48 protein-coding genes, 1 tRNA gene and 2 pseudogenes (2 of these 51 cut by a window edge) are annotated in these 57671 nt (G+C 69.9%); 15 read left to right on the top strand and 36 right to left on the bottom strand.

Features of this window, described 5'->3' with window-relative positions; all coding sequences use genetic code 11:
- Positions 1 to 624, top strand: partial view of an alpha/beta fold hydrolase gene (locus tag AB0D57_RS09805; protein WP_362069533.1) — the 3' portion only. 198 nt of this gene lie to the left of the window's left edge; the window shows 624 of its 822 coding nt (coding positions 199-822); its start codon lies off the left edge, out of view; its stop codon occupies positions 622 to 624.
- A 118-nt stretch (positions 625 to 742) separates the two neighbouring features.
- On the opposite strand, the gene AB0D57_RS09810 is transcribed toward AB0D57_RS09805, so the two are convergent.
- The 6 genes from AB0D57_RS09810 to AB0D57_RS09835 all read right to left on the bottom strand — a co-directional run bounded on the left by AB0D57_RS09810 (position 743) and on the right by AB0D57_RS09835 (position 7476).
- On the bottom strand, positions 743 to 2191 hold the full coding sequence (locus AB0D57_RS09810; protein WP_362069535.1) for an amino acid permease: 1449 nt from the start codon (positions 2189 to 2191) through the stop codon (positions 743 to 745).
- Positions 2192 to 2471: 280 nt separating this feature from the next.
- Positions 2472 to 3113, bottom strand: a complete 642-nt coding sequence (locus tag AB0D57_RS09815) for a helix-turn-helix domain-containing protein (protein ID WP_362069537.1) — start codon at positions 3111 to 3113, stop codon at positions 2472 to 2474.
- Positions 3114 to 3498: 385 nt separating this feature from the next.
- Positions 3499 to 5301, bottom strand: coding sequence for a DEAD/DEAH box helicase (locus tag AB0D57_RS09820; protein WP_362069539.1), 1803 nt, complete (start codon positions 5299 to 5301; stop codon positions 3499 to 3501).
- A 117-nt stretch (positions 5302 to 5418) separates the two neighbouring features.
- On the bottom strand, positions 5419 to 5808 hold the full coding sequence (locus tag AB0D57_RS09825; RefSeq protein ID WP_362069541.1) for a type II toxin-antitoxin system death-on-curing family toxin: 390 nt from the start codon (positions 5806 to 5808) through the stop codon (positions 5419 to 5421).
- Positions 5805 to 6005: a CopG family transcriptional regulator gene (locus tag AB0D57_RS09830; protein WP_362069544.1), complete on the bottom strand. Its 201-nt coding sequence runs from the start codon at positions 6003 to 6005 to the stop codon at positions 5805 to 5807. The genes AB0D57_RS09825 and AB0D57_RS09830 overlap by 4 nt, the downstream gene beginning before the upstream one ends.
- A gap of 40 nt (positions 6006 to 6045) precedes the next feature.
- Positions 6046 to 7476, bottom strand: a complete 1431-nt coding sequence (locus AB0D57_RS09835) for an MFS transporter (RefSeq protein WP_362069547.1) — start codon at positions 7474 to 7476, stop codon at positions 6046 to 6048.
- Between the two features lie 220 nt (positions 7477 to 7696).
- Between AB0D57_RS09835 and AB0D57_RS09840 the strand changes: the two genes are divergently transcribed.
- From AB0D57_RS09840 to AB0D57_RS09850, 3 genes are all read left to right on the top strand, one after another.
- A tRNA-Cys gene (locus tag AB0D57_RS09840) sits at positions 7697 to 7768 on the top strand.
- A gap of 114 nt (positions 7769 to 7882) precedes the next feature.
- Complete coding sequence (locus AB0D57_RS09845; protein WP_362069550.1) at positions 7883 to 8293, top strand: hypothetical protein; 411 nt, start codon at positions 7883 to 7885, stop codon at positions 8291 to 8293.
- Positions 8286 to 8582, top strand: coding sequence for a hypothetical protein (locus AB0D57_RS09850; protein WP_362069553.1), 297 nt, complete (start codon positions 8286 to 8288; stop codon positions 8580 to 8582). The genes AB0D57_RS09845 and AB0D57_RS09850 overlap by 8 nt, the downstream gene beginning before the upstream one ends.
- Before the next feature lie 44 nt (positions 8583 to 8626).
- Here the strand turns inward: AB0D57_RS09850 and AB0D57_RS09855 are convergent.
- From AB0D57_RS09855 to AB0D57_RS09865, 3 genes and pseudogenes are all read right to left on the bottom strand, one after another.
- A pseudogene (locus AB0D57_RS09855) lies at positions 8627 to 9681 on the bottom strand (tyrosine-type recombinase/integrase); the annotation flags it as partial.
- A gap of 50 nt (positions 9682 to 9731) precedes the next feature.
- Complete coding sequence (locus AB0D57_RS09860; protein ID WP_362069556.1) at positions 9732 to 10226, bottom strand: cupin domain-containing protein; 495 nt, start codon at positions 10224 to 10226, stop codon at positions 9732 to 9734.
- 48 nt (positions 10227 to 10274) lie between these two features.
- Positions 10275 to 10679 carry a RidA family protein gene (locus tag AB0D57_RS09865; RefSeq protein WP_362069559.1) on the bottom strand — a complete coding sequence of 135 codons (405 nt, stop codon included), beginning with the start codon at positions 10677 to 10679 and terminating at the stop codon, positions 10275 to 10277.
- A 928-nt stretch (positions 10680 to 11607) separates the two neighbouring features.
- On the opposite strand from AB0D57_RS09865, the gene AB0D57_RS09870 reads away from it, so the two are divergent.
- Positions 11608 to 13104: a hypothetical protein gene (locus tag AB0D57_RS09870; protein WP_362069562.1), complete on the top strand. Its 1497-nt coding sequence runs from the start codon at positions 11608 to 11610 to the stop codon at positions 13102 to 13104.
- A gap of 48 nt (positions 13105 to 13152) precedes the next feature.
- Positions 13153 to 13448 (top strand): annotated as a pseudogene (locus tag AB0D57_RS09875) (hypothetical protein); the annotation flags it as partial.
- Positions 13449 to 13523: 75 nt separating this feature from the next.
- Here the strand turns inward: AB0D57_RS09875 and AB0D57_RS09880 are convergent.
- The 3 genes from AB0D57_RS09880 to AB0D57_RS09890 all read right to left on the bottom strand — a co-directional run bounded on the left by AB0D57_RS09880 (position 13524) and on the right by AB0D57_RS09890 (position 15760).
- Positions 13524 to 13907 carry a DUF6415 family natural product biosynthesis protein gene (locus AB0D57_RS09880; RefSeq protein ID WP_362069565.1) on the bottom strand — a complete coding sequence of 128 codons (384 nt, stop codon included), beginning with the start codon at positions 13905 to 13907 and terminating at the stop codon, positions 13524 to 13526.
- 123 nt (positions 13908 to 14030) lie between these two features.
- Complete coding sequence (locus tag AB0D57_RS09885) at positions 14031 to 15245, bottom strand: helix-turn-helix domain-containing protein (protein WP_362069568.1); 1215 nt, start codon at positions 15243 to 15245, stop codon at positions 14031 to 14033.
- A 371-nt stretch (positions 15246 to 15616) separates the two neighbouring features.
- Positions 15617 to 15760 carry a hypothetical protein gene (locus AB0D57_RS09890; protein ID WP_362069571.1) on the bottom strand — a complete coding sequence of 48 codons (144 nt, stop codon included), beginning with the start codon at positions 15758 to 15760 and terminating at the stop codon, positions 15617 to 15619.
- A 21-nt stretch (positions 15761 to 15781) separates the two neighbouring features.
- Between AB0D57_RS09890 and AB0D57_RS09895 the strand changes: the two genes are divergently transcribed.
- Positions 15782 to 17596, top strand: coding sequence for an NACHT domain-containing protein (locus tag AB0D57_RS09895; protein WP_362069574.1), 1815 nt, complete (start codon positions 15782 to 15784; stop codon positions 17594 to 17596).
- A gap of 267 nt (positions 17597 to 17863) precedes the next feature.
- On the opposite strand, the gene AB0D57_RS09900 is transcribed toward AB0D57_RS09895, so the two are convergent.
- From AB0D57_RS09900 to AB0D57_RS09945, 10 genes are all read right to left on the bottom strand, one after another.
- The gene (locus AB0D57_RS09900) at positions 17864 to 19048 is read right to left on the bottom strand and encodes an SUKH-4 family immunity protein (protein WP_362069577.1); all 1185 of its coding nucleotides are present in this window, start codon (positions 19046 to 19048) and stop codon (positions 17864 to 17866) included.
- Positions 19049 to 19301: 253 nt separating this feature from the next.
- Positions 19302 to 21608 carry a molybdopterin cofactor-binding domain-containing protein gene (locus AB0D57_RS09905; protein ID WP_362069580.1) on the bottom strand — a complete coding sequence of 769 codons (2307 nt, stop codon included), beginning with the start codon at positions 21606 to 21608 and terminating at the stop codon, positions 19302 to 19304.
- A complete protein-coding gene (locus tag AB0D57_RS09910) occupies positions 21605 to 23224 on the bottom strand; it encodes a 2Fe-2S iron-sulfur cluster-binding protein (RefSeq protein ID WP_362069583.1) in 1620 nt (539 codons plus the stop codon). Before AB0D57_RS09910 ends, AB0D57_RS09905 begins: the two co-directional genes overlap by 4 nt.
- Entirely contained in the window at positions 23221 to 24114 is an 894-nt protein-coding gene (locus AB0D57_RS09915; RefSeq protein WP_362069586.1) for an FAD binding domain-containing protein, read from the bottom strand. Before AB0D57_RS09915 ends, AB0D57_RS09910 begins: the two co-directional genes overlap by 4 nt.
- A 281-nt stretch (positions 24115 to 24395) precedes the next feature.
- On the bottom strand, positions 24396 to 26045 hold the full coding sequence (locus tag AB0D57_RS09920; RefSeq protein ID WP_362069589.1) for a beta-N-acetylhexosaminidase: 1650 nt from the start codon (positions 26043 to 26045) through the stop codon (positions 24396 to 24398).
- A 1-nt stretch (position 26046) separates the two neighbouring features.
- The gene (locus AB0D57_RS09925) at positions 26047 to 26892 is read right to left on the bottom strand and encodes a carbohydrate ABC transporter permease (protein WP_362069592.1); all 846 of its coding nucleotides are present in this window, start codon (positions 26890 to 26892) and stop codon (positions 26047 to 26049) included.
- Positions 26889 to 27833 carry a sugar ABC transporter permease gene (locus AB0D57_RS09930; protein WP_362069595.1) on the bottom strand — a complete coding sequence of 315 codons (945 nt, stop codon included), beginning with the start codon at positions 27831 to 27833 and terminating at the stop codon, positions 26889 to 26891. The genes AB0D57_RS09925 and AB0D57_RS09930 overlap by 4 nt, the downstream gene beginning before the upstream one ends.
- A gap of 4 nt (positions 27834 to 27837) precedes the next feature.
- The gene (locus AB0D57_RS09935) at positions 27838 to 29145 is read right to left on the bottom strand and encodes an extracellular solute-binding protein (protein ID WP_362069598.1); all 1308 of its coding nucleotides are present in this window, start codon (positions 29143 to 29145) and stop codon (positions 27838 to 27840) included.
- A 237-nt stretch (positions 29146 to 29382) separates the two neighbouring features.
- Positions 29383 to 29679: a DUF3039 domain-containing protein gene (locus tag AB0D57_RS09940; protein ID WP_362069601.1), complete on the bottom strand. Its 297-nt coding sequence runs from the start codon at positions 29677 to 29679 to the stop codon at positions 29383 to 29385.
- Positions 29680 to 29709: 30 nt separating this feature from the next.
- Positions 29710 to 30285 carry a YqgE/AlgH family protein gene (locus tag AB0D57_RS09945; RefSeq protein ID WP_362069604.1) on the bottom strand — a complete coding sequence of 192 codons (576 nt, stop codon included), beginning with the start codon at positions 30283 to 30285 and terminating at the stop codon, positions 29710 to 29712.
- 280 nt (positions 30286 to 30565) lie between these two features.
- Between AB0D57_RS09945 and murA the strand changes: the two genes are divergently transcribed.
- Positions 30566 to 31912 carry a UDP-N-acetylglucosamine 1-carboxyvinyltransferase gene (gene murA, locus AB0D57_RS09950; RefSeq protein ID WP_362069607.1) on the top strand — a complete coding sequence of 449 codons (1347 nt, stop codon included), beginning with the start codon at positions 30566 to 30568 and terminating at the stop codon, positions 31910 to 31912.
- A 374-nt stretch (positions 31913 to 32286) separates the two neighbouring features.
- Here murA and AB0D57_RS09955 read toward each other — a convergent pair whose 3' ends face one another.
- From AB0D57_RS09955 to AB0D57_RS10005, 11 genes are all read right to left on the bottom strand, one after another.
- A complete protein-coding gene (locus tag AB0D57_RS09955) occupies positions 32287 to 32568 on the bottom strand; it encodes an HU family DNA-binding protein (RefSeq protein ID WP_007382399.1) in 282 nt (93 codons plus the stop codon).
- Positions 32569 to 33043: 475 nt separating this feature from the next.
- Positions 33044 to 34474, bottom strand: coding sequence for an NAD-dependent malic enzyme (locus AB0D57_RS09960; RefSeq protein WP_362069610.1), 1431 nt, complete (start codon positions 34472 to 34474; stop codon positions 33044 to 33046).
- 443 nt (positions 34475 to 34917) lie between these two features.
- Positions 34918 to 37470 (bottom strand): UvrD-helicase domain-containing protein, encoded by a 2553-nt coding sequence (locus tag AB0D57_RS09965; protein WP_362069613.1) that lies wholly within the window; start codon positions 37468 to 37470, stop codon positions 34918 to 34920.
- An 83-nt stretch (positions 37471 to 37553) separates the two neighbouring features.
- Positions 37554 to 38339, bottom strand: a complete 786-nt coding sequence (locus AB0D57_RS09970) for a zf-HC2 domain-containing protein (protein WP_362069616.1) — start codon at positions 38337 to 38339, stop codon at positions 37554 to 37556.
- A 38-nt stretch (positions 38340 to 38377) separates the two neighbouring features.
- Positions 38378 to 38914 (bottom strand): sigma-70 family RNA polymerase sigma factor, encoded by a 537-nt coding sequence (locus AB0D57_RS09975; RefSeq protein WP_362069619.1) that lies wholly within the window; start codon positions 38912 to 38914, stop codon positions 38378 to 38380.
- A 228-nt stretch (positions 38915 to 39142) separates the two neighbouring features.
- Complete coding sequence (locus AB0D57_RS09980) at positions 39143 to 39736, bottom strand: CGNR zinc finger domain-containing protein (protein WP_362069622.1); 594 nt, start codon at positions 39734 to 39736, stop codon at positions 39143 to 39145.
- 256 nt (positions 39737 to 39992) lie between these two features.
- Positions 39993 to 41144, bottom strand: coding sequence for a uroporphyrinogen-III synthase (locus AB0D57_RS09985; protein ID WP_362069625.1), 1152 nt, complete (start codon positions 41142 to 41144; stop codon positions 39993 to 39995).
- A 149-nt stretch (positions 41145 to 41293) separates the two neighbouring features.
- A complete protein-coding gene (locus AB0D57_RS09990; protein ID WP_362069628.1) occupies positions 41294 to 42676 on the bottom strand; it encodes a nitrate/nitrite transporter in 1383 nt (460 codons plus the stop codon).
- A 271-nt stretch (positions 42677 to 42947) separates the two neighbouring features.
- On the bottom strand, positions 42948 to 44186 hold the full coding sequence (locus AB0D57_RS09995; protein WP_362069631.1) for an acyltransferase: 1239 nt from the start codon (positions 44184 to 44186) through the stop codon (positions 42948 to 42950).
- Positions 44183 to 46390: a glycosyltransferase gene (locus tag AB0D57_RS10000; protein ID WP_362069634.1), complete on the bottom strand. Its 2208-nt coding sequence runs from the start codon at positions 46388 to 46390 to the stop codon at positions 44183 to 44185. The genes AB0D57_RS09995 and AB0D57_RS10000 overlap by 4 nt, the downstream gene beginning before the upstream one ends.
- Positions 46390 to 47160 carry a hypothetical protein gene (locus AB0D57_RS10005; RefSeq protein WP_362069638.1) on the bottom strand — a complete coding sequence of 257 codons (771 nt, stop codon included), beginning with the start codon at positions 47158 to 47160 and terminating at the stop codon, positions 46390 to 46392. Before AB0D57_RS10005 ends, AB0D57_RS10000 begins: the two co-directional genes overlap by 1 nt.
- Before the next feature lie 12 nt (positions 47161 to 47172).
- Here AB0D57_RS10005 and AB0D57_RS10010 point away from each other — a divergent pair, with 12 nt between their 5' ends.
- On the top strand, positions 47173 to 47520 hold the full coding sequence (locus AB0D57_RS10010; protein ID WP_362069641.1) for a hypothetical protein: 348 nt from the start codon (positions 47173 to 47175) through the stop codon (positions 47518 to 47520).
- A gap of 531 nt (positions 47521 to 48051) precedes the next feature.
- Here AB0D57_RS10010 and AB0D57_RS10015 read toward each other — a convergent pair.
- Positions 48052 to 49056, bottom strand: a complete 1005-nt coding sequence (locus AB0D57_RS10015; RefSeq protein WP_362069644.1) for a LysR family transcriptional regulator — start codon at positions 49054 to 49056, stop codon at positions 48052 to 48054.
- An 83-nt stretch (positions 49057 to 49139) separates the two neighbouring features.
- Here AB0D57_RS10015 and AB0D57_RS10020 point away from each other — a divergent pair, with 83 nt between their 5' ends.
- From AB0D57_RS10020 to AB0D57_RS10045, 6 genes are all read left to right on the top strand, one after another.
- Positions 49140 to 50426, top strand: a complete 1287-nt coding sequence (locus tag AB0D57_RS10020) for an MFS transporter (RefSeq protein WP_362069647.1) — start codon at positions 49140 to 49142, stop codon at positions 50424 to 50426.
- 260 nt (positions 50427 to 50686) lie between these two features.
- Entirely contained in the window at positions 50687 to 51982 is a 1296-nt protein-coding gene (locus tag AB0D57_RS10025; protein ID WP_362069650.1) for an extracellular solute-binding protein, read from the top strand.
- The gene (locus tag AB0D57_RS10030) at positions 51979 to 52947 is read left to right on the top strand and encodes a sugar ABC transporter permease (protein WP_362069653.1); all 969 of its coding nucleotides are present in this window, start codon (positions 51979 to 51981) and stop codon (positions 52945 to 52947) included. The genes AB0D57_RS10025 and AB0D57_RS10030 overlap by 4 nt, the downstream gene beginning before the upstream one ends.
- On the top strand, positions 52944 to 53765 hold the full coding sequence (locus tag AB0D57_RS10035; protein ID WP_362069656.1) for a carbohydrate ABC transporter permease: 822 nt from the start codon (positions 52944 to 52946) through the stop codon (positions 53763 to 53765). Before AB0D57_RS10030 ends, AB0D57_RS10035 begins: the two co-directional genes overlap by 4 nt.
- Positions 53766 to 53776: 11 nt before the next feature.
- A complete protein-coding gene (gene yicI, locus AB0D57_RS10040; protein ID WP_362069659.1) occupies positions 53777 to 56044 on the top strand; it encodes an alpha-xylosidase in 2268 nt (755 codons plus the stop codon).
- Positions 56044 to 57057, top strand: coding sequence for a LacI family DNA-binding transcriptional regulator (locus AB0D57_RS10045; RefSeq protein ID WP_362069662.1), 1014 nt, complete (start codon positions 56044 to 56046; stop codon positions 57055 to 57057). Before yicI ends, AB0D57_RS10045 begins: the two co-directional genes overlap by 1 nt.
- A 44-nt stretch (positions 57058 to 57101) precedes the next feature.
- Here the strand turns inward: AB0D57_RS10045 and AB0D57_RS10050 are convergent, their stop codons facing one another.
- Together AB0D57_RS10050 and AB0D57_RS10055 are read right to left on the bottom strand one after the other, a co-directional pair.
- Complete coding sequence (locus AB0D57_RS10050; RefSeq protein ID WP_362069761.1) at positions 57102 to 57353, bottom strand: hypothetical protein; 252 nt, start codon at positions 57351 to 57353, stop codon at positions 57102 to 57104.
- Between the two features lie 74 nt (positions 57354 to 57427).
- On the bottom strand, positions 57428 to 57671 hold the 3' portion of the coding sequence (locus AB0D57_RS10055; protein WP_362069665.1) for a hypothetical protein. It continues 2 nt past the right edge of the window; 244 of the gene's 246 nt are visible here — the last part of the coding sequence; only part of the start codon is in view: it crosses the right edge, with 1 base visible at position 57671; the stop codon is at positions 57428 to 57430.

Here is a 57671-nt window from a genome sequence, read left to right on the forward strand (position 1 = left end):
AACGCGACGAAGCCTTTCCGTGCCGCCGACGACCTCGCCGCCCTCCTGCGCCACCTGGACACGGGCCCCGCGATCCTCGTCGGGATGTCGATGGGCGGGGCCACCGCTGTCGACACCACGCTGGAGCACCCGGACCTCGTCCGCGCGCTCGTCGTCAGCGGCGCCGGAATCACCGACCCCGAGGACATCGGCCCCTGGACCCTGGACGTCATGAACCGCGGGGGCGGCGCCCTGGCGGCCGGCGACATCGAGGGCTGGGTCGACATCTTCACGTCGGCCGTGTCCGGCCCGTATCGCACGCTCGAGGAGGTGGACCCGGAGGTCGTACGGCGGGTGCGGGAAATGGCGCGGGGGACTATTTCCAAGCACACGCCGGACGAACCCGACCGGTCCGTCCCGGTGACCGACATCGCGGCGCGCGCCAAGACCATCACGGTCCCCGTCCTGGCCATCAACGGCGCCCTGGACGCGGCCGATCTGATCGCGATGGCCGACCGCCTCGTCGACGCCGTCGCCGACGGCCGCACGGCCACCGTCGAGGGCGCCGCCCACTACGCCAACATGGAACAGCCGTACGTCTTCACCAAGTTCCTGATGGAGTGGCTCAGCCGCCTCCCCGCGTGAGCCACTCCGTCAACCGCTCCTCGTACGCCCGCGGCCGCACGGCGGGGACGTACTCCCCCGCCGTGTGCGCGAGGACCGGACGCGCCCGGGACGACCTCGGTGAGGTCGACAGGAGCGGTCACGCCTCCCCCTTGGACGCGAGCTTCGAGTGCCTGATCCCGTAGAGCCAGTAGATGACCAGCCCGACGGCCATCCACCCACCGAACGCGACCCACGTGTCCGTCCCCAGGCTGAACAGCATGTACGCGCAGAAGCCCACGCCCAGGATCGGCGTCACCGGCGAGAAGGGCACCCGGAAGGACCGGGGCGCCTCGGGGCTGCGGCGGCGCAGCAGGATGACCGCCAGGTTGACCAGCATGAAGGCGAAGAGCGTGCCGATGCTGGTGGCGTCGGCGAGCGCGCCCAGCGGGACGAGGGCCGCGAGTACGGCGATGAACGCGGAGACGATCACGGTGTTGGCGCGCGGCACCCCGGTGGTGGGGTGCACCTTGGCGAACAGCGGCGGCACCAGCCCGTCGCGGGACATCGCGAAGAGGATGCGGATCTGTCCGTACTGCACGGTGAGCACGACGCTCGTGGTGGCGACGACCGCACCGATGGAGAGGAGGATCGGCCACAGGCTGCCGCCGCCCACCGACTGCACGAGCACCTCGCTCAGCGTGGCCTCCGTGCCCTCGAACTTCTGCCACGGCATCGCGCCGAGCGCGGCGACCGCGACAAGGACGTACAGGGCGGTGACGAGGACGAGGGAAAGGATGATGGCGCGCGGCAGATCACGCTGCGGGTTCTTGGCCTCTTCACCAGCGGTGGAGGCGGCGTCGAAGCCGATGTAGGAGAAGAACAGCGAGGCGGCGCCCGCGCTCATACCGGCGGTGCCGAGCGGGAAGAGGGGCGTGAAGTTCCCGGCGCGGAAGGCGGTGAAGGCGACCGCGCAGAACATCACGAGGGCGGCGATCTTCACGCCGACCATGATGGTGTTCGCGACGGCGCTCTCCTTCGCTCCCCGCAGCAGTACGACCATGGACAGGACGACGATGGCGGCGGCGGGGATGTTGAGCACACCGCCGTCGCCGGGCGGCGCGCTGAGCGTGTCGGGCAGGGTGACGCCGACGGTCAGCTCCAGCAGTTCGTTGACGTACTGCCCCCAGCCGACCGCGACGGCGGCCACGGACACCCCGTACTCCAGGATCAGACACCAGCCGCAGACCCAGGCGACGAGCTCACCGAGGGTGGCGTAGGTGTAGCTGTACGAGGAGCCGGAGCCCGGGATCATGCCGGCCAGCTCGGCGTACGACAGCGCGGAGAACAGTGCGGTCACCCCGGCCAGCACGAACGACACGACGATCGCGGGCCCGGCCTCGGGTACGGCCTCTCCGAGCACCACGAAGATGCCGGTGCCGAGCGTGGCCCCCACGCTGAGCAGCGTCAGCTGCCCGACGCCCATGGTCCGCCTGAGCGGACTCCCGGCGGCCTCGGCGACCAGCGATCCGACTCCCTGACGCCGCGTCAACCGGGCAGCCCACCCGCCCCCTTGGCCGCTCTCCGGACGCGTACGTACCGTCTCCACCGGACCACTCCCTCCACCGTTGCGCCTTCAGTGCCCCGATGATGCGGAGGGCGGGGCGGCGAACGGTGGGTGCATCGGCCAGAGATGCCGGCGGCGGTTTGGCGGGTCGGCCAAAGCCGGGGGGTCGCCGGAAACACACGTGCGTGCGCGGCATACGCGGCTGTGGGGTCGGTGGCTGTGGATCCGTGGGTGTGGATCCGTGGCTGTGGATCCGTGGCTGTGGATCCGTGGCTGTGGATCCGTGGCTGTGGGCCAACAGCCGTCGGTCGACAGCCGTGGGTCAGCGCAACGCGTCCGCGACCTCTCGCGCCGCGTCCATCACCCGCGCCCCCACGCGCTCCGGCACGGCATCAGCGAGCATGACCACGCCGACACTGCCCTCGACCCCGGTCACGCCGATGAGAGGAGCCGCGGCACCACTCGCGCCCGCCTCCAGCTCCCCGTGCGTGAGGGTGTATCCGGGCCCGGCCACCGGCGCCTGCCGGGCGGCGAGGATCGCGCGGCCCGCGGCTCCTTTGTCCAGCGCGTGCCGGAACCCGGCGCGATAGGCCACGTGGTAGTCGGTCCAGGTCGGCTCGACGACGGCGACGGCGAGGGCCTCGGTCCCGTCGACGAGGGTGAGGTGGGCGGTGGCCCCGATGTCCTCGGCCAGCGCGCGCAACGCGGGCAGCGCGGCCTCCCGTACCAGCGGATGCACCTGGCGGCCCAGCCGCAGCACCCCGAGCCCGACCCGGGCGCGGCCGCCCAGATCACGGCGTACGAGTGCGTGCTGCTCCAGCGTGGCGAGCAACCGGTACACAACGGTCCGGTTGACTCCCAGTTTGTTCGAGAGCTCGGTGACGGTCAGCCCGTGGTCCGTGTCGGCGAGCAGCTTGAGGACGCGCAGTCCCCGGTCGAGCGTCTGAGAGGTCTCCGCGGTCACGACGCCCACTCCTTAGTGGTGAGGTCGACGGCCCCCTCGCGGCGGATGCGTCACCGAGTCCCGTCGGCGACGCGCTTCAGAGGCCGCCGATCGGCTGGCCGCCCGGGTTCCTCCCGGGCTCAGTCGCTTCACGGCTGCGCTCCGCGGCGGCGCTGCCACGGGGCGTGTGCGTAGCGGGACAGTAGCGAGCCGGTTCGCTCAGCGGAAGGCTCCGTCCAGAATCCGGGCAGTGGCTGGTACGGACTCTTTCGCTTTGTCCGGGTACGTACGGAGCTCGGAACTCGGCGTGCACCACCTCTGCACACAGCGCACATGCCGTGACGCGCGCCTGTGAGTCGTGACGCACGCCCCTTACACGCCCCTCATATGCGCAGGGCGCCGCGCGTCACCGCATCCGGGTGGCCCACTCCTGCACCTTGGCGATCCGCTGCCGCAGTTGCCCTGCCGTGGCCTCCGCGCTCGGCGGGCCGCCGCACACGCGCCGCAGCTCGGTGTGGATCACGCCGTGCGGCTTGCCGCTCTGGTGGACGTACGCGCCGACCATGGTGTTGAGCTGCTTCCTGAGCTCCAGCATCTCCTTGTGGGAGACCACCGGGCGCCGCTCAGCCGGAAGTTCGAGAAGATCCGCTTCCTCGTCGGGCTTCTTGCGGCTGTGCGCGATCTGCCGCGCCTGCCGTTTCTGAAGCAACAACTGCACCTGGTCGGGTTCGAGCAGCCCCGGAATCCCGAGGTAGTCCTGCTCCTCCGCACTCCCCGGGTGGGCCTGCATCCCGAACTCGGCGCCGTCGTAGAGGACCCGGTCGAAGACGGCCTCGGACTCCAGGGCCTCGAAGGAGAACTGCTCCTGCTCCCCGGTGTCCTCGTCCTGCTCCCGGTTCGCCTCGTCCATCTCCTTCTCGGACTCGGCGTACGGGTCCTCCTCGCCTTCCTTCTTGGGCTTGTCGAGGACGTGGTCGCGCTCGACCTCCATCTCGTTGGCGAAGCCGAGGAGGTCGGGGACGGTCGGGAGGAAGACGGAGGCGGTCTCGCCGCGCCGCCGGGACCGTACGAAACGGCCGACGGCCTGCGCGAAGAAGAGGGGCGTGGAGATGGTGGTGGCGTACACGCCGACGGCCAGCCGCGGCACGTCGACGCCCTCGGACACCATCCGCACCGCGACCATCCACCGGTCGTCGCTGTGGCTGAACTCGTCGATCCTGTTGGACGCACCCGTGTCGTCGGAGAGGACGAGAGTCGCCTTGGTGCCGGTGATCTCGCGGATCAGCTTGGCGTAGGCGCGGGCCGAGTCCTGGTCGGAGGCGATGACGAGGGCACCCGCGTCCGGGATGCCCTTCCTGACCTCGGTCAGCCGCTGGTCGGCGGCGCGCAGCACGCTCGGCATCCACTCGCCGCGCGGATCGAGGGCGGTGCGCCAGGCCTGGCTGATGGCGTCCTTGGTCATCGGCTCGCCGAGCCGCGCCGCGATCTCGTCCCCCGCCTTCGTGCGCCAGCGCATGTTGCCGCTGTAGGAGAGGAAGATGACGGGCCGGACGACGTGGTCGGCCAGCGCGTTCCCGTACCCGTAGGTGTAGTCGGCGGACGACCGCCGGATCCCGTCGTTCCCTTCTTCGTACGTGACGAAGGGAATGGGGTTGGTGTCGGAGCGGAAAGGCGTACCGGTCAGCGCGAGCCGGCGGGTGGCGGGCTCGAACGCCTCGAGGCAGGCCTCGCCCCAGGACTTGGAGTCACCGGCGTGGTGGATCTCGTCGAGGATGACGAGGGTCTTCCGCTGCTCCACCCGGTTCCGGTGCAGCATGGGCCGCACGCCGACACCGGCGTACGTCACGGCGACGCCTTGGTACTCCTTGCTGAGCGGTCCCGCGCTGTACTCGGGATCCAGCTTGATCCCCACCCGCGCGGCCGCCTCCGCCCACTGCTTCTTCAGATGCTCGGTCGGCGCGACCACGGTCACCTGTTGCACGACATGGTGGTGCAGCAGCCAGGACGCGAGCGTCAGCGCGAACGTCGTCTTGCCGGCGCCGGGTGTGGCGACGGCCAGGAAGTCGCGCGGCTGCTCCTGGATGTACCTCTCCATCGCCCCCTGCTGCCAGGCGCGCAGCTTGCCCGCGGTGCCCCAGGGGGCGCGGCCGGGGAAGGCGGGTGAGAGGTGGTGCGAGGACGAGGCGTTGGCGGCGGCGGTGGTAGTCACGGTCTCCGTGGGGGGGGTCGAGCGGCTCGGCTACGTATGACAACCGGGCCACCCTACCGGCGCCTCGCGGGTGCCAACGCGCGAACGACGCGGGGTCACCCTTGGATGGGACTCAGCTCACATCGGCTGCTCGGCCAACTCCCGCAATGCCTCGGAGATCGACTTCACTTCGTCCAGGCTGCCCGTGGCGACCGCGATGACGAGACGCTCAGCCGCGTCGATGTCCGGCCGCAACTGGACCTCGTTCATGGCCAGGAAGACGACGCAGGACACCCACGCCGTGCGCTTGTTCCCGTGGGTGAAGTGGCGGTCGATCGCCAGCGACTGTAGGAGCGCCGCCGCCTTGTCGAACAGGTTGTCGTACGCCTCCCGCCCGGACATAGAGGCCGAGGGACGGTGTGCGGCCGACGCCAGCAGCCCTACGTCCCGCACCGAAACGCTCTGCCCCTCGACCGCCTGCTCGGCGATGGCCAGAACATTTTCGGCCGACACATAGACGCAGGTCACTTGAGCCGCTCCAACAGCTCGGCCCACTTGGCGGTCTGCTCCTTGGCGGCCTTGCGGACCAGCGCCTCGTGAGCCGTCCTCGCCAGATAGTCGTCCACCGCCCTCAGCACTACGGCATGCATGCTGATGCCCTCCTCCTCGGCGCGCAGCTTGAGTGCTTCCGTCTGGTCGTCACGGAGACGCAGGTTCATAGCCATACCAAAACGGTACTAGAATCCGGGGTCATATCAGTACCACTCAAAAGCGTGCGGTCCGCACCCGCGTAGTCACCCAAGCCCCCACCAACGCCACCCCAGCCATCGGCAGAAACACCGCGGCAAAGGCGGCGGGATGGGAACCACCCGCCGAGGTGGCCGCCTCCGTCACCGCGCCACCGCCCAGCGCGGCGAAGGCCGCACCGCCCACCGCGAGCAGGACGACGTTGGACAGCCCGTCGGAGATCTGCAGCGCGGCGGAGTTCGCCCCGGCCTCCTCGGGCGCCGAGAGATGCAGCAGCAGCACGCTGGTCGAGGCGATCACCAGACCCATCCCGAAGCACCCGAACGCCCACGCGACGGCGACGATCCACACCGGCACGGAGTGGATCAGCACGCTCGGCGCCGCGGCGATGGCGGCCGCGACCAGCACCATGCCCAGGAACATCAGCCGCTCCCGGTACGGCTCCACCCGCGGCCTCGACTGCACGAAGGACCCCAGCGCCCAGGTACCGCCGCCCGCCGCGAGCGAGAACCCGGCGAGCGTCGGCGACAGCCCCCGCTCGGTGACCAGCATGAGCGGCACGAAGGACTCGGCGGCGATGAAGGAGCCGGCCGCGACCCCGCGCAGCAGCACCACGGACGGCAGCCCGCGCGCCGCCCGGTAGGTGCCGCGCGGCAGCAGCCCGAGCACCGCCGGAACGAGCAGCGCACCGCCCGCCGCGGCCGGCACGAGCGAGACCCAGCGCAGATCCTGGGCGGCGTACTGCAGCAGCCCCGCGCCCAGCGCGATCCCGAAGGCCAGCCGGATGCGCCGCCGGTCGAAGGGAACACGGTCGGCGCCCGAGCCCGAGCCGGACGTCAGCCGCCGTATCTGCGGCAGCGCGAGCGCCAGCGGAAGAACGACCAGCACCGGTATCCCCATGAACACCCAGCGCCAGCCGAGTTGCTCGGTGACCGTGCCCGCCGCGAGCGGACCGACCACGGACGGCACCACCCAGGCCGCCGCGAACCCCGCCATGATCGACGGCCGCAGCCGCTCCGGATAGGCCCGCCCGACCACCACGTACAACGCGACGATGACGAGCCCGCCACCGAGCCCCTGCACGGCCCGCCCGAGGACGAACAGCCACATGGCCCCGGCCGTCCCGGACAGCAGCAGCCCCGCCGCGAAGGCCCCGATCCCGGCGGTCAGTGACGCCAGCGGGCCGTCCCGGTCCGACCACTGCCCGGCGAGCACCATCCCGAACAGGCTCGTGGTGAAGTACGCCGAGAACGCGAAGGCGTACAACGACACCCCGTCCAGCTCCCGGGCCGCCACGGGCATGGCCGTCCCGACCGCCGTCGCCTCGAACGCGATCAGCAGCACGACAGAGACGATGCCGACACTGAGCGCCCGGTACGAACGGCTCAGAACCCCACCCTCGCCCGCTGCCGGGACCGTCGTCACATCACGTGCATCCAGGGCTGCCATGACCGCCAGCGTAAGGGCCACAACTGACAGTGGCTCCTGTCCGGAGATGGTGATCGACTGGGCCTTTGGTCGTACGACCGCCCGCTCCCCCTCGCCCCCTTCATGAACGGCGTATGGCAGTCCCATTGCAGCGCCGCCGATCCCCTTGAGCCCCGCCCACACCCCCGCCTACGGTCAACCCATCAGGTCGGAACGAGTGAGCCGTGCCGCACCTGAGAACGGCCGTGTGCCCGAGTGGTTCAGGGACTCGCCTGCAAAGCGAGTTACGCGGGTTCGATTCCCGCCACGGCCTCTACCTGCCTGACCAGGAAAAACGAAGGGCGGCACCCCAGCCGGGGCGCCGCCCTTTTGATCGCCCGTCTCACTTCCCGTCTCAGTTCCTACCTTCCCTCACACCTTCCGTACGTTGAACGCCACTGCGGAAGCCATTGAGGTAGCACAATCAACGCCGACGCCTGCTGCGCTGCACGTCGCCACGACACACCTAGGGGGAAGGTGGGGCATGGAACCGGAACTACTCTCGCTGCTCGCTGCGTCTGGGGCATCGACCATCGCCATATTCGTCAGTGAGAGGCTGCGCAGCCTCCTGCGCGCGATCTTCCGGCGGCCGAGAGAGACGTCCCTGCTCGTCACGAGGCCGGACGGCACGCGACTGGAGCTCGAAGGCGCCCTGGATTCAGAGGAAATCCAGGCATTCATAGAGGCATGGCTCAAGACACGGCAGGCAGATGAAGAGCCCGTAGAAGCGGACGGTGGTCAGAAGCCTGCCGGCAAGGACGGTGCTCAGAGCGTCCCGGGGGGTGAGTCAGATGAGTGAGAGTGTCACCAACCCTGACTCCGGCGCCCAGGCAAACGCCGCACCCGCTGCGGTGCCAGCAACGGCTACCGACGCCGCAGCAGTCACCACGGTGACTGCACACTTCAAGTTGGTGTTCATCTGCGTCACGGTAATAACGGTGCTCACGCTCATGGCCAGTCTCTACATCGGAATCTTCGTGGAGAAGCCGACGGAAGCAGCGAAGTCCGCGATGGACACGTGCTCCACACTCGCCAACCTAGGCTTTGGCGCAATGGTCGGGCTCCTCGGCGGAAAAGCCGTGCAGTAGCAGGGCCTTCCGGGGCGCGGCATTGCCGCGCCCCGGAAGGCCCTCTACTCCCAGATGAGTCCGTCGACCTGCCGTGCGACGTCGGTGCGAACCGCGTCAACCATGTGCTGGTACCGGGCGGCCATGGCGGTGGTCGACCACCCCATGAGGCCCATGACGGCCCGCTCGGGAACACCGAGAATCAGCAGAACAGTCGCGGCCGTGTGGCGTGCGTCGTGCAGACGACCGTCCCGGACCTTCGCCTCAGTCAGAAGAGCCTTCCACTCCGTCCAGTCCCGGCGGTGGGACGGGCTGTGGCCGTATTCGTCCGGGAACACCAAACCGCTCTCCACCCAGCGCTTCCCGGCCGCCTCCCGCTCCGCTTGCTGCGCCTTGAGGTGGGCCCGCAGTAGGTCAACGAGTTGTTCCGGGAGACCGACCGCGCGCGGCCGGCGCGCGATTTGGTGGTGGAAATCTCCGGGTTGGTACGTCGCCTCTGCGGGCAATATCCGGCGGCCTTGCGTCCGCAGGGTTCCACGCATCCGTGGGCGTACTGCGGCCGGTGGCGACTGCGACGGACCACAAGAAATCCTCCGTCAAGGTCCACGTCCTCCCACTTCAGGGCCAGCACTTCCCCTTGGCGCAGTCCGAGGGCGAGGGCGACGGCCCAGCGTGCGGAGTTGCGGTGCTGGTCAGCGGCCTTCAGCAACCGCTGTACCTCTTGCACGCTGTACGGCTCCACCTCGTACTCGCCCGTCTTCGGTGCCTTGGCCAACTGCACTGGGTTCTTGCCAAGATGGCCGCGCCGTACGGCCTCCTTGAGGGCGGTGCGGAAGGTTCGGTGCACCTGGTGAGCGGTCGCGGGCTTGCTTCCGTTGGCCTGCATCTTGGCGTAGAACGCCTCAATGTGCTCGGGCTTGAGCCTGTCGAGTCGATGAGCACCCAAGCCGGGAATCAAGTGCTTCCGTACGGCGACGCCGTACCCAACCATCGTGTTGTCGTTGACGGCGAGGGGCGCGACGTTCTCAATCCAGTGGGTCAGCCACGCCTTTACCGTCCACGCCCTGCCGGGCTTCAGCACGGTCTTGGCGTCGCGCTGCTTCTCCAGCTCTCGGACAGCCTCCGCTGCTTCGGTTTTGGTTTCCCCGGCACTGGCCCGGGAGGCCCTCGTCAGCGGCGCGCGGCCCATACCTCGCTGTTCAGGAAGTGGTTGTCGTAGAGGTCCTGGACCTCCAGCAGACTTTCCCGGTCGACCTCACCCAGGCGGATGCGCTGAATGTGGCGGAAGTACTCGAAGCGCTCGACGCCCGGGGTGATCACGACGAGGATGTCGGCGCCGGCGCCGGGGGTGGCGGCGAAGGCGTGCGGCTTGCCCGGCGGGACAATGAGGAGATCGCTGCGTTCCGCGGTGACGATGTCGTCGCCGGAGAGGATCTCGGCAGCACCATCCAGCAGGAAGAACATCTCCGCGGAGTGCCGGTGCAGATGCGGTGGGGCGCCGTCGGTGCCCGCCGCCAGGGTGACCCGCACAGTGGACAGCGCCCCACCAGACGCGCTGCTGTCAGCCAGCAGCGTGAAAACACCGTTTGGATCATCATCGATCGTCTCAGCCTCCGCCGCACGGACGATCACGGACGAGTCGAACTTCGGCACGAACAGTGACATTTCCGAACCTCCTTGTGACCGTCACAAACAGGCTTGGGGCACGCTCCGTCAGTGCGTCACGTCAAGGCGGACGACCGCGCCGATCTCGACGAGCTGGTCGGGCAGCGCGAGGTCGGCCACGCCCATGACGGTGCTGGTGGGCCGGTGGTCGCCGCAGTACGCGGCATGCAGCCTGGCGAGGGTGTCGAAGTTCTCCCGCAGGTCCATGGCCAGGACGGTGGTCTCGACGATCTGGTTGCGGGTGGCGCCGAAGTGCTCCAGCACCCGGTCGAGGTTTTCGAAAGTCGTCCTCACCTGGAGCTCGAAGTCTCCTACCCCGACGAAGGTTCCAGTGCTGTCGTGCGACACCTGCCCGGAGACATAGAGCGTGTCGCCGACTTGAACGGCCTGGCTGTACCCGTATTGGGCTTCCCACGGCATACCGAAGCCGAGTTCCCTGGACCGAACAGTCACGATTCTCTCCCGAACAATCGACCGAACCAATTCCGGGCTCGTACAACTTGCTTCGCAGCGGAGACGGCGTTCAACCGCACCAGTGACAGGCCGTACGGCCTGTGCCTCGTGAGATAGCACCCCAGACCAGGGTGTCTCCTGCCGGCAACCTCCGCATCCGGGGCCGCGGCGGTCAGGACCAGGAAGGGCGTGCCGCGCGGCGGGGCCTCACCGTGGAAGACCCGGAAAGCTGAGAAGGGGCAACGTTCAAAGGAGCCCGCCGCTGGTAATCGACGCCTTCACCGCCGCAGTCCCAGACCAGTCGACAGCCGGCCTGGGGCAGCCAAGACCTACGTCGCCACAGCCTGACCTGATCGCGGGTGCGGCCCAGGATGCGCAAGAGCCCCTCGTTGGCGTCCGCGTAGATCACTGCGGGGACAGCGATGCCACTGCCCTGGGAAGGGCCTGGAACACCGCTGCCTCGGTAGGTCTCGCCCGTCTCAGTTTCCGTCTCGTTCACCGCCGTACGCGACCCTCCAGAGCCGTTCACCCCGCCCCTGGGGGCACAGCTTCCGTACGGATCTGAACGCCCGCGACCACGCCCGGATGACGCCCTGCCCAGCACGGACAAACCTGCAAAGCGAGTTACGTGGGTTCGATTCCCGCCACGGCCTCAAATAGTGCGTCTGACCTGTGTCCGGCCCCGAACTGCCCCGGCACCGCACTCCCGACGCGCGCTGACCAGGGCCCGCTGACCCGGGGGCGCCCGTCAGGCACTTGGCCGAACTCCGCCCTGCGTATCGGCCCGATGCGGGTTAGCTTGTCCATGTTTTTCCGTATCCCCGTATCTCCGTATCCCCGTATCTCCGTATCCCCGTTCTCGCCTTCAGCCCACCAAGCTGCGGGGGTCCTGGAAGCCCTACGACTTGTAGGGGGTGAAGGGTGGACGATGGCCCACGGCGCGAACGCCATGCTCGTCGGTATGCGACGACGCGAACCGGCGAACGGGCCCGGCGCGTCCTGGCGGACGCGCGGCGAGTGGCTGCTCGCGGCCGTGGCCTGCCTCTTCACGCTGGTCCAACTGGTGGTCGTACGCCCGGGCATGGGCCTCGGCTGGGACGAGACGGTGTACGTCAGCCAGATCGGCACCCAGGGGCCCCCGGCCTTCTTCAGCGCACCGCGTGCCCGGGGCGTCACACTGCTGGTGGCGCCCATCGCGTCCTGGTCGACGTCCACCGAACTGCTGCGCGTCTACCTCGCGGTACTGTCCGGCCTCGGCCTCTACCTGGCCCTGCGCGTGTGGCGGGAACTGTTCCCGACTCGGGTACTGGCCCTGGCCGGCGCGCTCTTCGCCTCCTTGTGGGTGACCCTCTTCTACGGCCCGCAGGCCATGCCCAACTACTGGGTCGCGATCGGCGCCCTGATCTGCGTCGGCTGCTTCCTGCGGGTCCGGGCGGACCGCCTGGACCGGGCGGCCCTGTGGGGCGTCGTCGCGGGCACCGCGCTCATGGCGTGGATGCGGCCCACCGACGCGGTGTGGGTCACGCTGCCGCTGCTCGTCCTGGCGGTCGCGGAGCGCCTGTGGCGACTCTCGGTCGCCCTCCTGGCGGGACTCGTGGCGGGCGCGCTCGAGTGGGTGATCGAGGCGTACATCAGTTACGGCGGCCTGGGGCAGCGGCTGTCCGACGCCTCCCGCGTCCAGGGCGGACTCGGCTGGCACTTCGCCGTCGACGACCAACTGCGCAGCCTGGGCGGGCGGGCACTGTGCCGCCCGTGCACCGTGCCGATGCCGAACCCGGTGGTGACGGCCTGGTGGTTCGTCCTCCCGCTGCTCGCCGCCGTCGGACTGGTGGTCGCGGTACGGGCCCACCGCACCGCACGCACGCTGCTGCCGCTGCTCTGTGCCGCGACGGCCGCCGCGCCGTACCTGTTCATGATCGGATACGCGGCTCCCCGCTTCCTGCTGCCCGTCTACGCGCTCCTGGTCATCCCGGTCGCCGACGCGCTGTTCCACCTGGTCACCACGGAGAGCGGCCGTTGGCGACCGGTGGCGGCCGCCGTGATCGCGCTCGGGCTGGCGGGGCACCTGGCGGTGCAGTTCGCGGTCTTGGAGCACACCGTGGACCGCACCACCGCCGACCGCCGCGCCTGGTCCCGCACCGCCGGGGAACTGCACCGACTGGGCGTCCGCCCGCCGTGCCTGCTCACCGGGCACGAGGCCATCCCCGTCGCCTACTACACCGGCTGCTCCTCTGCGGCGACCAGCGGCAACAACGCCAACAGCACCGAGGCGGACATCCTGCGCACCTCCCGCCGTATACCGACCGCAGCCCTCACCGAACCCGGCGGACGACCACCCGCCTACGCCCGTGGCTGGGACACCCACCGGTCCGCCGCCCTGGACCTCCACATCGCGCCGACGGCGCGCGAGAACGAACCCGAATGACGTCCGAGCAGGTCACCCTCGCGCCCACCTGGAAGCGCGCCTACTGGCATATCGCCTGACCCTCGCCGTTGCGGTGACCGCTGTCTGGCCCGGCGCCACTGGCCCGTGCTGGAGACCGGTGCTCTGCGGCTTGCCGTGACCGACCAGGGCCGGCTGCTGGTCGGGGCCACGGCCGCCGGGCGACCTGGCTGTGCGCGGCGGCGGCCCAGCAGGGCGCCGTGATCCGGTGGCTGCCCCCGGGGTGGCTCATGGCCGCGCAGTTCGCCGCCTCCGCCGCCAACCACGTGCTGCCCGCCGGTCTCGGCGCGGGCGCGGTCAACCTGCGCTTCCTCATGCGCTGCGGGAGTGCAAGACGATCACAGCGTCTGCCGGGTCTGTGATCACCTCTTGGCAGTACCGGCACACGCGTACGGGGTCACTCATTCTGCGCCCCCGAGATTCACGTAGTGATCCGTGAGGGCTCTGACGGACCGTGCGAGTCTCTGAGCGTGCGCCACAGCGGCCGGGAACGTCCCGTTGGATGTTTCCAGCCGGAGCCGCATACGAGCCTCTCCAATACACGCCAGAGCGCATGCGCGCGGTACGTCGTCCTCGGGGAGCTTTCCGGCTGCTGTCTCCACCTCAGGGATGCTCACCATGATCATTCCCCGCAACAGGAGAGTCAGGTTCTCCAGCTCTTCCGGGGAGGGAAGTTCGGCATCCTCCGCCAGCAGGCGCGCGGCCGTCTCGCGCATTGTCTGCACATCGATGAGAGTGGTCGGCTCGGGCTTTTGTTCGGGTGCACCCTGCGCGATAGCGTTCACGCTGTCGACTCCTTGCAGTCGGCCAAGCTCCGGGACCGTTCGCGCGGTCGCCGGAGCGCAGACCTCCATGCAATCGACTTGTCAAGAGTGCTTACAGGGACGCAACGTCCTAGTTCTTGCGCCTTAGTCGGCAACCCCGAGGAACTCGGCCAACGAGCGGAGTCCTGGCGGGTGGTTGGGAAGTGACCACAAGTCACGCACGATGGCCACGGCCAACGTGTGGTGTTGCATCCACGTCGGTGCCACCTTGCGAAGGGATTCCAGGGTCTTCACAGCCCCGGCGGCATCCCCGATGTCCGTGTGGGCTCGGGCCACGTCCAGAAGCAGCCACGTCCGCCACGATGGCGGGGTGTCCTTGCTCAGCCGCATGCCCTTGGCGAGTGACAGTGCGTCCTGCGGGTGGCCGTACTGAACGGCGAGGCGCACACGCTCGATGCGGACTGACGACGGGCTGAACACGCTCACCATACGGTTGTCGCCGCCGGACGGGAGCTTGGAGACACGGCCGGCCTCTTTCTCCGCCCGACCCATCATGTCCGCCGCACGGTCGTAGTCACCGCTCCGCGCCGCTGACGTAGCAGCGCTCATGGTCAGTCCGCCCCAGACCTTCAAACCGTCAGCGGTCTCGGAATGGCCCGCGTTCGCCATGTCCTCGGCAGCACGTAGAGCGATGGACAAGGCGTCCTCAAGACGCCCCTGCCGTTGGTAGGTCCATGCTGTGGAGTTCACGATCATGGGCAGTAGGAGCGGGTCGGAAGACTGTCCCGCAGCGTCTATCGCGCGCTCCAGGCTGATCAGGGCCAGGTCCGTCTTCCCCATCCGCACAGCAACGTGCCCGGCAAGCTGAAGCACCTTGCCCAGGGCCGCGAAACCAGCCTTGCGGTCATCCTCGTTGGCTGAGGCGGCGACAGCACGGGCGTCCGAAATCAGGTCCGGGAGTGCCTTCATGACGGTGTCGAACTCAGCCGAGTGGTACTGAGTCCAGCCATCTGCGATTTGTTCACGGAGGCGGCCCAGCGAGAAATCAGCACCCGGTGGCTCCGGCTCCGGTCCCCAAAGCGCGGGCATGATGGCACGCCGTACAGCCACGAACCGGGGTCCATCGTTCTCCCCTGTGGACGAGACCGCCGGAGGGTCCCCCAGCAACGTGGTGAGTTCAACACCGAGACCGTTCGCCAGTGCGTGAAGCGTGGGGAGGCGTGCCGAGTGCTTCCGTCCCTGTTCAAGCTGACGGATCACGTCAACGGACACGTTCGAACGTTCCGATAGTTCGTCCTGTGTCAGTCCGGCCAGACGGCGCAGACGGCGCAGGGTCCGGCCTAGGTCTTCGTTTGCCACCCTGCCACCGTACGCGGACGTGCGAGAGGCGTACCAGGGACTCAAGGCCATTGAGCCGGGGCTACTGCCCAGCACCCTGAAAGCCCTACGCGCCCGAAAGACCGGGCTACCCCGTTCGCCAAGTCGAACACCGAAGGTAGGGGATTAGTGGTCACGGCCCGTTCTGTGCCCGTGCCGGGGAAGTCGCCTCACCTCAGATGAACCGCTTGGCCGAGGGGACGAGCCAGCGGAAGCTGCCGACACCGGGGCGAAGGGGTCTGGGGCCGATCTCCGCACATGCCGTGCTTGGCATGTAAAGAAGACCACGTGCCCGCCTCCAACCTGGCACCATCCAGATCATGTCGCTCCGCCGGTGGCTCTTTTTCTCCATCTCAGTTCTCGTCGCGCTCGGAGGGGTGCTCTGGTTCTACCGTCACCAGGGCCTGGAACGGGCGGACCAGATGAGCAGCGTGGGCGGTTTCTTCACCGGTGTCCTCGGCATGGTTCTCTCCCTCCGTCCATCGCGTGGTTCGCAAGGTGAGGATCCTGACGCTGGCGTGCTCGCGCAAACACTGGCGATCGCTGTCCAGGACCAGTGGCAGCGGGAGGTAGCGAACCAAGCTCTGCACCGGTTCGAATCGCTCGCCGTACGCTGGGCCGTTACCGCCCGTAGTGGTCTACGCGACCATCCCGAAACCGTGTTCGGCGCCGACGCTAGCGCCCAGGACGAGATCGACTTTCATGGCACGGTTGCTGACGCGGCACGGCAGTACCTCTCCCTACCGAAGCAGCGCCTCGTTGTGCTTGGCGAGCCCGGCTCCGGCAAGTCCGTGTTCGTGGCCCGGCTGCTTCTGGACCTTCTCGGTGAGCGGCAGGACGGACCGGTTCCGGTGCTGCTCCCTGTAAGAACGTGGGACCCCAGCAGCGAACACCTCAACGACTGGATCGTGCGCGAACTGGCCACGCTGTACTACGGCCGGCACGAGGAGGTGCCGCGGCAGCTCCTCCTTGAGGGTGCGCTCATCCCTGTCCTCGACGGTCTCGATGAGATAGCAGAGGCCGCCCAGCCACATGCCCTGGCCGCCATCGACCGCGCGACGGGCGGCCGTCAGCCGATCGTTGTCACCAGCCGAGTCGCTCCCTACCAGGCGATGGTCGGCGAGTCCGGGGTTCTCGTCGCCGCCGCCGTTGTCGAACTGGCTCCCCTCGACATCGACGACGTCGTCGTATGCCTGGGCCGGTCCGTACCCGTCGGAGACGCCCGCTGGGAACCCGTCATTGGCTACCTGAGAGCCCATCCGCCCAGTCCCCTGGCAGAGGCACTGTCCACACCGCTCATGGTGTTCCTGGCCCAGACCGCCTACGGAGGCCGACAGGACCCCGCAACCCTCATCGACACAGTCCAGCACATGGGCTCTCGTCGGGACATCGAGCGCCATCTGGTCAAAGCCCTGGTCCCGGCCCGCTACACGGCCTACCCCGACCCCACGCATGCCCAGCCGCGCCGCGCCTACAGTGCCGACCAGGCGCAGCGCTGGCTCGGCTACCTCGCGCGGAACCTGCAGCGCACGGCCACACGGGATATTGCGTGGTGGCAGCTGGCACACTTCGTTCCTCGCGCAGTCCTCGGCGTCTTCTTCCTGGTCGGGGGTGGGGCCCTCCTGGGCTTCGCAGCCGCGGCTCTCTTCGGCACCGGTGTCGGCATCGCGGTCGGCGTCCTCGGCGGGGCCTTCTTCGGCTTCGGCGGCGAACTGGTCGAAGCCGTCTTTCGTCTTTTCGGCCAGCACATCGACCGTTCCGTTCCCGTTCCGATCCATGCGGTCATCCACCAAGGTGGGCGTATCCGACTTATCGCCGGGACCTTTGTGGCGGGGGGCGTCGGCGGCCTCGGGTTCGCACTGGCTCTTCTGGCCTGGCAGCGGCTGGGCTCCGCATGGGGCTCGGTCGTCATCGTCTGCGCACTCGTCGCCTGCCTGGTGATGGTGACGGGCCTCGGTGACGTTCTGCGCGGCCCCGTGAGTCTGACCGAACTGACTCCCAGGTCGATACTCGCCAGCGACCGGACGACAGCAACGCTTCGGGCCATCGGTCTGAGCATCGGAGTGGCGCTCGGTATCGTCACGCTGACCAGATCTGACGCTGGAGTCGTCTCCGCCATCGGTTTTGGACTGGTGGCCGCCCTGTCCGGATACGGTGACTCCGCCTGGGGGTTCTTCCTTCTCACCCGCTGCTGGCTAGCCCTCACCGGCCGGCTCCCGTTCCGGCTGATGGCCTTCTTGGAGGACGCCTATCGGCGCGGCATCCTGCGTCAGTACGGGCCTGTCTACCAGTTCCGCCATCAGCACCTCCAGGAGAGCCTCGCGAGCCCGTAGACGGCTGAACCCGAACCGTCAACTGGCAGCGCTGTCCGATGATGTGGCGCTTCCCGACGCGCCCCGCGTCGACTTCACCCCCCCCGGAGCCGTCGCGAACTCGATCCCACCGGGCTCGCCGAGCCTCCTCCGTCGGGCGGCGGATGGTTGCATCCGTGGCAAGCGAGGCACGTGGGTTCAATTCCCGCCACGGCCTCCCCGACGGTGTCGACCGTCCCCATCCAGGGGGCGGCCGATTCGCGTTTCCGCGGGGTGCGGGGTACGGGATTACGCCTGCAACGTGCCGCCCGCCTGGTCCTCGAATATCTCCGGCCAGTAGCGCCAGCCGTCGTCGCCGGGCACAGCCGGGGCCGGGGTCGGGTCGCAGGCGAGGGGGTCGACCGTGGCGAGGGTGTGGGCCATGATCGCGGCGAGCTGTTCGTAGGAGTCGGTGAAGTCGTGGGCCGCGTCGATCGTCTGCTCTCGGTGCAGCAGCCAGAGGGTGAAGGCGAGGGTGGAGATGTCGGCGTTGAGCGGGCGCAGGATCATGTCCGGCTCGCTCCAGGTGAGGACCGCGCCCGTGGTGCCGTCCACCACGAGGCTGGTGTCCTCCAGCAATGGGCCGAGGCGGATCAGGCGGTCCGCCGTCGCGGGGAGCGCGTCCGCGGAGAAGTCGTCGGGGCGCTCGTCGGCGTAGTACTCCGTGAGGGCCGGCAGCGGCACCTCCGTGTCCAGGTGGAAAAGCAGCCCGTCCTCCGGCAGGCCCGTCTCGCGCAGGAAGCGGCGGGTCGGCTCGTGCACGAGCGCGGGCGGGAAGTCGACGTCCTCGAAGCGCATGATGGCGCCCGCGCCGAACTCCTCGTCCAGCAGACGCTTCGGCAGGTCGAGGACGAGCCCCTCACCGGGGCCCGCGATCCGGGCGAGGGGTCGGATCAGCGCGGCCATCCGCCAGTACGGCGCCAAGGCGTCGCCCGCGCCCGCCTCGAAGACCGCGGTGAGCGCGGCGGAGGCCTCCGTGACCGCCTTCGGGCCGAACCGGCCCTCCGGGGAGGCGAACCGCCCGTGGAACGCCGTCAGTTCCTCCGTCGCCACCGCGAAGCGCACCAGGGCCTCCAGGGAAGGCGCCAGCGGCGCGAGGTCCATCAGGGAGGGCTCGGAGTAGAAGTACGTCGTGGCGATCTCCCCCGTCGCCCCGTCCAGAACGATCGGCTCCAGATCCCGGTCGAAGGTCCGCAGGGCCCCTACGACCAGCTGGTCCCGGAGCTCCTGGGCGAGTTCGTCGGCGTGGCCGACCAGGTCCGCCACCCTGCGCAGTCCGTGCTCCCGCAGCGTGTCGAACCCCAGCAGCGTGCTGTCGGACGGCACTCCGGGCCCCGTCAGCCACTGCCGCGTGCCCGCGTGCGTGACGTACGGATCCAGCTCGTCGTCGGTCAGCGTGATCGCGCCGACGACATCGGTGTCAGTCGTGCTCATGGTTCCCCCGCACATGCTCATGGCTTCCCGCGCGCATATGAACGCGTCCGTGCTTCCCCGGCGGAGAACACCCGCCGTCCCAGCGGCATTTCCCCACTGACCAAAACCATACGCCGCCCCACTGACAACGCCGGAAACACGCAGGCACACACGGCGCACAGCCGGGAAACACACGGCTTCAAGCCACCCGCGCCTGCCCACACCCCCGCCACGGAGTGGCCGCAGAGCTACAGAGCTACCAGCGGGAGCGGGGTCAATGCGCCGTCACCACCGCCGCCTGCGGCCGGATGGGCAGCCGGTTCACCGGACGGCCGGTGGCGGCCCGTACGGCGGACGCGACCGCCGCCGGGGACGTCACGACCGGCACCGCGCTGGCCGCCTTCGCACCGAAGGGAGCGACGACGTCACGCTCCTCGACCAGCTTGACGATGTGGATGTCGGGTGCGTCGAGGGCCGTGGGGAGGGCGTAGCCGGTGAGGTCGGGGTGGCGGACCAGGCCGCGGGCCGTGCGCAGGTTCTCCGTGAGCGCGGCGCCGACGCCCTGCGTGACACCCGCCTCGATACGGGCGGTGAGCTGGGCGGGGTTGAGCACCCGGCCCACGTCCTGGGCGAGGGCCAGTTCCACGACACGTACCGAGCCCAGTTCGATGTCGACGTCCACCACCGCGCGGATCGCGCAGAAGGCCAGACCCACGAAGGCGTCGCCCTGGCCGGCCGCGTCCAGCGGTTCGGTCGGGTGCGGGCGGCACTGGGCGGTCGCCCACAGCTCCTTGCCGTCCATCGCCTCCGTCACGGTCGTGGACAGCACGCCGTCGTACGAGGTGATCTTTCCGTCCGTGATCTGGAGCAGCTCGGTGGACATGCCGAACTTGTGTGCCAGGGGCTGGAGCAGCTGTGTGCGGACCATCTTCGCGGCGCGTTCGACCGCTCCGCCCGACACCCAGGTGTGGCGGCCCCGGCAGCTCGGGCCCGCGGGCGGCTGGTCGGTGTCGACCGGCGCCACGTGCACCTCGTCGATACCGAGCGTCTCCTGGACGATCTGCCGGGCCAGTGTGGTGAAGCCCTGGCCGTGCTCGACGGCCGCGCAGAGCACCGTGGCGATGCCGTCGTGGACCTTGACCGTGGCCGTGGAGACCTCGTCCGCGCCCTCGGCGCCGAGCATGTGGACCATGCCGAGGGCGTAGCCGACTCCGCGGCGTACGGCGCCGGGTTCGCCCGCGCCTTCGGGGCCGCCGGGCAGCAGCCACTCGTCCTCGGGGGTGTCCTTGGGCAGCGCCGGGAGCGGGAAGTCCCGTACGGCCTGGAGGAGTTCGGCGACCGGGGCCGGGCAGGTCACCGTCTGGCCGGTCGGCAGGACGTCTCCGGTGGCCATCGCGTTGCGCAGGCGCAACTCCGCCGGGTCGACGGCGAGCTTCTTGGCCAGCTTGTCCATCTGCGCCTCGTAGGCGGCGCAGACCTGCATGGCGCCTTCGCCGCGTACATGGCCGGAGGGCGGGTTGTTGGTGCGTACGGCCCAGCCCTCGATGAAGGCGTTCGGGATGACGTAGGGGCCGCAGGCGAAGGAGACTGCGGCGGCCAGCGACTCGGCGGAGGTGTCCGCGTACGCGCCCGCGTCGAGGAGGATCTGCGCCTCGACCTTCACCAGCTTGCCCTCGGCGTCCGCGTGGTGGCGGTAGCGGAGCAAGGTGGGGTGTCGGTGGGCGTGGCCGAGGAAGGACTCTTCCCGCGTAGCGGTGAGCTTCACCGGGCAGCCGGTCTTCAACGCGAGCAGGCCGAGCGGGAGTTGGAAGCCCTGGTCCTCGCGGTCGGCGGTGGCGCCGGGCACACCGGTGACCACGACCTTCACGCGCTCGGGTTCGAGGCCGTAGCAGGCGGCGGCCGTGTCGCGGTCGGCGTGCGGGTCGGTGGAGGCGATGTAGAGCTCGACGCCGCCGTCGGGTCGGGGCACGGCGAGGCCGGCCTCGGCGCCGATCGGGGCCGGGTCCTGGCGGCCGATGCGGTACAGGCCCTCGACGACGATCTCGCCGACCGCGTCCGGGTCGCCGTGGCGCAGCGGGATGTGCCGGATCAGGTTGCCGTCGGGGTGCAGGGGGTCGGCTTCGAAGGCCTGCTCCGGGTCGGTCACCGGGTCGAGTACTTCGTACTCGACGATGATGGCGGCCGCGGCCATCCGCGCGGTGTCCGGGTGGTCGGCGGCGACGGCCGCGAGGGGCTCTCCGTGGTGGCGTACGACCTCGGAGGCGAACACGGGGCGGTCGGCCCTGCCGCGGCCGTGCAGGACGGCGCCGGGCACGTCCTCATGGGTGATGACCGCGTGCACGCCGGGCATCTCGCGCGCGTGGCCGGTGTCGATCGACACGATGCGCGCGTGCGGGTGGGGCGATCTGAGCACGGCCGCCCACAGCAGGCCCTCGGCCCACAGGTCGGCGGCGTACGGGAAGGTGCCCTCCGCCTTCGCGCGGGCCTCCGCGGTCGGCAGCGAGACGCCGAGCCCGTGCGGCAGCGGCTCCGGGCCCGTGTCTGGTGTCGCGGGAGTCGCGGTGGCGGTCTCGTGGTTCACGCCTGGCCTCCGTCCTGGCCGTACGGCTGCTCATGCGGCGCTTGGGGGTCGTACGAGGAAGTGTCCTCGTACGGGGCCCGAGGTACGGCCGGTCCGGCCGATCCTTCGAACGCCGATGCCTGGAACGCCGATGCCTCGAACGCCGATGGGTTGACTCCGCCCGCGCCCGGGCCCGCCTGGTGCGGGATGCGTGCCTCGTCGGCGTCCGGCGCGGACTCGGCGGCGGCCGCGCTGTGCGCCTCGCGTTCGGAGACGACCTCGCGTACGGCGTCCAGGACCCCGCGGTAGCCGGAGCAGCGGCACAGATTGCCGCACAGCGCCTGGCGGGTCTCCAGTTCGGTGGGAGCGGGGTTGCCCTCGAGGAGGTCGTGCACGGTCATGGCCATACCCGGTACGCAGAAACCGCACTGCACCGCGCCGCACTTGGCCAGCGCACGCTGGACGTCCGAGGGCTGTCCGTCGGTGGCCAGGCCCTCGACGGTACGCACCTCGCTGCCCGCGGCGGTGACGGCGGGCACCAGGCAGGAGGCCACGAGCCGCCCGTCCACCTGCACGTTGCAGGCCCCGCACTCGCCCTGCGAGCAGCCGTCCTTGGCGCCCGCGAGACCGAGCCGCTCGCGCAGGACGTAGAGCAGCGACTCCCCGATCCAGGCGTCGGTCACGGGCCGGTCGACGCCGTTGACGCGCAGGACGTACGAGGCGAGGGGGTGGTCGTCGTGCGGGAGTGCCGAGGGCGCGTCGGAGTTTTCGGGGTGTTCGGGGTGTTCGGGGTGTTGCGCGTCCTTCGCGTCCGCCCCGGGGTCGTCCGTGCCAGGGGCTTCGGCGGCCGTCGGGGTTCCGGGGCCTTCCGAAGCCGAAGTCGGGTGCGGTTCGGGCGCGTCGGGGCTTCCAGGCGTCCCGGCGGCGGTCGGCGCGGGCCCGGCTACCGGCTCAGAAGCCTCCCGAGCGGGCTCTGCGGCCGTCCGGGCGGCTTCCGCGGGCGATTCCGCATGCGGCGGCCGTACGGGCTCCACAGGGGCCTCAGCGGCCACCCGCGGCTCGGCCGTCCAGGCCTGCCCGATCTCCGACTCCGTCGCCCAGGGCGCGGCCGCGCCGCCGGGGAGCGTGGCGGGCGGGGTGCCGCCGCCCCACTGCTCGACCAGAGCCGAGGTGGTGAACTCGCCCGATTCGTCCGGAAGATCACCCCCGGCGACCGGAATCGACCACTGCCCGGTGACGTCGTGCCCGGGGTGCGCTCCGGCGCCGCCCTGCTGGGCGGGCGGCGCGGCCTCCTGGAAGTCCCACTGACCGGTGGCTCCGGGGTGGTACGAGAACCCGTCGTGCGCCGCTTCCTGCTGCCCGGCGTTGGGATCCGGCCACTGGACCGCCCCGGCCTGCGCGGCCCAGGTGCCCGTCGCACCCGGGTCGACAGTCGGGGGCGCCACGGCGATCTGCGGGGGCACGTAGCCGTGTCCGGGCGCCGCGAGCGGGCTGTCCCGCTCCGCCAGAAGGGCTTCGATGCCGCCCTCGGGCAGCTTGACGAAGGCGGTGGCGCCGTCGTCGTAGTCACCCTGCGGGAGGGGGTCCCACCGGCCGCCGGCCTGCGGAGCGCCCTCTCCGTGCTGTTCGTCGGTCACGACAGTGCCCTCCCCAGAGCTCGTCGGGCCAGCGCGGCGACGGTGCGCCGCAGGTGCAGCACGGCGGGCGGAAGCTGTTGTACGGAGCCGTCCTCGGCGGGGACGGGGTCGGGGATGCAGGCCGCGGCGACGTACTCCCCGAACGCGGTGAGCGCCTCCGGGACGATCGTGCGGCTGTTGTCCCAGTCGATCAGCTGGGCGACCCACGCCTCGGCGTCCAGGGGCCGCAGCGGCATCGGCGCTATGGCACCGACGGCGCACCGCACACCGCGCCGGGCCGGGTCGAGGACGAGCGCCACGGACGCGATCGCGCGCCCGGGTCCGGTACGTCCCGTCGCCTTCACGAAGACCTGCGGCGCGTGCAGCAGCGGCACGCGCACGTAGCCGATGAGTTCGCCGCCGCGGAGCATCTCCACGCCCGCGAGCAGGTGCGACACCGGGATCTCACGGCGGGCCCCGTCCGGACCCGCGATGATCAACGTGGCCTCCAGGGCGGCCAGTACGGGCAGCGCGTCCCCCGTGGGGGAGGCCGAGGCGATGTTGCCGCCCAGGGTGCCCGCGTTGCGGATCTGCGGTGGGCCGGCGGCGCGCGCGGAGGCGGCGAGCGCGGGGATGAGGGCCGCGAAGTCCGGGCGCCCCATGCGCGCGTGGGTGAGGCCGGCGCCCAGCAGGGCGTGGCCGTCCTGGTACTGCCAGCCGCGGATCTCGCTGATCCGGCCGAGGCCGACGAGCGCGGCGGGCCGCAGCTGTCCGGAGTTGACCGCGGCCATGAGGTCGGTGCCGCCGGCCACGGGAACGGCGGCGGGCATGGCGGCGAGGGCCGCCACTGCCTCGTCCAGCGAGGCGGGCAGTGTCACGGCCTGCGCCGCCTGCGGTGCGTGCGTGGTCAAACCGGCTGCCCCTTCCCGCTGCCCCACCTGGTCCCACCTGTGTTGCGCGTACGGTACGTGCTGACAGGGCGGACGTGGCAACTCTGGCACATCTTCCCCGGCCCCCGACGCGGGGGTCCGCTAGGAGGCATTCGCCCCTCTCACCAGGGAGATGGTCCGTTTTCGTCCGGCATCACCGGTCAGTTCGAATTGACATCCTTCGGTGACTTCTGGGCGTCTTTTCCCTTGTGAGGCCACTGTGTCGGGACGAGCGGCCCGGGACACGCCGCCGGGGAGTCAGCTCACACGTTTGGGGGCGCCCCCTCGATCGGGCGTCCGAGCACACCTGGGCGCCGCTGCCACGGCAGCGGCCCGCCCGGCGGGCGATAGGCCACTCCCAGGGCGTCAAGTCGCCTGTAGTGGACGGTCATCCGCTGTTCGAAGTCGGCGAAGTCCCGCTCGTCAGGGGCGGGCAGGGCGCTCCAGGCGACCTCGGCGAAGGCCGCGAGCCGGGGGAACATCTGGTAGTCCACGCGCGCGGGGTCTTCCATCACCTCGGTCCACACGTTGGCCTGAGTGCCCAGCACATGCCGCGCCTCCGCCTCGGTGAGCTGGGGCGGCACGGGCTCGAAGCGGTAGACGTCCTCCAGGGTGCGGACGTATCCGATGGGCACCGGCTCGTCCACGCCGGCGTCCTGACGGTGGTCCAGGTACACGTGCTGCTCCGGGCACATGACGACGTCGTGACCCGCGCGGGCGGCGGTGATGCCGCCCTGGTAGCCGCGCCACGAGGACACGGCCGCTCCGTTTGCCAGCCCGCCCTCCAGGATCTCGTCCCAGCCGATCAGCCGACGCCCGCGCGCGGAGAGCCAGTTGTCGAAGTGCCGGATGAACCAGGACTGCAACGCGTCCTCGTCCGCGAGCCCCAGTTCCTTGATGCGCGCCTGTGCCGTCGGCGACTGCTTCCACTGGTCCTTGGCGCACTCGTCGCCGCCGATGTGGACAAACCCCGAGAACTGCGGGAACGGGGCGGCGTCCGCCGGGAACAGGTCGAGGAGTTCCTCGAACACCCCCTCGTAGAAGCGCAGGGTGTTGTCAGTGGGGGCGAGTACGTTTTTGGAGACGCCCCAGTTGTCCCAGACGGTCAAGGAGGTCGTGTCGATGACGTCGGTGTTGCCCAGTTCCGGATACGCGGCGATGGCGGCCTGCGAGTGGCCCGGGATGTCGATTTCGGGGACGACGGAGATATGCCGCTCGGCCGCGTACGCGACGATCTCGCGGATGTCGTCCTGCGTGTAGAAGCCCCCGTGCGGCTTCTCCTCCCACCGCGGCGAGGCACGATGGCCGAATTTCGTACGCGCCCGCCAGGATCCGACCTCCGTCAGCTTCGGGTAGCGCTTGATCTGAACACGCCATCCCTGGTCGTCGGTGAGATGGAAGTGGAACACGTTGAGTTTGTGGGCGGCCAGGAGGTCGAGATGGCGGAGGACTCCGTCCTTGGGCATGAAGTGCCTGGCGACGTCGAGCATGAGGCCGCGCCACCGGAATCGGGGCGCGTCCTCGATGATCTGGTGCGGGATTCCGTAGGTCGTCCCCGGCCGGACGGGGGCACGGCGGAAGGCGTCGGGGCCGAGGAGCTGACGCAGCGTCTGCGCCCCCCAGAACACCCCGGCCGCGCTGCCGCCGCGGATCTCGATGCCCCGGTTGACGACGACGCTGAGCTTGTACGCCTCCGGCTCCAGCGTGTCGTCGAGGAGCAGCCGTACGGCATTGCGGGCGTCCTGCGGCCCAGGTGGCAGCGGCAGGCCGAGCGCCGCGCCGAGCGTGGCGCGCAGCCAGCGCTCCGTGGTACCTGTGCCAGGCCCGGCCCACAGGGTCGTATCCGCCTCGAGCGGGACCCCGCATCGCATGGGTCCCTCGACGGCGCGGGGTGCCGGAATCACCTCGGTCATATCAGTCCTTCACCGCGCCGCCCAGCCCGGAGACCAGTCGTCGCTGTACGAGTACGAAGAAGATCAGCACCGGAATCGTCATGACCGTGGAAGCGGCCATCACACCGCCCCAGTCGGGCTCGTCCGGCTTGTAGAAGACCAGGAGAGCCATCGGCAGGGTGGACTGTGACGTGTCGCTGATGATGAAGGACTTGGCGAACAGGAAGTCGTTCCAGGCGGAGATGAAGGAAAAGACACTCGTGGCCACCAGCCCCGGGAAGACGAGGGGGAAAAGGATCTGCCAGAGGAATCGCGCGCGGCTCGCCCCGTCGATGTAGGCGGCCTCCTCCAGTGCGTCCGGAACGGCCTTCACAAAACCTCGCAGCATCCAGATCGCGAAGGGCAGCGAGAAGGCGATGTGCGGCAGGATCAGCGCGCCCAGCGTGTTCAGCTGCCCGAAGTCCCGCATGAGGAAGAAGAGGGGGATCGTCAGCGCCTCGACGGGCACCATCTGGGCGACCAGGAACATGATCAACAGAGTTGTCCGGAAACGGAAGCGGAATCGCGTCACCGCCGTCGCCGCGAGAAACGCGATGAGCGCCGAGACGACGACCACGGAGCCCGCCACCACCAGGCTGTTGAGGAAGTAACGGCCGAATTCCTGCTGCCCGAAGACGCGCCGGAAGGAATCCAGGGAGGGCGACAGAGTCCAGGGCCGAGGCTCGGTGGACTCGATCTCTCCCGCCGGTCTGAAGGCGCTCAGCACCATCCAGTAGAGGGGGAAAGCGACGACCACGGCGATCAGCAGCGCGGACGCCTCGGCGGCGAGCCGCCAGGGACGGCGTACGACACCCCGCAGGAAACTCACAGTTCCTCCCCCTGTTTGCGCAGCAGCCGCAAGTACACGAGCGTGACCGCCAGCAGGATCACCAGCATCACCACGCCGATCGCCGAGCCGAGGCCGTACTGCGAGGCGGCGAACGCCTTCTGGTACGCGTACACGTTCAGCACGAGGTTCTGTCCGGCGATGCCGCCGCCGTTCGTCATCACATAGATCTGCGTGAAGACCTTGAAGTCCCAGATGACCGACTGGATGGTGACGACGACCAGGATCGGCCGGAGCATCGGCGCGAGCACCGAGCGCCAGATCCGCCACTGCGAGGCGCCGTCCAGGGCGGCCGCCTCCAGCACCTCAGCCGGTACGGCGCGGATCCCCGCGTACACCGTCACCATCACGAACGGGAAGGAGCACCACACCACTTCGAGCAGCACGAGCGCGAAGGCGCTGTAACGGCCGTACGTCCATGAGTGGTCGCCGATCCCCAGCACCCGGTTGACGGGGCCGAAGTCGGGGTCGAAGAGGAGCAGCCAGACCGTGGAGCCGGTGACGGCCGGGGTCGCCCAGGCGCCCAGCGCGGCCAGCATCAGCGCGAGGCGCGGCAGGGCCCGTACGCGGGTGAGGAGCACGGCGAGGGCGCAGCCGGTGGCCAGGGTGGAGACCACACAGGCCGCCGCGAACATCACCGTGGCGAGCAGCACCTGCCAGAACTGGTCGTCGGCGAAGAGCGTGGCGTAGTTGCCGAAGCCCTCGAAGCTGGTCGGTTCGCCTCCGCTGACCTGTGCCTGGGTGTACTTCAGGAGCGAGATCAGGCCCAGTTGGTAGATCGGGTAGACGAGCAGGCCGCCGAGGACGACGAGGGCGGGGGCGAGATAGAGCCAGGGGGTCCGGGCCGGGCCCCGGCGCCGGGGCCTGGCGGGCGCCTCTTCGGTCACCGTGACCCGCTCGGCCACGGTGTCTTGCGTCGCCATCCGCTCAGCCCACGGAGCTGAACGCGTCGTTCATCTTCTTCGCCGCGTCCTTCGAGGCCGCGGCGACGTCCTTCTTGCCGCTGACGATCTCCTGGAACATCGTCGGCAGCACGAGCGAGGCGTCGATCTGTGCCCAGGCCGGCGAGGCGGGCACGAACTTGGCGCCGGAGGCGAGCGTCTTCACGAAGGGCGCGACGAACGGCTGCTTCTTGGCGACGTCGTCGCGCACGTCGGTGAAGGTCGGCAGGAAGCCCATCGCGTCGAAGAGCTCGCCCTGCGTCTTCTTGCTCGCCAGTTCCTTCATCAGGTCGACGGCGAGGGTGCGGTGCGAGGTGCTCTTCACTACGCCGATGTTGTTGCCGCCCGCGAACGCCGGGGCGATCTCGCCCGCCTTCAGGCCCGGCAGCGGTACGACGGCGTACTTGCCCTTGACCTTCCCGGCCTCGATCGCCGCGTGGCTGAAGTCGCCGCCGATGGCCATGCCCGCCTTGCCCGCGGCGAAGGCCGTCACCGTGTCGTTGCCGCCCATGCCCGCGCACTTGGCGGCGGGACAGTTGTCGTCGCCGAAGAGGGCGGTGTAGGTCTCGATGCCCTTCTGGGCGGCCGCGCTGTCGATGGTCGCGGCGTACGAACCGCCCTTGCCCCCGGCGAGTTCGCCGCCCTGGGACCAGATGAAGGGCATCGCGCCGTAGGTGTAGGCGCCGCCGACCGCGAGCCCGTACAGGCCGGGTTCAGCCTTGTGGATCTTGCGGGCGGTCTCGGCCAGCTCGTCCTGGGTCTTCGGGACGTCGAGGCCCAGGTTCTTGAGGATGTCGGTGCGGTAGTAGAGGGCACGGACGCCGACGAAGAGCGGGGCGCCGTAGATCTTCCCGTCGACCGTGACCGACTGCTCGGCGGTCGGGTCGGTGTCCTTGGACTCGCTCCAGCCGTTGAAGTCCTCGGTGACGTCCGCGAGCCCGCCGTCCTTGACGTAACCGGCGGTGTCCGTGTTGCCGTACTCGATGACGTCCGGGGCGCTCTTCGGGTCGTTGAAGGCGGCCTTCATGCGCTGGGCGCGGGTCTCCACGGGGATGTACTCGATGGTGACCTTGGTGTCTTTGTGGGTCTTCTTGAAGGTGTCGACGGCCGCGGCGACGACCTTCTCCTTCGGGGCGTTGTCGACCTCCTGGAAGAGCCAGACCCGCAGGGTGCCGGTCTTCTCGTCCTTTCCGGAGGAGGAGTTGTCGGAGGTCTGGGGGGCACAGGCGGTGGCGGTGAGCCCGGCGACGACGAGTGCGGCCACCGCGGCGGCCGTTCGGACAGAGAACTTCATCGAGCATCCTCCGATGGGGGTGCGTTGCAACATACGCAACGGCTATTTCGCCCTGCACAACACACTGGAGGCTATGGAGTACATGAACATGCCCACAAGAGGTCTCAACCACTCTGTGACCACGGGACGCACTCCGTGCAACGCACGACAAAGCCGCGGCACCCCGCTCGGGGGTGCCGCGGCCGTGCTCGGTCCACGCGACCTGCCGCGCCGAGGCGCGACACGTCAGGGAGGGCGTTACTTCTTGTCGCCGCCCTTGCCCTTGTCGCCGCCGGCGCCCATGGACTCGTAGATCTCCTTGCACATGGGACACACGGGGTACTTCTTCGGATCGCGGCCCGGGACCCACACCTTGCCGCAGAGGGCCACGACGGGCGTGCCGTCGAGGGCGCTCGCCATGATCTTGTCCTTCTGGACATAGTGGGCGAAGCGCTCGTGGTCACCGTCGCCGTGCGACACCTGCGGCGTCGGCTCTACGAGGGTCCCCGTCCCAGTGCCTCGCTGGGGCTGGGTCTCAGGCTCAAGAGTGCTCATAGAAGCCAAGCGTACTCAAGGTCACAGGCATCAGTTGAGCGAAGGGTCGTCCGGATACGTGGCCACCATCGCCAGTTCGTTGCGCTGGCGGCGCAGAACCTCGCGCCAGAGCCGTTCGGGTGACGGGGAGGAGACGTCGCCGGGTTCGGACTCGACGACGTACCACGCGCCCTCGACCAGTTCGTCCTCGAGCTGGCCCGGGCCCCAGCCCGCGTACCCGGCGAAGATGCGCAGGGACCCCAGGGCCGAGGCGAGCAGCTCGGGCGGGGCCTCCAGGTCCACGAGGCCGATCGCGCCGTGCACGCGCCGCCAGCCGAGCGGGGCGCGCTCGCCGGCCGCGACGCCGCCCGGGATCACCGCGACGCCCAGCGCCGAGTCGAGCGACACCGGGCCGCCCTGGAAGACGACACCGGGTTCGCCGGTCAGGTCCGCCCAGGCCCCCAGGATGTCGCCGACGTCCACCGGCGTGGGCCGGTTGAGGACGACGCCGAGGGAGCCCTCCTCGTCGTGGTCGAGGAGCAGCACCACCGCGCGGTCGAAGTTCGGGTCCGCCAGGGCGGGCGTGGCCACGAGCAGCCGCCCTGTGAGCGAGGACACCTCGGTCATGCCAGACATGATCCCGCATCTTCCCCGAGTAGGGGGACCCAATGCCCGTACCCGGGTGAATGCAGCTCAGGGCGCAGAGAAGCGTCCCCCGCGCACAGCGTCACCGGTGACCCCGTGTGCCTGATCCAAAACGGTTCGTGTTGTGGCGAAGCTATGACGCCGCTGAGTGGTACTTGGGCTTACTTAAGGGGGGTGGGCGGCGATTACCCTTGCTCATCGGCTCCGGCCCAACCGGCCTGCCGACGCACACGCCTGCCCAACTCATCGGAACGCGAGATACATGACCGTCAACGGCTCTGACGATGTACTGCTTGTCCACGGCGGAACCCCGCTCGAGGGTGAGATCCGTGTCCGCGGTGCGAAGAATCTCGTACCGAAGGCCATGGTCGCCGCCCTGCTGGGCAGCGCACCGAGCCGCCTGCGCAATGTCCCCGACATCCGTGACGTGCGCGTCGTACGGGGGCTGCTGCAACTGCACGGCGTGACCGTCCGTCCGGGTGAGGAGCCGGGCGAGCTGATCCTCGACCCGTCGCACGTCGAGAGCGCGAACGTCTCCGACATCGACGCGCACGCGGGTTCGTCGCGCATCCCGATCCTTTTCTGCGGACCGCTGTTGCACCGTCTGGGGCATGCGTTCATCCCGGGCCTCGGCGGCTGTGACATCGGCGGCCGGCCGATCGACTTCCACTTCGAGGTGCTGCGGCAGTTCGGCGCGAAGATCGAGAAGCGGGCGGACGGCCAGTATCTGGAGGCTCCGCAGCGGCTGCGCGGCACCAAGATCCAGCTGCCGTACCCGTCCGTCGGAGCGACCGAGCAGGTGCTGCTGACCGCCGTCCTGGCGGAGGGCGTCACCGAGCTGTCCAACGCGGCCGTGGAGCCCGAGATCGAGGACCTCATCTGCGTACTGCAGAAGATGGGCGCGATCATCGCCATGGACACCGACCGGACCATCCGCATCACCGGTGTCGACTCGCTCGGCGGCTACACCCACGCGGCCCTCCCGGACCGCCTGGAGGCCGCCTCCTGGGCTTCCGCGGCGCTGGCGACCGAAGGCAACATCTACGTCCGCGGCGCCCAGCAGCGCTCGATGATGACGTTCCTGAACACCTACCGCAAGGTCGGCGGCGCCTTCGAGATCGACGACGAGGGCATCCGCTTCTGGCACCCCGGCGGCCAGCTCAAGTCGATCGCGCTGGAGACGGACGTCCACCCGGGCTTCCAGACCGACTGGCAGCAGCCGCTGGTGGTCGCCCTGACCCAGGCGACCGGCCTGTCGATCATCCACGAGACGGTGTACGAGTCCCGCCTCGGCTTCACCTCCGCGCTGAACCAGATGGGCGCGCACATCCAGCTCTACCGCGAGTGCCTCGGCGGCTCGAACTGCCGCTTCGGCCAGCGCAACTTCCTGCACTCCGCGGTGGTTTCCGGCCCCACCCGGCTCCAGGGCGCCGACCTGGTCATCCCCGACCTCCGTGGCGGCTTCTCGTACCTGATCGCGGCGCTCGCGGCCCAGGGCACGTCGCGGGTACACGGCATCGACCTCATCAACCGCGGCTACGAGAACTTCATGGACAAGCTTGTGGAGCTGGGTGCGAAGGTCGAGCTGCCCGGCAAGGCCCTCGGCTGACCGAACCGCTCCGTCCCGGCCCGGGGGCAACGCCGCCCCGGCTGGGGGTCCGGGGGTCAACCCCCGGGTAAACACAGCATGGACAAGCTCGTGGAGCTGGGTGCGAAGGTCGAGCTGCCCGGCAAGGCGCTCGGCTGACCGAACCGCTCCGTCCCGGCCCGGGGGCAACGCCGCCCCGGCTGGGGGTCCGGGGGTCAACCCCCGGGTAGACACAGCATGGACAAGCTTGTGGAGCTGGGTGCGAAGGTCGAGCTGCCCGGCAAGGCGCTCGGGTAGTCACGCGCACACGTACGCCAATGGGGCGGCCCCTTCATCAAGGGGCCGCCCCATTGGCGTTGCTGCGCCTCGTACGCGTCCGGCGCGTACCAAGAGGCTTACTTGCCCTTGGCGGCTTCCTTGAGCTTGGAGCCCGCGGAGACCTTCACGCTGTAGCCGGCCGGGATCTGGATCGGGTCGCCGGTCTGCGGGTTGCGCGCGGTGCGAGCGGCACGGTGGGTGCGCTCGAAGGTCAGGAAGCCGGGGATGGTGACCTTCTCGTCGCCCTTGGCGACGATCTCGCCGACGGTCTCGGCGAACGCGGCCAGAACGGCGTCGGCGTCCTTGCGGGTCACCTCGGCGCGGTCGGCCAGCGCGGCCACCAGCTCACTGCGGTTCATGTTGTTACTCCCGTGTTCTTCTTGCCGTTGAGGCGTACCACGCGGCGGAGCCGCATGTTGGATGCGGCGAAGCCGATGCTGCCAGGGTCCTCGGTCGGTCCCCGGACCCGGGTCCGTAGCCAGACCTTCGCGCCCGAAGACGCATCCTGCCCCCACCTGCGGCGGGAAAGCCAATCCGGCACCCCTGGGAGTCACACGAACACCCTTGGGAGTCACACGAAAAGCGCCACTGCCTCAGTGTGGTGACGCTCCGTCCGCTCCTGGCAGCGGACCGCAGGGCCTGGGAGGCCTGGAGCCTGGCCGCCACCCTAGAGGGCGGCCAAGGGCCCCGCATCCCGCGACGCGCCGGGTTCGGTCGGCCGTGGCGATCGTCACAGCCGTCCAGCCCGTCCGGCGTTTGAGGACGAGGCCGTTCAGGCCGATGCGGGGGCCTGGGGGCGGCAGCCCCCAGAGACGCCCGCACCAGCCCCGGGCCCTACTCGACCGAGGCCGAGACCGACGCTCCAGCCGCCCGAGCCGCGGAGCGCACCGCTCCGGCGACCGCGCCCGCGACCTTGTCGTTGAAGACGCTCGGGATGATGTAGTTCGGGTTGAGCTCGTCCTCGGTCACCACGCCCGCGAGGGCGGCCGCGGCGGCCAGCATCATCTCCGTGTTGACCGTGCGCGACTGGGCGTCCAGGAGGCCACGGAAGACGCCCGGGAAGACCAGGACGTTGTTGATCTGGTTGGGGAAGTCGGAGCGCCCCGTGGCCACAACTGCCGCCGTCTGACGGGCGATTGCCGGGTCGACCTCGGGGTCGGGGTTCGCGAGCGCGAACACGATGGCGCCCTCGGCCATGGCGGCCACGTCGTCGCCGTCCAGGACGTTCGGGGCGGAGACGCCGATGAACACGTCGGCGCCGCGCACGGCCTCCTTCAACGTGCCCGTCAGGCCCTCGGGGTTGGTGTTGTCGGCGATCCAGCGCAGCGGCGAATCCGGGGCGGCGTCCACCAGGTCCTTGCGGTCCGCGTGCACGACGCCGTGGATGTCGGCGACGACGGCGTTCTTGACGCCGGCGGCGATCAGCAGCTTGAGGATGGCCGTACCGGCCGCGCCCGCACCGGACATGACGACACGGATGTCGCCGATGGCCTTACCCGCGACACGCAGGGCGTTCGTGAGGGCGGCGAGGACGACGATCGCGGTGCCGTGCTGGTCGTCGTGGAAGACGGGGATGTCGAGGGCCTCACGCAGCCGGGCCTCGATCTCGAAGCAGCGCGGGGCCGAGATGTCCTCGAGGTTGATGCCCGCGAAGCCGGGGGCGATGGCCTTGACGATCTCCACGATCGCGTCGGTGTCCTGGGTGTCCAGGCAGATCGGCCAGGCGTCGATCCCGGCGAAGCGCTTGAAGAGGGCCGCCTTGCCCTCCATGACCGGGAGGGCGGCCATCGGGCCGATGTTGCCGAGACCCAGCACGGCGGAGCCGTCCGTCACAACCGCAACGGAGTTGCGCTTGATGGTGAGGCGGCGGGCGTCCTCGGGGTTCTCGGCGATCGCCATGCACACGCGGGCCACGCCCGGCGTGTAGATCATGGAGAGGTCGTCACGGTTACGGATGGGGTGCTTGGACGCCATCTCGATCTTGCCGCCGAGGTGCATCAGGAACGTACGGTCGGAGACCTTGCCGAGGGTGACGCCCTCGATGTGGCGCAACTGCTCGACGATCTCGTCGGCGTGCGCGGTGGAGGTCGCCGCGATGGTGACGTCGATCCGGAGCTTCTCGTGCCCGGACGCGGTCACGTCGAGGCCGGTCACCGAGCCTCCGTGGGACTCGACGGCCCCGGTGAGCTGAGAGACCGCGGTTCCGCTCGCGGGCACCTCCAGCCGGACCGTCATCGAGTAGGAGACGCTGGGCGCCGTTGCCATGGCCGACTTCCTCTGCTTTTACCGGGTGCTGCGTGTGCTGCGCCTACGGGTGGGGCGCGGGTATGCCGTCCGATCGTCGCACCTACCGCGGGGTACGCGGTAGCCGCCCCGGGTTGCGAACGTTTTGTTCGCGGGGGGCGCGCGGTTTCGGAAAAACGATTCCACCCTACGAGAAGTGCGATACCGGTGGAAGGGCGGCCCCGGGGAGGAGTCCGCGCCGCGCAAATGAACTTTCGGGACGGGAATTGCCTCGCGGGGATCGTTTGTTACCGTGGACGTGACACCGGCCCGATCCAAGCCCCCGGGCCCAACCTTCGTCGCTACGAGCGACCACTTGCCGCGAGGCGAGCATGGCGGGTCGGTGTCATTGAACGAACGAAGAGGCCCACGTCACCTGGTGACGTGGGCCTCTTCGCCGTCCTCGGCCTGCTCGCCGTACCGCCTCAGTCCCGCAGCAGGTCAGGCACGCCGTGGTCGTCCGGCTCGTCCCGGTCGCCCGAGACGACGGTCAGCTGCTGGGTCGCGCGGGTCAGGGCGACGTACAGGACACGCAGACCGGCCGGCGACTCGTCGGCGATCTCCGCGGGCGAGACGACGACCGTCGCGTCGTACTCCAGGCCCTTCGCCTCCAGGCTGCCGAGCGCCACCACCCGGTCGCCGAGCCCGGCGAGCCAGCGGGCGGCCTCCGCACGCCGGTTCATGGCCACGACGACGCCCACGGTGCCGTCCACGAGGGCGAGCAGACGGGCGGCCTCCGCGCGTACGGACTGCGCGAGGGAGAGGTCCGTCTTCACGAAGCGCGGCTCGACTCCCGTGGACCGTACGGCGGACGGGGACTCGGAGCCGGGCATCGCGAGGGCGAGGACCTTGGCGGCCAGCTCGGCGATCTCGGCGGGGTTGCGGTAGTTGACGGTGAGGGTGAAGCGGCGCCGGGGACGGCTCCCCAGGGCCTCGTCGCGGGCTTCCGCCGCCTCGTCGGGGTCGGACCACGAGGACTGCGCCGGGTCACCGACGACGGTCCATGTGGCGTGCCGGCCGCGCCTGCCCACCATCCGCCACTGCATGGGCGTGAGGTCCTGCGCCTCGTCGACGATGACGTGCGCGTACTCGGTCCGCTCCTGCGCCAGCCGCTCGGCGCGCTCCCACTGCGTCTCCTCGCGAGTGGGCATCAGCTCCTCGAGGCCGGTGAGCTGGTCGAGCGGGTCCAGCTCGCGCCGCTTGCGGGGCCGGGCGGGGCTGCCGAGGATGGCGGTCAGCTCGTCCAGCATCGCCACGTCGTGCACGGAGAGGCCGTCCCGCTTGAGCGAGCGCGCCACCCGGCGGACCTCGCCGGGGTTGAGGATCCGGCGCGCCCACCGGCCGAGGCGCCGCTCGTCCGCCATCGCGGCCAGCACGTCCCGGGGGGTCAGCTCCGGCCACCACGCGTTCAGGAACTCGATGAAGCTGTCCTCGGACGTGATGTCCTCGTCGAACGACGACCGCAGCTCCGCGGCCAGCTCCGGGTCCGCGTGCCGCGTCCCTGCCCCCGACCGCGCCCACAGCGCGTCCAGCAGCAGTTTGCGGGCGCGCGGGCGCAGCAGGTTCACCGGGGCGGTGCCGCTCAGCGCGTTGCGCTTGATGCGGTCCAGCTCCGGCGCCTCCAGTTCCAGGCGCCGCCCGAACGCGACGACGCGCAGACGGGTGGGAGGACCGGCGGGGCCCTGCGGGCCGGTCTCCCCAGATTCCTCAAGATCCTTGAGTTCCTCGCCGAAGGCGAGCTGCTGGGCGGCGCCCGTCTGCGGGGTGGTTTGCGCCCCCGCCGCCCCTACCCGTCCCATCCCCGGGGGCTCCGCCCCCGGACCCCCGTCTTCGCCCGAAGGGCTCGTCCTCAAACGCCGGACGGGCTGGATGGTGCCGCCCGGCCCCTCAAGCACCCCCCTTGCCACCCTCCGCAGCAGCTTCAGCATGCGGTGTGAGCCCTTGGCCCGGGCCACGGACGGGGAGTCGTACAGGGTGGCTTCCGCGCCGTCGACGAGGGAGCCGATGGCGCGGATGGCTACCTGGCCCTCCTCTCCGAGGGAGGGCAGGACTCCCTCCGTGTAGGCGACCAGGAGGGGCGTCGGGGAAACGATCAGGATGCCGCCCGCGTAGCGGCGGCGGTCCTGGTAGAGGAGGTACGCCGCCCGGTGCAGGGCGACCGCTGTCTTGCCGGTGCCCGGACCGCCCTCGACGTACGTCACCGACGCGGCGGGGGCACGGATCACCAGGTCCTGTTCCGCCTGGATCGACGCCACGATGTCACGCATGGTGTGGCTGCGGGCCTGACCGAGCGCGGCCATGAGGGCGCCGTCGCCGATGACCGGGAGTGCGTGGCCGTCGAGGGTGGCCGTCAGCTCCGGGCGCATCAGGTCGTCCTCGACGCCGAGGACCTTGCGGCCCTTGGAGCGGATGACCCGACGCCGGACCACACGGCCCGGGTCCACCGGTGTGGAGCGGTAGAACGGGGCCGCGGCGGGCGCCCGCCAGTCGATGACCAGGGGCGCGTACTCCGAGTCCAGCACCCCGATACGGCCGATGTGGAGCGTCTCCGCGATCTCGGCGTACTGGCCGGTCTCGTCCGTGCGCACCACGCCCTCGGCCGGATCGACGGCCGTGTACGCGCCGTCCGGACCCTTCTGTCCGTCCTTGCCCAAAAGCAGATCGATACGGCCGAAGAGGAAGTCCTCGAATTCGTTGTTGAGGCGGTTCAGATGAATCCCCGCCCGGAACACCTGGGCGTCGCGCTCCGCGAGCGCCCCCGGCGTTCCGACCTGACCGCGCTTGGCGGCGTCGTTCATCAGGAACTCCGCCTCGTGGATCTTCTCCTCGAGGCGCCGGTACACCCGGTCCAGATGTTGCTGTTCGACGCTGATCTCGCGATCCCGTACGGAGTCCTCCATGGCGTTCTTCACGGAGTTCTCCGGTACGGAATCGTGGACCGAGCCGAGCGCGGTTTCCTGCTGAGCCTGAGCGGCCACCGGGCCCCCTTCTGACGTGCTGGGCAGCCGTCAACCGTACGCGAAGGGGACCCCGTGAGGCTACGTGCGTGGCCGGGATTCGCTCACGCGTCCACCTCCACGAGCTTCTTCCCGTCGAAGGTCATGACCTCGAAGTGGTCGATCTCGTTCGGGTTGAGGGCCGCGCCGCCGTGCACGTAGAGGGGATTCTTCGCCTGTTCGGTCTTGGCGTTCGGGATGCCGTAGCCCCAGTTCGGGACCGACCAGGAGGTCACCGTCTCGCGCTCGCCGTTCGTGCCGACGGCGATCAGGGAGCACTTGAGCGGGCCCTTGACGTTCTTGAGCTGGAGGACCGCGTGGGTGCCCCAGTCCTTCTTCTCCACGGCGACGACGGCGTTGACCTTGGTGGTCGGGTCCGTGGCTTGCAGCTTGTCGGTCATGACGTCGAAGGCCGCCTTGGCCGGGCTGGTGGCCATCGCCGAGGGGGGCGACGTGCTGCTGTCGCTGCCGCCGTTGACGGCCATCACGGCCACGGGACCGCCGATGATCAGCGCGGCCGCGGCAGCCACCAGGTACAGGCCGCGCCGGCGTTTCACCGCGCGCCGCTCCGACACCTCGTCGACGAGCCGCTCCGCGAGCCGTGGGCTCGGGCGTGCGGCCAGCGACTCGCCGATGGCCGGGGTGCCCTGGGAGGCGGGCAGATCCGCGAGCGCGGCGAGCATCGGCTCCATGCCGGCGAGATCGTCGAGCTGTTGGCCGCACCACTCGCAGGTGGCGAGGTGGGCCTCGAAGGCGGTCGCCTCGTGATCGTCGAGAATGCCGAGAGCGTAGGCGCCGACAGTCTCGTGGATGTTGTCACCGGGGTTCTGCTGTCCCCGTGGTCCTTGCATGGCTCCTGGACCGCCCGTTCCGTATCCCCCGTATGTGTTCATGCCGTCACCCCCCGCTCCTCCAGCGCCAGCTTCATCGACCGCAGGGCGTAGAACACCCGTGAGCGCACGGTGCCGCTGGGTATGCCGAGGGTCTCGGCCGCCTCATTGACCGTACGCCCTTTGAAGTACGTTTCGACCAAGACTTCCCTGTGAGCAGGGGTCAGGTCGTCCAGCGCGTCCGACAGTGTCATCAGCCACAACGCCTTGTCGATCTCGTCCTCCGCGGGGATGACCTCCAGCGGTGACGGGTCCACCTCCTGCGGCCGGGCCTGCCGACTGCGGTGGCCGTCGATGACGATGCGCCGGGCGACCGTCACCAGCCAGGGTCGTACCGAACCGGTCGCCCGATTGAGCTGACCGGCGTTCTTCCAGGCACGGATGAGTGTTTCCTGCACGACGTCCTCGGCGCGCTGCCGATCCCCCGCCACCAGCCGCAGCACGTACGCGAGCAAGGGCCCCGCGTGCTCTCGGTACAGCGCACGCATCAGCTCCTCGTCGGGTTCGGTCGACGGGGACGACGCAGACGGATTCATGCGATGTCGGGCCCTTTGCCTTCGTTCATCAGCCACGGCCGAATCCTTGCGCACGCCTACCTCCGGTGTCCGGGGGTTCCCCCAGTCGGTCGCTCATCCCGGGGTACGTGCGTGCTCGAGCGCGTGTTCAAAGAAACCGCATTTTTTGTTGTGGAAGTTGTGAAGAAAGTTTCTTGATCACTCCGCGCGATCGATGGATCACACACGGATGCGATCGCGCGCGGATGATCATGCGCGGGCGAGGGCCGCCCGACGCCGGTGCCGGGCCACTCGCTCCCGGTTGCCGCACACCTCGCTGGAGCACCAACGTCGGCGCCTGCCCCGGGAGGTGTCGAGATAGACAATCGGGCAGCTGTCTCCCTCGCACTGCCGCAGACTCGCCCGTGTCGCCGGGTCGGTGAGCAGTTCGACGACGTCGCGGGCGACGACGGCGAGCAGTGCGGGGCAGCCGGGCGGGGTGTGCAGCCGACGCCGCAGCGAGCCGTCGTCCGCCCGTACGGCCCAGGGGGCGGGCGGGGTGCCGAGCGCGGCCGCGTTGACTCGGGCGAGCGCCGCCTCGGTGGGCCGTCCGTCCAGCTCGCCGCGCACCAACTGGGCGATGTGGCCGCGCAACTCCCTGAAGTCGAGCAGCCAGGACGCGTCGGCCGCCGCCAGCGGTGTGCCCGCCGGTACGAGTCCGGAGCGGGTGATCCAGGCGCGCAGCCGCTCCACGGAGTCGAGGCGTTCCTCGGGATGGGTGGTCGCCAGGAGGTCCAGGCAGATCCGCCCGGAGTCGAACCGCAGCTCGTACGAGGCCGTGGCCGTGGCCGTACCCAATGCCATGTGCCTGTCACCGCCTTGGGGTTACCGCCTTGAGGGGCCTTGAGGGGCCTTGCGGGTCGCTAAGGGTCGTACCCCCTACAGTGCATGCCCGCACACACAGCCGGAAGACCCGGTGCCGACCGGCCGTGGGCGCCCGCGTACGGGGCCGCGCCCGCGCTGACGGCGACAACGAGCTCGCGAGCGGTCCCAGGACACCTCGGCAGGTCTTAGACCGACCGGCAATGGGAGGGCGGCACCCTCCCATTGCCGGTCGGTCTTACGTGTCCCCGTACTTGGAGTCGGCGGCCGGGTCGAGTGCGAGCCGGTAGCCGCGCTTGACGACGGTCTGGATGAGCTTGGGCGCGCCAAGTGCCGTACGCAGCCGTGCCATCGCCGTCTCGACGGCGTGCTCGTCCCGCCCCGCGCCCGGCAGCGCCCGCAGCAGCTCGGCCCGGGCCACCACCCAGCCGGGGCGGCGTGACAGGGCCCGCAGCAGCGACATCCCGGCGGGCGGCACGGGCCGCAGCGCCCCGTCGACCAGCACCGCATGCCCGCGGATCTCGATCCGGTGACCCGCGATCGGCAGCGTGCGGGCCCGGCCCGGCAGTTCGTGGCAGAGCAGCTGGACGAGGGGGCCGAGCCGGAAACGCTCGGGCTGGACGGTGTCGATGCCATGGGCCTGCAGCGGGAGCGCGGTGACCGGGCCGACACAGGCGGGCAGTACGTCGTGGTTGAGGGCGGCGAGCAGTTCGGGCAGCAGGCCCCGGGCCTCGGCGCGGGAGAGCAGGGAGGCGGCGGCGGGGGCGCTGGTGAAGGTGAGCGCGTCCAGGCCGCGGGTGACGGTGGCGTCCAGCAACCGGTCGAGGGGCCCGAGGTCCTCCGGCGGCATCCACCGGTAGACGGGCACCCCGACCACGTCGGCGCCCGCGGCCCGCAGCGACTCCACGAACCCGGGCAGCGGCTCGCCGTGCAGCTGTACGGCGATACGGCGGCCCTCGACGCCCTCCTCCAGGAGCCGGTCGAGCACCTCGGCCATGGACTCGGAGGACGGCGACCACTCCTCGGTCAGCCCCTGGGCCCGAATCGCACCCTTGACCTTGGGGCCGCGGGCGAGCACCTCGACCTCGCGCAGCCGGCCGAGCAGATCCTCGCCGAGCCCCCATCCGTCGGCGGCCTCGATCCAGCCGCGGAACCCGATGGCGGTGGTGGCCACCACGATGTCCGGTGCCTGGTCGATCAGCTCCTTGGTGGCGGCGAGCAGTTCGCCGTCGTCGGCGAGCGGCACGATACGCAGGGCGGGAGCGTGTTGGACGCAGGCGCCGCGCCGCTGGAGCAGCGCGCCGAGTTCGTCGGCCCGACGGGCGGCCGTCACGCCCACGGTGAACCCCGCGAGAGGGCCATGGTCTGGTCGCTGCTGTTCGTCGTACATGGCTTTCGTCCCGGCTCTCGTCTTGCGCTCGAGTCGTCGTGCTTGACCGCCGCACTCATGGCCGGCTCTCACCGCCGGCACTTACGGCTGACCGAGCCTGTCAACGCCCCGTGACAGGCTCGGATCAGCTTCGTGTCGCGCGTGTTACGTCACACCTCGGCGTAGCTGAGCTGGGGCTTCGCCTCCGAAGCGGTCGACGCGGGGGCTTCGGCGCCGGAGGGGCGGCGAAGGTATACGGCCCAGGTCACCACGAAGCAGACGGCGTAGAAGGCGAGGAAGCCCACGAAGGCGCCGGTGCCGGAGCCGACGCTCAGGAAGGACTGCCGGAAGGCGAGGTTGATGCCGAGTCCGCCGAGCGCGCCCACGGCTCCGATCAGGCCCATGGAGGCACCGGACAGCCGGCGCCCGTAGGCGGCCGCCTCCTCACCGCTGAGCCCCTTGGCGAGGGCCTTGGTGTGGAAGATGCCGGGGATCATCTTGTACGTGGAGCCGTTGCCGAGGCCGGACAGCACGAACAGCACGATGAACGCGGTGGTGAACAGGGCCAGCGACTTCTCCATGGACGCGACGACGATCACCGCGGTCGCGGCGGCCATCCCGACGAAGTTCCACAGGGTGATCTTCGCGCCGCCGTAGCGGTCGGCGAGCCAGCCGCCGACGGGGCGGATCAGCGAGCCGAGCAGCGGCCCGATGAAGGTGACGTACGCGGACTCCAGCGGCGTACGCCCGAACTGCGTCTGGAGCACCAGACCGAACGCGAAGCTGTATCCGATGAACGACCCGAACGTCCCGATGTACAGGAACGACATGATCCAGGTGTGGGCGTCCTTCACGGCCTCCTTGGCGGCGCCGGTGTCGTTCTTCACGGACGCGATGTTGTCCATGTAGAGCGCGCCGAGGACGGCGGCGATCACGATGAGCGGGATGTAGATGCCGAGCAGGACGCGCGGCCCGCCGCTCGCCCCGATGACGGCGAGACCGATGAGCTGCACGACCGGCACGCCGATGTTGCCGCCGCCGGCGTTCAGCCCGAGGGCCCATCCCTTCTTCCGCAGCGGGAAGAACGAGTTGATGTTCGTCATGGAGGAGGCGAAGTTGCCGCCGCCGACGCCGGCGAGCATCGCGCAGATCAGGAAGGTCCCGAACGATGTGCCGGGCTCCATCACGAGGAATGCGGCGATCGTCGGGATCAACAGCATGCTCGCGGCGATGATCGTCCAGTTCCGGCCACCGAAGCGGGCGACGGCGAAGGTGTACGGCACCCGCACGACCGCCCCGACCAGCGTCGCCATCGACACGATGAAGAACTTGTCGGCCGGGGTGAGCCCGTACTCGGGGCCCATGAAGAGGACCATCACCGACCACAGGGTCCAGATCGAGAACCCGATGTGCTCGGAGAGCACCGAGAAGAACAGGTTCCGCCGGGCGACCTTCTCCCCCGTCTCTTTCCAGAAGGCCTCGTTCTCCGGGTCCCAGTCCTGGATCCAGCGGCCTCCCCTGCTCGGTGCGGGGGCTGTACTAGGGGCTGTCATGACGCCTCCACGGTTCTCCGGTGCGGTGCTCGTGTCGTACTTGGGGATCACAACCGAAGGTAGGGAGGGTGCGTTTCCGGCCTGTGGCTGTGGGTGACCGGAAGGGAACTTTGCTCTCACTCGGGCGGGAGTCCGTCGGTGAGGACGATTCCGCGTGCGAAGGCGTCGAACGTCGGTGGGGCGGATGGTGCGCCCATGGTGGGCAAGGGCGCACCCCCACGGGAGGCTGCGCGGCGGGTAAGCACGTTACCTGCTCAAGTCCGTACCCAGGTCAGGGCTTTCGCCGAGAGCCCCCGCGTTGGGCACCGTTCGGCCACAACCTGGGACTTCGCCGCGCCGCGAGATCCTCGATCCAGCCCACCGCGACGATCATGAGACCGATCAGCGGCCACACCAGGACGAACGTCCACAGGGTGTACGTCGAGTCCAGCGCCGCCACCGCGCCGTCGCCCTGCAGGAACGGGAGGTTGTAGGCCTGGTCGATGATCGGGACCGTGGCCATGATCAGCAGGTTGTGCCACAGGTAGATCGTCACGGCACGGTTGTTGGAGAGGGTGACGAGTCTGTCCCAGCGGGCCAGGCGGCCGGGGAGTTCCCGCCAGGACGGGGAGTACTGGAGGAGGATGACGACGAACCCGAACGACCAGGTGGCCTGGGCGAGCGGAATGTCGTTCAGGTCCCAGCCCTCGGGCCCCAGGTGGCCCGAGGCCCACCACAGACCGAAGGCCATGAGCAGGGTCGAGCAGGAGATCGCCAGATAGCGGGGCACCCGTTGCAGCACGCCCTCGTGGTGTGCGAAGCCCAGGATCCAGCAGCCGCCGTAGACCGCGAAGTCCGTGATCGCGTTGCCCGCTTCGCCGGGGATGGTGACCAGGCCCGTTCCGACGACCGCCGTCAGGGCGAGGGGGGCCAGCAGCGTCGCCCAGGGCGCCCTGCGGAAAGCCAGGAGCAGGAGGGGGGACGCCACCACGAACCACAGGTACGCGCGCAGGTACCAGAGCGGACCCACCGCGTCGATCGCCCACGTCTGCTCCAGCAGGCCGCCCTCGGAGCCGATCTGCCAGGGGAAGGACGGGGCGCCGATCGGGACGACGTAGTTGATCAGGTCGACCACGCCCCATGTGCCACCGTTGTCCGGGTCCTTCGCGGGGTTCCAGCCGCCCACGAACAACAGGGCCAGGGCGACCGCGCTGAACGCCCACAGCGGGGGCAGCAGCCGCCGCACCCGCCCCCGGATGACGCCCCACGCCGGGCGGTTCAGTGAGCGGGCCATCAGGGAACCCGCCAGCGCGAACATCACGCCCATGGACGGGAAGAGGATTGTCAGCCACGCCCAGCCGAAGAGGTGGTAGACGATCACGCGGACCAGGGCCATCGAGCGCAGCAGGTCCAGGTAGCGGTCGCGGCCCGGCTTCGCGGGAGCGGCGGCCTCAGGTGCGGGTGCCGGTGCCGGTGTGGTTGCCCCGGGCGACGGCGGTGTCGCGCCCGCCTTGTAGTCATGCGTCGTCATGCGACCGGCCTCCGATCGTTCCCGCTCTCGTCCCGCTGCCGCGGGACCGATCCCGGCGCCTCCACGACGCCCGTGCGCCGCAGCTTCTGCCAGCGCAGGCGGCCTCCGGTGAGCGCGGTGATCCAGGACTGGAGCAGGACCACGTACATCAGCTGCCGGTAGAGGATCTGCTGGAGCGGGAGCGAGATGAGGTGCGTCATGCGCTCGCGGTCCAGCCGGAAGGCGTACGCCGCGCAGACCGCCTGAATGGCGAGGACGCCCAGCCACGCGAGGATCGTCTTCTGGGTCGGGCCGAACACGATTCCGTACAGCAGGAATACGTCGATCAGCGGGGCCAGCAGCGGGGCCAGCACCATGAACAGCGACACCAGCGGCAGGCCCACCCGGCCGAAGCGGCCCGACGGACCCCGTTCGACGATCGCCCCGCGGTGCTTCCAGATCGCCTGCATCGTGCCGTACGACCAGCGGTAGCGCTGGGACCAGAGTTGCTGGACGGACTCCGGTGCCTCCGTCCACGCGCGTGCCTTCTCCGCGTACACGACCCGCCAGCCGTCACGGTGCATGGCCATCGTGATGTCGGTGTCCTCGGCGAGCGTGTCGTCGCTCATGCCGCCGACCCGTTCCAGCGCGGAGCGGCGGAACGCGCCGACCGCGCCGGGGATGGTCGGCATACAGCGCAGCAGGTCGTACATGCGGCGGTCGAGGTTGAAGCCCATCACGTACTCGATGTGCTGCCAGGCCCCGATCAGGGAGTCGCGGTTGCCCACCTTCGCGTTGCCCGCGACCGCGCCGACGCGGAGGTCGGCGAAGGGCTGGACCAGCTCGCGGACGGTGGCCGGTTCGAAGACCGTGTCGCCGTCCATCATCACGATGATGTCGTAACGGGCGTTCGCCAGACCTCGGTTGAGGGCCGCGGGCTTGCCCGCGTTGAGCTGGCGGACCACGCGTACGTTCGGCAGGCCCAGGTCTTCGACGATCCGCGCCGTGCCGTCGCTCGAACCGTCGTCGATGACGAGGACTTCGATGGGGTGTTCACTCGCCATGAGTGAACGGACGGTGTTCTCGATGCACTTGGCTTCGTTGTACGCCGGCACGAGCACCGACACCGGTTCGGTGATCGGTGTCGGGCCCCAGCGGAAGCCGCCGCGGCGCACCCGGCGGGCGTGGGCGGCGGAGAGCAGGAGCATCATGCCGAAGCGGGTGAAGACGAGGACGCCGATGACGGCGATGCCGACGACCACGACGCCGGTGACCTCCTCGGAGGCCCGGACCAGGTAGATCCAAGCCTTGCCCTTCCACAGGTCGGGGCCGGTGACCCGGGTGTGCGCGCTGGGGGCGTCGAGCGCCTCGGTGAGGTTCTGGAACTCGTAGCCGCGCTGCTGAAGTCCGGGCAGAAACCGGTCGAGGGCCCGCACGGTCTGGCCGCGGTCGCCGCCGGAGTCGTGCATCAGGACGATCGCGCCCTTGTCGCCCTTGGGCGTGGCCCGGCGGATGATCTCGTCGACGCCGGGCCGCTGCCAGTCCTCGCTGTCGGTGTTGTTGACGACGGTGATGTAGCCGCGGGCTCCGATGTACTCCGTCACCGGCCAGGAGTTGTTGTCCATGGCGTCGGCGAAGGACGAGTACGGGGGCCGGAAGAGCGAGGTGCGGATGCCCGCGGCGCCCGCCAGCGCGAGCTGGTTCTGGGAGAGCTCCCAGTCGATGCGCTTCTTGGACTGGTAGGAGAGGTCGGGGTGGTTGAAGGTGTGCAGGCCTACCTCGTGGCCTTCCCTGACCATGCGGTTCACCAGCTCCGGGTAGCGCGAGGCCATGGTGCCGGTGACGAAGAAGACGGCGTGCGCGTGGTGCTCCTTGAGGACGTCGAGGACCCTCGGCGTCCACTTCGGGTCCGGGCCGTCGTCGAAGGTGAGGACGAGACGGCGGTCCGGGACGCTCAGGCTGGTCGTGCGGCCGCCGCGGGTGTCGATGACCGGGCCGCCGTCGAGGATCCGCGCCGGCACCTTGTCGGTGGCGGCCTCGGGCTGGACGCGGTGGTCGGCGAGGATCTCGCTGTGCACGTAGCCGCGCAGCATCAGCATCGCCAGCAGGGCGACGAGGATGAGCAGGGGCAGGAAATGACGCATGGGCAGCCGTCGGCGCCGGGTGCGGGGTGCGGGGTGCTGCGAGCGAGGTGCGGGTCCGTGACGGCTGGTGCGGGATGCCATCAGAGGATGTTCTCCGGGTTCTGCGGGGCCTCGGGGTTCTGCGGGTTCTGTGGGTTCTGCGGGTTCCCCGGGCTCTGCGGGTTCTCCGGGGACGAGGAGCTGGTGGTACCAGGCATGGGCTCGACGGGGCTCGGCTCGAGGGGGCCGTCGGCGACGGTTCCGGTGCCACCGCCGACCGGGCTCTCCGAGGGGCTCGGCGAGGGGCCGGCGTCTTCCGAGGGGCTGGGGCCCGGGGAGTTGGACGCCGAAGCGGACGGCTCGGGAGGCGGGTCCTCACTGGTGCTGGTGCTCGGACTGGGTCCGGTCGACGTGGACGTCGAGGGCTTCGGGTCGGCGGAGGCGCTCGGGCCGGCGGCACTGGCGGAGGCTCCGGGCGTCGGGCCGGCGCCCGGTGCGGGCGTCGTCCCGGCGCTCACGGACGGGCTCACGCCGGGCGCGGCGCCGGCCGCCGGGGCGGAGGGCTCCGCCGATTCGGCGGGCAGCGGTGACGTGTCGACCTTGCCGGCCGGCTGGTCGTCCCGCTGGCCCGGTACCGGGAGCCAGGGCGCGTTGGAGTTGCCCGACAGCAGCGTGACGACGATGACCACGGCGTACACCCCGCAGGCGATGCCGACGAGCATGCCGAGGCGGCGGATTCTGCGGCTGCGGCGGCCCGACTCGTCGACGAACACCGGGCCGTCCGAGCCCTCCTGGACGTCGGGGACGCCCTTGGCCTGCTGAACCAGCCGGTCGTCCAATTGCCGTCCGGTCCCGTCGAGTTGGACCGTCACCTCGTTCGGATCGTGGGTGTGGCCCGGGGTGTCGGGCTGCTCCCAGGCCGCCGGCACGGGGCCGCCGGCCTGCCCCGCGCCGACTCGGAGACCGTCTTCGGCCCGTCGATCCGCCTCACCACGACGGCCTGCCTCGGCACCACGCCCCGGCTCGGCGCCGTGAGCGGTCCCGGTTCGGTGGTCCTGCTCGGCCGGGCGGTCGTGCGCCGCTCGGTGGTCCGCGGCCCGTCGACGGTCCGTCCCGGAGGGGTGATCCGCGCCCGAGCGGTGGTCCGCCCCGGGGCGATTCCGACGGCCCGCGCCGAATCGGCGTCGCTTGCCGGATCCCCGGCCCGCCCCCGTGCCGGCTGCCGCGCCTGACCCCCGCTCCATCCCCGCCCCGGCTTCCGCACCGACTCCGCGGTCCGCCCCCGGCCCGGCTTCCGTGCCCAACCCCCGGTGCGCCCCCGACCCGGCTTCCGCACCAGCTCCAGGGTTTGTTTCGACACGACGTTCGGCACTCGAACGAGATTCCGCTTCCGTGCCGAAGCCGGTCGCGGTGCCGGGTGCGGACCGCGGCCAAGTCGATGTGCTGTGGCCGGCCTCCGGCCAGACCACCGGCTCTCCGGCTCCGTGCAGGTCCGGTCCCCCGGTTTGCTTCTGCTTCGACGGATCGGCTCCACGCCGGCCCGACCGATCAGCATTTCCTTGATCCAGTTGGGCGTCTTTCCGCCAGTTCTTCACGCGCACGCACTTCCCCCCACGAACATGGTTTCGGGTGCGCCAAACGACTCCGGGTACTACCAAATCGCCGTTCGGACCGGGCCCCCACCCGCTCCGAGCGCCCCGTTTATCACACTGCACCCGGACCACGAAGGTAGCGCACAGGTGGGGCACCCGTGCGGTTATGCGTCAATCCTGCCCCGTCATGATGAACGCATCATTGGCCGGAATCCAACTACCGGCCGGACACTCCAACCACCCTTCCTCGGCCGCCAGTTCGACCGCGGCGCATCGAAGGGCGTCGATCCCGGCGTGTACCAGCCCCTTCCGCCACACCAGTGACACGGGCGACAGCGGCACCGGGTCGACGAGGGGCCTCCGCACGGTTTCAGGCATGGCCGGAAATTCCACCACGGCAAGAACGGGATTCCGCTTCTTGGCCATGACCCGCCGGAACTCCTCGGCCCCGAGGGCCACCGGCGCGGGTGCCGCCACCCGGATCCCGCGCCCCTCGAACAGCCGACGAGCGAGGTCGGTCCACTCCAGCGTCCGGGGATTTCCCGCACCCGCGTACACGGACTCGCCCGCGAGCGCGTCCAGCGGCACCGCGTCCAGGGCGGCGAGGTGATGGTCCTCGGGCAGGATCACGGCCATCGGCTCGTACCGTACGGGCTGCTGCTCGAGCCGGTCCCGGACCGCCGGATCGAGACCCGCGAACCGTCCGAACGACGCGTCCAGGCGGCCGGCGAGCAACTCCCCCGCCGCGCCGGTGAGCCCACTCTCGAAGCGGGCCATCAGCTCGCTGTCCGGGGCGAGCGCACGCGCCCGGTCGAGGACGCGGCCGGAGATCAGACCCGGGGAGTTGACGTCGACGAGCAGCGGCCGCTCCGGACCGTCCCCCGCGAACGCCGACAGCAGCGCCTCCTGCGCCTCCAGCACGCGCCGCGCGTAAGGCAGCAGCCGCTCACCGTCGGCCGTCAGCGCCACCTGCCGGGTCGTCCGTACGAACAGCTCCGTCCCGAGCTCGCGCTCAAGTCGCCGTACGTCGCGACTGAGGGCCTGCTGGGCGACGTACAACCGGGCGGCGGCCCGCGTGAAATGCAACTCCTCGGCTACGGCGAGGAAGGCGTGGAGCAGGCGGGGGTCGAGGTGAGCGGTGGAAGGAGCTGCGGCAAAGGGTCGTTGACCAGGCATGACGCGAACTTACAACGCAGGTGCGTCAATCGCGACGGAGTAGGTGTTGGACCGTTCGCCCCACCCCCGGCGACGGTTGCCCCATGCCGCAACACCCCTCCCCCGAAAAGGCGTTCACCCCACCCCTCACGGCCACCGCCGACACCTTGGTGGCCGCCGACCTCCGCCCCCACCGGTCCACCTCCCGCATCCCCCGCACCCCGTACCACCGCCTCTTCGCCGTCCCCGGCGCCCGCGCCTTCACCCTCGGGAATCTGCTCGCCCGCCTCCCCATGGGCATGTTCAGCGTCAGCGCGGTCCTCATGATCGCCGGGTCGCGCGGCTCGTACGCCCTCGCCGGTGCCGTGACGGCGACGGGCCTCGCGGCGACCGCGCTGGTCGCCCCCTGGACCGCACGCCTCGTCGACCGGCACGGCCAGGCCCGGATCGCCGTCCCCGCCACCGCCTTCGCCCTGCTGGGAAGCATCGCGCTGCTGCTGTGCGTGCACTACGGGGCGCCGGACTGGACCCTCTTCGCCGCGTACGCCGCCACGGCCACGACTCCCAACACGGGCGGCATGTCACGCGCCCGCTGGGCCCACCTCTTCCGGGGCGACCCGGCCGCCGCGCACACCGCGAACTCCTTCGAGCAGGCCGCGGACGAACTGTGTTTCATGCTGGGCCCGGTGTTCGCGGCCTTCCTGTGCGGGACGTTCTTCCCGGAGGCGGGCACCCTGGTCGCGGGCGTCCTGATGATGACCGGCGTATTGATCTTCGCCGCCCAGCGCTCCACGGAGCCGCCACCCCTGCGACGTACGCAGTCCAAGTCCCCCGCGCTGGCCCCCGGAATGCCCCCGCTCCTGCTCGGTTTCCTCGCCACCGGGGCGGTGTTCGGCTCCATGGAGGTCGTCACGATCGCGTTCGCGGACGCACAGGGGCACCGGTCGGCCGCGGGCGCGGTGCTCGCCCTCCAGGCGGCCGGCTCGTGCGCGGCGGGTCTGCTGTACGGGACCCTGAAGCCGACCGGTACCCCCGAGCGGCGCCACCTGCTGGGCATCGCCGCCATGACGGCCCTGCTGATCCTGCCCCTCCTCGCGGCCTCCCTGACCGGCTCGCTCCTGGCCCTCTCCGCGGCCCTGCTCATCGCCGGTATGGCGACCGCGCCGACCATGGTCACCGGCATGAGCCTGGTCCAGCGCCGTACGCCCGAGAGCCGGCTGAACGAAGGCATGACCCTCGCGGTGACCGGCCTCCTCGGCGGCATCGCCTGCGGCTCGGCGACCGGAGGGTGGATGGTGGAACATGTCTCGGCGCCGGCGGGGTTCGGGGTGCCGGTCGCGGCGGCGGCGGTCGCGTTCCTGATCGCAACGGCAGGCGTCGCACGACGGTGAACACGGAAGCGTCGACTCACAGACGACCGGCAGTCGGACACGGCTCGGCCGGCCGGCACCTGTCGCGCAGCCGGACTCCCGCCGTCCGACAGGTCCGAATCCACCGGCCGCCTCGCCCCAATTCCCGCGCACCCCATTGACTCGCCCACGGCCCGCACATACCTTCCCCCGTCGAAGCGCTTCGACGTCACGCATCGAATCGATTCGATGAACGCTGCGTGATGGTCCCGAAACCCATCCAACTCCCCTGGAGGCAATGGATGTCGACGACACGAAGGCGTGTGGTGGCAACGGCGGCGGCAGCCCTGGCGGGCACCCTGCTACTGGCCTCCTGCGGCGGCTCGGACAGTGGTTCATCGGACGGCAAGACGCTGAAACTGTGGCACTACGAAGCGCCGGACAGCGCGATGGGTGCGGCCTGGAACGAGGCCATCAAGGAGTTCGAGCGCACCCACCCGGGCGTGCGGGTGAAGTTCGAGGACAAGGGCTTCGAGCAGATCCAGAAGACAGCCCCGATGGTCCTCAACTCCTCCGACGCACCGGACCTCATGGAGTACAACAAGGGCAACGCGACCGCGGGCACGCTCTCCAAGCAGGGGCTTCTCACCGATCTGACGGCCGAGGCCACGAAGCGCGGCTGGGACAAGAAGCTCAGCGCGGGCGTGCGGACCACCAGCGAGTACGACACCAACGGCGTGATGGGCTCCGGGAAGTGGTACGGCGTTCCCAACTACGCCGAGTACACGATGGTGTTCTACAACAAGGACCTCTTCAAGAAGTACGGCATCGCCGAGCCCACCACCCTCGACGAACTCACCGCCGCCATGGACAAGTTCGTGGCCAAAGGCATCACCCCGCTGGCGAACGCCGGTGCCGAGTACGTCGCCCACCAGTACCTCTACCAGCTCGCCCTCACCAAGGCCGACCGCGCCTGGGTCGACTCGTACGAGCTCTACCAGGGCAAGACCGACTTCCACGACGCCGCCTGGACGTACGGCGCCGAGACCTTCGCCGACTGGGTGAAGAAGGGCTACATCGGCAAGAAGTCCACCAGCCTCAAGGCCGAGGACGCGGGCGTCTCCTTCATCCAGGGCAAGAGCCCGATCCTGTTCTCCGGCAGCTGGTGGTACGGCCGCTTCAAGGCGGAGAACACCTTCGACTGGGGCACCTTCCTCTGGCCGGACACCGACCTCACCCTCGGCTCCGGCGGCAACCTCTGGGTCGTCCCCAAGAGCGCCGAGAACAAGGACCTCGCCTACGACTTCATCGACATCACCATGTCGAAGAAGATCCAGAACCTGCTGGGGAACAAGGGCGGAGTCCCGGTGGCCGCCGACCCCGCCGCTGTCTCCGACCCACAGGCCAAGTCGCTCATCGCCGACTTCAACACCCTCTCCGACCAGGACGGACTGGCCTTCTACCCCGACTGGCCCGTCGCCGGCTTCTACGACGTCCTCGTCTCCGAGACCCAGAAGCTGATCACGGGGAGCGAGGATCCGGACGGTTATCTGAGCGCTTTGCAGGAGGCGTACGACAAGGGCGCGCCGAAGACATGACGGTCACCGTCGAACGGGGCGGGCAGGTGATCGGCAAGCAGGACCGGGCCGGTCACCCGCGCCGCCGCCCCCGCGATTCCTACGCCCTCTTCCTGCTCCCCGGCGCCCTCGCCTTCCTCGCCGTCATCGTCGTCCCGTTCCTGATGAACACCGGCGTGAGCTTCACCGACTGGCAGGGGGTGGGCAGCCCGAAGTGGTCGGGGCTCGCCAACTACCGTGACCTGATGGACGATTCCGAGTTCTGGGCGTCCTTCCGGCACAGCCTCTTCATGGTCGTCGCCATGGCCGCCGTACCGACCGTGCTCGGACTCGTTCTCGCCGCCGCGCTCTTCGACTTCGTCGGCAAGCACTTCGGGACGAGGACGGCCGCCGTCCTGCGCGCCTGCTTCTATCTCCCGCAGGTCCTGCCCATCGCCGTGGCCGGCATCGTGTGGAGCTGGATCCTCGCCCCCGACAACGGATCGCTCAACGAACTGCTGCAGGCCGTGGGTCTCGGGTCCCTCCAACAGGACTGGCTCGGCGACCCCGACCTCGCCCTCTACAGCGTCATGGGCGTGATGGTCTGGGTGCAGCTCGGCTTCCCGCTGGTCATCTTCATGGCGGGGCTGCAACGCGTCGACCCGCAGCTGTACGAGGCCGCTGAGCTGGACGGCGCCGGCTGGTGGCGGCGCTTCTGGCACATCACCCTTCCCCAGATCCGGCCCGAGATCTACGTCGTCCTGCTCTGGTGCACGATCGCCGCGCTGAAGGTGTTCGGCGCGGTGTACGTCCTCACGAAGGGCGGACCCGGCGGCGCCACCAACGTCCCCTCCTACTTCTCCTTCGCCACCTTCTTCGAGAAGACCCAGGTCGGCTACGGCGCCGCCATCTCCACCGCGCTGACCGTGATCATCCTCGTACTCGCCGTCGCCGGTCTGAAGCTCCAGACCCGCGCCGAGGACGCCGAGGAAGGGATCCGCACATGACAGCCCTACGCCGCTACCCGGTGCTCGTCGCCCTCGTCATCGCCGCCCTCTTCATGGTGCTGCCGTTCGCGATCGTCGCGATCAACGCCGTGAAGTCGCCCGCCGAGTACTCCGAACACGGCCCGTTGAGCCTCCCCCAGGGCCTCTACCTCGACGGTCTGAAGGACTTCTGGGACCGCGTCGACTACGGCCAGAAACTGCTCAACTCCGTCCTCATCAGCGGTTTCGTCGCCCTCTTCGCCGCCGTCCTGTCCGTCCTCAACGCGTACGCGATCGGCATCGGCCGCATCAAGGGCCGCACCTGGGTCCTCGCCTTCTTCGTCCTCGCGAACATGCTGCCGCAGGAGGCGCTGGTCTACCCGATCTACTACCTGAGCAAGCAGGCCGGGCTCTACGACACCCGCCTCAGCGTGATCATCGTCTTCACGGTCGTCCAGGCGGCCTTCGGGACCTATCTCCTCTCCTCCGTCCTCGGTCAGTTCCCGCGCGAGATCATCGAGGCCGCCCGGATCGACGGGGCGAACAAGTGGCAGGTCCTGTGGCGGATCGTGGTCCCCGTCAGCCGCCCCACGATCGGCGTCCTGCTGGTCTTCTTCTTCATCTGGACCTGGAACGAGTTCCTGCTGCCGCTGGTCATGCTGATCTCCAACGACAACCAGACCGTCTCGGTGGCCCTCGGCGTCCTCCAGGGCCAGCGCCTGATGGACGCGACGATGACCAACGCGGCCGCCCTGCTGGGCGTCCTGCCCGCCATCGTCTTCTTCCTCGTCTTCCAACGAACCCTCACCCGCGGCATCGCCGTCGGTGCGGTCAAGTAAGGGGTGCAGGCGTGAAGTTCACCGACGGCTACTGGCTGCTGCGCGAGGGCGTGACCGCGGCCCACCCGGTCGAGGTCCTCGACGTGAGCGCCGCTGCGGACACTCTGGAGATCCACGCGCCCACGCAGCCCATCCGCCACCGCGGCGACCTGCTGAAGGGACCGGTCGTGACGATCAGCGCACACGCGCCGATGCCGGACGTCATCGGCGTCACGTTCACGCACTTCCAGGGAGAGGAACCCCGCGGCCCCCGGTTCGAGCTGCACAAGGCCGAGTTCTCCCCGCACCTGGCGTACGACGAGGAGCACGCGACCCTCGTCGCGGGCGCCCTCACCCTCGAGGTCGCCCGCACCAGCCCCTGGCACCTCGACTTCCTCGCCCACGGGCGCACCCTCACCACCAGCGGCCCCAAGGGCATGGGCATCATGCGGGACGCCACCGGCGCCCACTATCTGCGCGAACAGCTGAACCTCCGCGTCGGCACCCAGGTCTACGGCCTCGGCGAACGCTTCGGGCCGCTCGTCAAGAACGGCCAGGTCGTCGACATGTGGAACGCCGACGGCGGCACGGCCACCGAACAGGCCTACAAGAACGTGCCGTTCTATCTCACGGACGCGGGCTACGGCGTCTTCGTCGACCACCCGGGAAGGGTGTCCTTCGAGGTCGGCTCGGAAGCGGTCTCCCGGGTGCAGTTCAGCGCCGAGACACAGGAGTTGACGTACTACGTCATCTACGGGCCGAGCCCGAAGGACATCCTGCGCAAGTACACGGCGCTCACCGGGCGTCCGGCCCTGCCGCCCGCCTGGTCCTTCGGCCTGTGGCTGTCGACGTCCTTCACCACCTCCTACGACGAGGCCACCGTCACCTCCTTCATCGACGGCATGCGGGAGCGCGAACTCCCGCTGTCCGTCTTCCACTTCGACTGCTTCTGGATGCGCGAGTTCAACTGGTGCGACTTCCAGTGGGACCCGCGCGTCTTCCCCGACCCGGAGGGGATGCTGGCCCGGCTGAAGGACAAGGGGCTGCGGATCTGCGCATGGATCAATCCGTACATCGCGCAGCGCTCACCGCTGTTCGCGGAGGGCCGGGCGCTCGGGCATCTGCTCAAGCGGCCGGACGGCAGTGTCTGGCAGTGGGACCTGTGGCAGCCGGGCATGGCGCTGGTCGACTTCACCAGCGAAGAGGCCCGGCGGTGGTACGCGTCGAAGCTGGAGGCACTGCTCGCGCAGGGCGTCGACTGCTTCAAGACCGACTTCGGCGAACGGGTCCCGGTGGACGTGGCGTACGCCGACGGCACCGACCCCGAGCGCATGCACAACTACTACACCTACCTGTACAACCAGACCGTCTTCGACGTGCTGCGCAAGCACCGGGGCGAGGCGGAGACCGTGGTCTTCGCGCGCTCGGCGACCACCGGGAGCCAGAAGTTCCCGGTGCACTGGGGCGGCGACTGCGAGGCCACCTACGAGTCCATGGCCGAGTCGCTGCGCGGCGGGCTGAGCCTCGGGATGTCGGGGTTCGGCTTCTGGAGCCATGACATCGGCGGGTTCGAGGGGACACCGACACCCGCGCTGTTCAAACGGTGGATCGCGTTCGGGCTGCTGTCCTCGCACAGCCGGCTGCACGGCTCGTCCTCGTACCGGGTGCCATGGCTGTTCGACGAGGAGGCCGTGGACGTCCTGCGGCTGTTCACCCGGCTCAAGCTCGGCCTCATGCCCTACCTGTACGAGGCCGCCCGCGCCGCCCACACCGAGGGCGTGCCGATGATGCGGGCCATGGTGCTGGAGTTCCCGGACGATCCGGGGTGCGCGCATCTGGAGCGGCAGTACATGCTCGGGCCGGATCTGCTGGTCGCGCCCGTCTTCAGCGACGACGGGGACGTCTCGTACTACGTCCCGGACGGGACCTGGACGCACTTCCTCAGCGGGAGGACGGTGACCGGGCCACGCTGGGTGCGCGAACGGCACGGTTTCCTGAGCGTGCCCCTGCTGGTCCGGCCGGGGGCGGTGATCCCGGTGGGCGCGGTGGACGACCGCCCCGATTACGCGCACGCCGACGGGGTCACCCTGCACGCGTACGGCCCGGAGCGCGGCGCCCAGGTCACGGTGCCGGTGGGCGGGGTGACCTTCACCGTCGTCCGCGAGGGCGACACCCTGCGGGCCTCGTCCAGTGATCCCGCGGCACCGTGGGGGCTCGCGGCGGGCGGGCGCGAGGTGCGGGCGAAGGCGGGGACGGGGTTCTTGTCGCTGGAACTTTCACTCGAGCCGGGGTCCGAGTAATGGTCAAGATCACCGATGTGGCGCGGCACGCCGGGGTGTCCCCGAGCACCGTCTCGTACGCCCTCAGCGGCAAGCGCCCGATATCCGGGGAGACCCGGCAGCGCATCGAGGCCAGCATCCGCGAGCTGGGCTACCGCCCGCACGCGGGTGCGCGGGCGCTGGCCAGCAGCCGGTCCAACGTACTGGCGCTGGTGGTGCCACTGCGGGCCGGCATCCATGTGCCGGTCGTGATGCAGTTCGCGGTGTCGGTGGTGACGGCCGCGCGACGGCACGATCACGACGTGCTGCTGCTGACGCAGGAGGAGGGCGAGGAGGGGCTCAGACGGGTCGCCGACACCGCGCTCGTGGACGCGCTGATCGTGATGGACGTCCAGCTGCGCGATCCCCGGCTTTCGTTGCTGCGCGCGCTGGACCGGCCGTCCGTCCTCATCGGGTTCCCGCTCCAGCCCGACGGGCTGACCTGCATCGACCTCGACTTCAAGGCGGCGGGCGAGCTGTGCGTGGAGCGGCTGGCGGGGCTCGGGCACCGGGTGGTGGCGCTGGTCGGGTCGCCGCCCGAGGTGTATGTGCGGGGGACGGCGTTCGCCCAGCGGGTGGTGGAGGGCTTCACGGCCGCCGCCGACCGGGGCGGCCTCGCGTCCTCCGTTCACCCCTGCGAGGCCTCGCCCGCCGCCGCCCGCCGGGTCGCCGAGCAACTGCTGCGCGAACAACCGGCGTTGACCGGTGTCGTCGTACACAACGAGCCGGTCCTCGAGCCGCTGATCGACGCCTTCGAGCAGCTCGGCCTACGGGTCCCCGGCGACCTCTCCGTCACCGCCATCTGCCCGGACGAACTCGCCGAGAACGTCCGCGTCCCCGTCACCTCCATCGCCCTCCCCTCCGCCGAAGTGGGCGCACAGTCGGTCGAACTGCTGATGAAGAAGCTGAGCGGCACGTCCGTACCGGAGGCGACCCTGCTCGCCCCCCGCCTGACGGAACGGGCCAGCACCGCACCGCGCACGCTGACCTCTTAAGGAGCCGTGACATGAGGAAAGGCAAGAGAAGCACGAGAAGAGACTCATGAAGCGGGGATACCACCGCCTGAAGAGGAGTCCGTCTGCTCGAGTCGCGCCCCCCTGCTCTCCGCGACCCGTTTGACGTCCCGCAGGGACTCGCTGAGTCGACTTGCGAGGTAGCGCAGCTCTCCGCCCGTCGCACGCTGCTCCGCAAGGAGGTCGGCGGCATGGTCGAGCAGGCCGCCCGCCATGCCCAGCTGGATGCTTTCGATCCGGTCCGCGAGACGAGAGACACGGCCCCCGTCGTCGCCCATGAGGTAACAGGGCTTGTCCTCCGGGCCCGTCCAGGGCAACAGACGTACGGCCGACGGTTCATGGTGTCCGCCGTTCACACGTTCACCCCCGTACGGCACGTCCGCTCGTACGCGAGCAGGTAAGGACGGACCAGCGGGCTGTCCTCGCCTCGTAACGGGCGCTTTCCGGCGGGGTAGGCGGTCGGGCCGCTGACGTAGGCGCACGAGTACGGGTACACGTAAGAGCGCGAGGGCGGGGCCGGAGTGCGGCGCCGCCGTCCTCCGGCGGGGAGGAGGAGACCCAGCAATGGTTCGAGGAGCCGGGCGATCAGGTTGGTC

The sequence above is a fragment of the Streptomyces sp. NPDC048275 genome (genome assembly GCF_040652275.1).
GTDB lineage: Bacteria > Actinomycetota > Actinomycetes > Streptomycetales > Streptomycetaceae > Streptomyces.

Bases quoted from the DNA above. Each gene is read 5' to 3' on its own strand.
- AB0D57_RS09930 (WP_362069595.1), bottom strand. From the start codon at position 27,833: ATGGCGACGCAAGACACCGTGGCCGAGCGGGTCACGGTGACCGAAGAG.
- AB0D57_RS09990 (WP_362069628.1), bottom strand. From the start codon at position 42,676: ATGACAGCCCCTAGTACAGCCCCCGCACCGAGCAGGGGAGGCCGCTGG.
- AB0D57_RS09975 (WP_362069619.1), bottom strand. From the start codon at position 38,914: ATGAATCCGTCTGCGTCGTCCCCGTCGACCGAACCCGACGAGGAGCTG.
- AB0D57_RS09955 (WP_007382399.1), bottom strand. From the start codon at position 32,568: ATGAACCGCAGTGAGCTGGTGGCCGCGCTGGCCGACCGCGCCGAGGTG.
- AB0D57_RS10050 (WP_362069761.1), bottom strand. From the start codon at position 57,353: ATGGGCGACGACGGGGGCCGTGTCTCTCGTCTCGCGGACCGGATCGAA.
- AB0D57_RS09970 (WP_362069616.1), bottom strand. From the start codon at position 38,339: ATGCAAGGACCACGGGGACAGCAGAACCCCGGTGACAACATCCACGAG.
- AB0D57_RS09860 (WP_362069556.1), bottom strand. From the start codon at position 10,226: ATGTCACTGTTCGTGCCGAAGTTCGACTCGTCCGTGATCGTCCGTGCG.
- murA (WP_362069607.1), top strand. From the start codon at position 30,566: ATGACCGTCAACGGCTCTGACGATGTACTGCTTGTCCACGGCGGAACC.
- AB0D57_RS10020 (WP_362069647.1), top strand. From the start codon at position 49,140: ATGCCGCAACACCCCTCCCCCGAAAAGGCGTTCACCCCACCCCTCACG.
- AB0D57_RS10045 (WP_362069662.1), top strand. From the start codon at position 56,044: ATGGTCAAGATCACCGATGTGGCGCGGCACGCCGGGGTGTCCCCGAGC.
- AB0D57_RS09900 (WP_362069577.1), bottom strand. From the start codon at position 19,048: ATGAGCACGACTGACACCGATGTCGTCGGCGCGATCACGCTGACCGAC.
- AB0D57_RS09985 (WP_362069625.1), bottom strand. From the start codon at position 41,144: ATGTACGACGAACAGCAGCGACCAGACCATGGCCCTCTCGCGGGGTTC.
- AB0D57_RS09835 (WP_362069547.1), bottom strand. From the start codon at position 7,476: ATGGCAGCCCTGGATGCACGTGATGTGACGACGGTCCCGGCAGCGGGC.
- AB0D57_RS09920 (WP_362069589.1), bottom strand. From the start codon at position 26,045: ATGACCGAGGTGATTCCGGCACCCCGCGCCGTCGAGGGACCCATGCGA.
- AB0D57_RS09870 (WP_362069562.1), top strand. From the start codon at position 11,608: ATGGCCCACGGCGCGAACGCCATGCTCGTCGGTATGCGACGACGCGAA.
- AB0D57_RS09830 (WP_362069544.1), bottom strand. From the start codon at position 6,005: ATGGCTATGAACCTGCGTCTCCGTGACGACCAGACGGAAGCACTCAAG.
- AB0D57_RS09960 (WP_362069610.1), bottom strand. From the start codon at position 34,474: ATGGCAACGGCGCCCAGCGTCTCCTACTCGATGACGGTCCGGCTGGAG.
- AB0D57_RS09995 (WP_362069631.1), bottom strand. From the start codon at position 44,186: ATGACGACGCATGACTACAAGGCGGGCGCGACACCGCCGTCGCCCGGG.
- AB0D57_RS10030 (WP_362069653.1), top strand. From the start codon at position 51,979: ATGACGGTCACCGTCGAACGGGGCGGGCAGGTGATCGGCAAGCAGGAC.
- AB0D57_RS09945 (WP_362069604.1), bottom strand. From the start codon at position 30,285: ATGACCGAGGTGTCCTCGCTCACAGGGCGGCTGCTCGTGGCCACGCCC.
- AB0D57_RS09935 (WP_362069598.1), bottom strand. From the start codon at position 29,145: ATGAAGTTCTCTGTCCGAACGGCCGCCGCGGTGGCCGCACTCGTCGTC.
- AB0D57_RS10025 (WP_362069650.1), top strand. From the start codon at position 50,687: ATGTCGACGACACGAAGGCGTGTGGTGGCAACGGCGGCGGCAGCCCTG.
- AB0D57_RS09940 (WP_362069601.1), bottom strand. From the start codon at position 29,679: ATGAGCACTCTTGAGCCTGAGACCCAGCCCCAGCGAGGCACTGGGACG.
- AB0D57_RS09850 (WP_362069553.1), top strand. From the start codon at position 8,286: ATGAGTGAGAGTGTCACCAACCCTGACTCCGGCGCCCAGGCAAACGCC.
- AB0D57_RS10035 (WP_362069656.1), top strand. From the start codon at position 52,944: ATGACAGCCCTACGCCGCTACCCGGTGCTCGTCGCCCTCGTCATCGCC.
- AB0D57_RS09980 (WP_362069622.1), bottom strand. From the start codon at position 39,736: ATGGCATTGGGTACGGCCACGGCCACGGCCTCGTACGAGCTGCGGTTC.
- AB0D57_RS10000 (WP_362069634.1), bottom strand. From the start codon at position 46,390: ATGGCATCCCGCACCAGCCGTCACGGACCCGCACCTCGCTCGCAGCAC.
- AB0D57_RS10015 (WP_362069644.1), bottom strand. From the start codon at position 49,056: ATGCCTGGTCAACGACCCTTTGCCGCAGCTCCTTCCACCGCTCACCTC.